The sequence below is a fragment of the Palleronia sp. THAF1 genome (genome assembly GCF_009363795.1).
GTDB lineage: Bacteria > Pseudomonadota > Alphaproteobacteria > Rhodobacterales > Rhodobacteraceae > Palleronia.
Genome location: NZ_CP045420.1, coordinates 611,088 through 666,045 on the forward strand (window position 1 = coordinate 611,088; position 54,958 = coordinate 666,045).

57 protein-coding genes and 2 tRNA genes (2 of these 59 only partly in view) are annotated in these 54,958 nt (G+C 63.7%); 33 read left to right on the forward strand and 26 right to left on the reverse strand.

Features of this window, described 5'->3' with window-relative positions; genetic code table 11:
- The 13 genes from FIU81_RS03010 to FIU81_RS03070 all read left to right on the forward strand — a co-directional run.
- Window positions 1-128, forward strand: partial view of an adenylate kinase gene (locus tag FIU81_RS03010; protein WP_124111465.1) — the 3' end only. Its footprint begins 523 nt before the window's first position; the window shows 128 of its 651 coding nt (coding positions 524-651); its start codon lies off the left edge, out of view; it ends in the stop codon at window positions 126-128.
- A gap of 517 nt (window positions 129-645) precedes the next feature.
- A complete protein-coding gene (gene rpsM / locus FIU81_RS03015; RefSeq protein ID WP_124111466.1) occupies window positions 646-1,014 on the forward strand; it encodes a 30S ribosomal protein S13 in 369 nt (122 codons plus the stop codon).
- 15 nt (window positions 1,015-1,029) lie between these two features.
- Window positions 1,030-1,422, forward strand: a complete 393-nt coding sequence (rpsK, locus tag FIU81_RS03020; protein ID WP_124111467.1) for a 30S ribosomal protein S11 — start codon at window positions 1,030-1,032, stop codon at window positions 1,420-1,422.
- A 117-nt stretch (window positions 1,423-1,539) separates the two neighbouring features.
- The gene (locus FIU81_RS03025) at window positions 1,540-2,556 is read left to right on the forward strand and encodes a DNA-directed RNA polymerase subunit alpha (RefSeq protein WP_124111468.1); all 1,017 of its coding nucleotides are present in this window, start codon (window positions 1,540-1,542) and stop codon (window positions 2,554-2,556) included.
- Between the two features lie 117 nt (window positions 2,557-2,673).
- Window positions 2,674-3,087 carry a 50S ribosomal protein L17 gene (rplQ, locus tag FIU81_RS03030; protein WP_124111469.1) on the forward strand — a complete coding sequence of 138 codons (414 nt, stop codon included), beginning with the start codon at window positions 2,674-2,676 and terminating at the stop codon, window positions 3,085-3,087.
- A 97-nt stretch (window positions 3,088-3,184) separates the two neighbouring features.
- A complete protein-coding gene (locus FIU81_RS03035) occupies window positions 3,185-4,507 on the forward strand; it encodes a replication-associated recombination protein A (RefSeq protein ID WP_124111470.1) in 1,323 nt (440 codons plus the stop codon).
- A 31-nt stretch (window positions 4,508-4,538) separates the two neighbouring features.
- A complete protein-coding gene (gene crcB / locus FIU81_RS03040) occupies window positions 4,539-4,916 on the forward strand; it encodes a fluoride efflux transporter CrcB (RefSeq protein ID WP_124111471.1) in 378 nt (125 codons plus the stop codon).
- A complete protein-coding gene (locus FIU81_RS03045; protein ID WP_124111472.1) occupies window positions 4,913-5,956 on the forward strand; it encodes an RluA family pseudouridine synthase in 1,044 nt (347 codons plus the stop codon). The genes crcB and FIU81_RS03045 overlap by 4 nt, the downstream gene beginning before the upstream one ends.
- A gap of 63 nt (window positions 5,957-6,019) precedes the next feature.
- Complete coding sequence (locus tag FIU81_RS03050; protein WP_124111473.1) at window positions 6,020-6,727, forward strand: ATP12 family chaperone protein; 708 nt, start codon at window positions 6,020-6,022, stop codon at window positions 6,725-6,727.
- A gap of 209 nt (window positions 6,728-6,936) precedes the next feature.
- On the forward strand, window positions 6,937-7,956 hold the full coding sequence (locus tag FIU81_RS03055; protein ID WP_124111474.1) for an amino acid ABC transporter substrate-binding protein: 1,020 nt from the start codon (window positions 6,937-6,939) through the stop codon (window positions 7,954-7,956).
- A 117-nt stretch (window positions 7,957-8,073) separates the two neighbouring features.
- Window positions 8,074-9,300, forward strand: coding sequence for an amino acid ABC transporter permease (locus FIU81_RS03060; protein ID WP_124111475.1), 1,227 nt, complete (start codon window positions 8,074-8,076; stop codon window positions 9,298-9,300).
- Window position 9,301: 1 nt separating this feature from the next.
- On the forward strand, window positions 9,302-10,600 hold the full coding sequence (locus tag FIU81_RS03065) for an amino acid ABC transporter permease (protein WP_124111476.1): 1,299 nt from the start codon (window positions 9,302-9,304) through the stop codon (window positions 10,598-10,600).
- 9 nt (window positions 10,601-10,609) lie between these two features.
- The gene (locus FIU81_RS03070) at window positions 10,610-11,410 is read left to right on the forward strand and encodes an amino acid ABC transporter ATP-binding protein (protein WP_124111477.1); all 801 of its coding nucleotides are present in this window, start codon (window positions 10,610-10,612) and stop codon (window positions 11,408-11,410) included.
- Window positions 11,411-11,421: 11 nt separating this feature from the next.
- On the opposite strand, the gene FIU81_RS03075 is transcribed toward FIU81_RS03070, so the two are convergent.
- The 7 genes from FIU81_RS03075 to FIU81_RS03105 all read right to left on the reverse strand — a co-directional run bounded on the left by FIU81_RS03075 (window position 11,422) and on the right by FIU81_RS03105 (window position 19,465).
- Window positions 11,422-11,925, reverse strand: a complete 504-nt coding sequence (locus FIU81_RS03075) for a SixA phosphatase family protein (protein WP_124111478.1) — start codon at window positions 11,923-11,925, stop codon at window positions 11,422-11,424.
- Entirely contained in the window at window positions 11,922-12,791 is an 870-nt protein-coding gene (argB, locus tag FIU81_RS03080) for an acetylglutamate kinase (protein WP_124111479.1), read from the reverse strand. Before argB ends, FIU81_RS03075 begins: the two co-directional genes overlap by 4 nt.
- A 60-nt stretch (window positions 12,792-12,851) precedes the next feature.
- Window positions 12,852-14,687 carry a c-type cytochrome gene (locus tag FIU81_RS03085; protein ID WP_124111480.1) on the reverse strand — a complete coding sequence of 612 codons (1,836 nt, stop codon included), beginning with the start codon at window positions 14,685-14,687 and terminating at the stop codon, window positions 12,852-12,854.
- A gap of 81 nt (window positions 14,688-14,768) precedes the next feature.
- The gene (gene yihA, locus FIU81_RS03090; protein WP_124111481.1) at window positions 14,769-15,413 is read right to left on the reverse strand and encodes a ribosome biogenesis GTP-binding protein YihA/YsxC; all 645 of its coding nucleotides are present in this window, start codon (window positions 15,411-15,413) and stop codon (window positions 14,769-14,771) included.
- Window positions 15,410-16,156, reverse strand: a complete 747-nt coding sequence (locus FIU81_RS03095) for an MOSC domain-containing protein (protein WP_124111482.1) — start codon at window positions 16,154-16,156, stop codon at window positions 15,410-15,412. The genes yihA and FIU81_RS03095 overlap by 4 nt, the downstream gene beginning before the upstream one ends.
- A complete protein-coding gene (gene yidC / locus FIU81_RS03100; RefSeq protein WP_124111483.1) occupies window positions 16,153-17,985 on the reverse strand; it encodes a membrane protein insertase YidC in 1,833 nt (610 codons plus the stop codon). The genes FIU81_RS03095 and yidC overlap by 4 nt, the downstream gene beginning before the upstream one ends.
- A 160-nt stretch (window positions 17,986-18,145) precedes the next feature.
- Window positions 18,146-19,465, reverse strand: coding sequence for a hypothetical protein (locus FIU81_RS03105; protein WP_124111484.1), 1,320 nt, complete (start codon window positions 19,463-19,465; stop codon window positions 18,146-18,148).
- Between the two features lie 113 nt (window positions 19,466-19,578).
- Between FIU81_RS03105 and FIU81_RS03110 the strand changes: the two genes are divergently transcribed.
- Window positions 19,579-20,133 (forward strand): DUF1353 domain-containing protein, encoded by a 555-nt coding sequence (locus tag FIU81_RS03110; RefSeq protein ID WP_124111485.1) that lies wholly within the window; start codon window positions 19,579-19,581, stop codon window positions 20,131-20,133.
- On the opposite strand, the gene yidD is transcribed toward FIU81_RS03110, so the two are convergent.
- Genes yidD through rpmH form a run of 3 tightly spaced genes read right to left on the reverse strand, consistent with a single transcriptional unit; the run spans window position 20,109 to window position 20,853 of the window.
- Window positions 20,109-20,333, reverse strand: a complete 225-nt coding sequence (gene yidD, locus FIU81_RS03115) for a membrane protein insertion efficiency factor YidD (RefSeq protein WP_124111486.1) — start codon at window positions 20,331-20,333, stop codon at window positions 20,109-20,111. The genes FIU81_RS03110 and yidD overlap by 25 nt on opposite strands.
- Entirely contained in the window at window positions 20,330-20,707 is a 378-nt protein-coding gene (gene rnpA / locus FIU81_RS03120; RefSeq protein ID WP_124111487.1) for a ribonuclease P protein component, read from the reverse strand. The genes yidD and rnpA overlap by 4 nt, the downstream gene beginning before the upstream one ends.
- Window positions 20,708-20,718: 11 nt before the next feature.
- Window positions 20,719-20,853, reverse strand: coding sequence for a 50S ribosomal protein L34 (gene rpmH / locus FIU81_RS03125; protein WP_124111488.1), 135 nt, complete (start codon window positions 20,851-20,853; stop codon window positions 20,719-20,721).
- Window positions 20,854-21,119: 266 nt separating this feature from the next.
- Between rpmH and FIU81_RS03130 the strand changes: the two genes are divergently transcribed.
- The 7 genes from FIU81_RS03130 to FIU81_RS03160 are packed head-to-tail and all read left to right on the forward strand — an operon-like array spanning window position 21,120 to window position 26,736.
- Window positions 21,120-21,851, forward strand: coding sequence for a TVP38/TMEM64 family protein (locus FIU81_RS03130; protein ID WP_124111489.1), 732 nt, complete (start codon window positions 21,120-21,122; stop codon window positions 21,849-21,851).
- 3 nt (window positions 21,852-21,854) lie between these two features.
- On the forward strand, window positions 21,855-23,270 hold the full coding sequence (locus tag FIU81_RS03135) for a dihydrolipoyl dehydrogenase family protein (RefSeq protein WP_124111490.1): 1,416 nt from the start codon (window positions 21,855-21,857) through the stop codon (window positions 23,268-23,270).
- 18 nt (window positions 23,271-23,288) lie between these two features.
- The gene (locus tag FIU81_RS03140) at window positions 23,289-24,674 is read left to right on the forward strand and encodes a sensor histidine kinase (protein WP_124111491.1); all 1,386 of its coding nucleotides are present in this window, start codon (window positions 23,289-23,291) and stop codon (window positions 24,672-24,674) included.
- Between the two features lie 58 nt (window positions 24,675-24,732).
- On the forward strand, window positions 24,733-25,083 hold the full coding sequence (uraH, locus tag FIU81_RS03145) for a hydroxyisourate hydrolase (protein ID WP_124111492.1): 351 nt from the start codon (window positions 24,733-24,735) through the stop codon (window positions 25,081-25,083).
- Complete coding sequence (locus tag FIU81_RS03150; RefSeq protein ID WP_124111493.1) at window positions 25,083-25,913, forward strand: inositol monophosphatase family protein; 831 nt, start codon at window positions 25,083-25,085, stop codon at window positions 25,911-25,913. Before uraH ends, FIU81_RS03150 begins: the two co-directional genes overlap by 1 nt.
- The gene (locus FIU81_RS03155) at window positions 25,910-26,314 is read left to right on the forward strand and encodes a PaaI family thioesterase (RefSeq protein WP_124111494.1); all 405 of its coding nucleotides are present in this window, start codon (window positions 25,910-25,912) and stop codon (window positions 26,312-26,314) included. Before FIU81_RS03150 ends, FIU81_RS03155 begins: the two co-directional genes overlap by 4 nt.
- Window positions 26,311-26,736 carry an acyl-CoA thioesterase gene (locus tag FIU81_RS03160; protein WP_124111495.1) on the forward strand — a complete coding sequence of 142 codons (426 nt, stop codon included), beginning with the start codon at window positions 26,311-26,313 and terminating at the stop codon, window positions 26,734-26,736. Before FIU81_RS03155 ends, FIU81_RS03160 begins: the two co-directional genes overlap by 4 nt.
- On the opposite strand, the gene FIU81_RS03165 is transcribed toward FIU81_RS03160, so the two are convergent.
- Window positions 26,737-28,356, reverse strand: a complete 1,620-nt coding sequence (locus tag FIU81_RS03165; RefSeq protein ID WP_124111496.1) for a BCCT family transporter — start codon at window positions 28,354-28,356, stop codon at window positions 26,737-26,739.
- A gap of 67 nt (window positions 28,357-28,423) precedes the next feature.
- Entirely contained in the window at window positions 28,424-28,969 is a 546-nt protein-coding gene (locus FIU81_RS03170) for a CIA30 family protein (RefSeq protein WP_254695980.1), read from the reverse strand.
- Window positions 28,970-29,050: 81 nt separating this feature from the next.
- On the opposite strand from FIU81_RS03170, the gene FIU81_RS03175 reads away from it, so the two are divergent.
- From FIU81_RS03175 to modC, 5 genes are all read left to right on the forward strand, one after another.
- A complete protein-coding gene (locus FIU81_RS03175) occupies window positions 29,051-30,286 on the forward strand; it encodes an aromatic ring-hydroxylating oxygenase subunit alpha (RefSeq protein ID WP_124111497.1) in 1,236 nt (411 codons plus the stop codon).
- Window positions 30,287-30,337: 51 nt separating this feature from the next.
- A complete protein-coding gene (locus tag FIU81_RS03180) occupies window positions 30,338-31,384 on the forward strand; it encodes a hybrid-cluster NAD(P)-dependent oxidoreductase (RefSeq protein WP_124111498.1) in 1,047 nt (348 codons plus the stop codon).
- Between the two features lie 71 nt (window positions 31,385-31,455).
- Window positions 31,456-32,199: a molybdate ABC transporter substrate-binding protein gene (gene modA / locus FIU81_RS03185; protein WP_124111499.1), complete on the forward strand. Its 744-nt coding sequence runs from the start codon at window positions 31,456-31,458 to the stop codon at window positions 32,197-32,199.
- Window positions 32,199-32,891 carry a molybdate ABC transporter permease subunit gene (gene modB / locus FIU81_RS03190; RefSeq protein ID WP_124111537.1) on the forward strand — a complete coding sequence of 231 codons (693 nt, stop codon included), beginning with the start codon at window positions 32,199-32,201 and terminating at the stop codon, window positions 32,889-32,891. Before modA ends, modB begins: the two co-directional genes overlap by 1 nt.
- Window positions 32,888-33,970: a molybdenum ABC transporter ATP-binding protein gene (modC, locus tag FIU81_RS03195; protein ID WP_124111500.1), complete on the forward strand. Its 1,083-nt coding sequence runs from the start codon at window positions 32,888-32,890 to the stop codon at window positions 33,968-33,970. Before modB ends, modC begins: the two co-directional genes overlap by 4 nt.
- Before the next feature lie 39 nt (window positions 33,971-34,009).
- Here the strand turns inward: modC and xylB are convergent, their stop codons facing one another.
- From xylB to xylF, 4 genes are all read right to left on the reverse strand, one after another.
- Window positions 34,010-35,431 (reverse strand): xylulokinase, encoded by a 1,422-nt coding sequence (gene xylB, locus FIU81_RS03200; protein ID WP_124111501.1) that lies wholly within the window; start codon window positions 35,429-35,431, stop codon window positions 34,010-34,012.
- Window positions 35,431-36,204 (reverse strand): ATP-binding cassette domain-containing protein, encoded by a 774-nt coding sequence (locus FIU81_RS03205; protein ID WP_124111502.1) that lies wholly within the window; start codon window positions 36,202-36,204, stop codon window positions 35,431-35,433. Before FIU81_RS03205 ends, xylB begins: the two co-directional genes overlap by 1 nt.
- The gene (locus FIU81_RS03210; RefSeq protein ID WP_124111503.1) at window positions 36,204-37,502 is read right to left on the reverse strand and encodes a sugar ABC transporter permease; all 1,299 of its coding nucleotides are present in this window, start codon (window positions 37,500-37,502) and stop codon (window positions 36,204-36,206) included. Before FIU81_RS03210 ends, FIU81_RS03205 begins: the two co-directional genes overlap by 1 nt.
- Window positions 37,503-37,599: 97 nt before the next feature.
- The gene (xylF, locus tag FIU81_RS03215) at window positions 37,600-38,637 is read right to left on the reverse strand and encodes a D-xylose ABC transporter substrate-binding protein (protein ID WP_124111504.1); all 1,038 of its coding nucleotides are present in this window, start codon (window positions 38,635-38,637) and stop codon (window positions 37,600-37,602) included.
- A gap of 201 nt (window positions 38,638-38,838) precedes the next feature.
- Between xylF and FIU81_RS03220 the strand changes: the two genes are divergently transcribed.
- On the forward strand, window positions 38,839-40,101 hold the full coding sequence (locus tag FIU81_RS03220) for an ROK family transcriptional regulator (RefSeq protein ID WP_124111505.1): 1,263 nt from the start codon (window positions 38,839-38,841) through the stop codon (window positions 40,099-40,101).
- Window positions 40,098-41,582, forward strand: coding sequence for a CRTAC1 family protein (locus FIU81_RS03225; protein WP_124111506.1), 1,485 nt, complete (start codon window positions 40,098-40,100; stop codon window positions 41,580-41,582). Before FIU81_RS03220 ends, FIU81_RS03225 begins: the two co-directional genes overlap by 4 nt.
- On the opposite strand, the gene FIU81_RS03230 is transcribed toward FIU81_RS03225, so the two are convergent.
- From FIU81_RS03230 to hisD, 8 genes are all read right to left on the reverse strand, one after another.
- Entirely contained in the window at window positions 41,579-42,865 is a 1,287-nt protein-coding gene (locus FIU81_RS03230) for a cytochrome-c peroxidase (RefSeq protein ID WP_124111507.1), read from the reverse strand. The two genes, FIU81_RS03225 and FIU81_RS03230, sit on opposite strands and share 4 nt — an antisense overlap.
- A gap of 76 nt (window positions 42,866-42,941) precedes the next feature.
- Window positions 42,942-43,016: transfer RNA gene (locus tag FIU81_RS03235), tRNA-Phe, on the reverse strand.
- An 85-nt stretch (window positions 43,017-43,101) separates the two neighbouring features.
- The gene (locus tag FIU81_RS03240) at window positions 43,102-43,275 is read right to left on the reverse strand and encodes a DNA gyrase inhibitor YacG (protein ID WP_124111508.1); all 174 of its coding nucleotides are present in this window, start codon (window positions 43,273-43,275) and stop codon (window positions 43,102-43,104) included.
- 1 nt (window position 43,276) lies between these two features.
- Window positions 43,277-44,311 carry a ribonuclease E/G gene (locus FIU81_RS03245; RefSeq protein WP_124111509.1) on the reverse strand — a complete coding sequence of 345 codons (1,035 nt, stop codon included), beginning with the start codon at window positions 44,309-44,311 and terminating at the stop codon, window positions 43,277-43,279.
- The gene (locus tag FIU81_RS03250) at window positions 44,308-44,886 is read right to left on the reverse strand and encodes a Maf family protein (RefSeq protein ID WP_124111510.1); all 579 of its coding nucleotides are present in this window, start codon (window positions 44,884-44,886) and stop codon (window positions 44,308-44,310) included. The genes FIU81_RS03245 and FIU81_RS03250 overlap by 4 nt, the downstream gene beginning before the upstream one ends.
- A 93-nt stretch (window positions 44,887-44,979) precedes the next feature.
- Window positions 44,980-45,198, reverse strand: a complete 219-nt coding sequence (gene infA, locus FIU81_RS03255; protein WP_007205486.1) for a translation initiation factor IF-1 — start codon at window positions 45,196-45,198, stop codon at window positions 44,980-44,982.
- A 99-nt stretch (window positions 45,199-45,297) separates the two neighbouring features.
- On the reverse strand, window positions 45,298-45,759 hold the full coding sequence (locus FIU81_RS03260; RefSeq protein WP_124111511.1) for a UPF0262 family protein: 462 nt from the start codon (window positions 45,757-45,759) through the stop codon (window positions 45,298-45,300).
- Window positions 45,760-45,843: 84 nt separating this feature from the next.
- Window positions 45,844-47,142, reverse strand: a complete 1,299-nt coding sequence (gene hisD, locus FIU81_RS03265) for a histidinol dehydrogenase (protein WP_124111512.1) — start codon at window positions 47,140-47,142, stop codon at window positions 45,844-45,846.
- 76 nt (window positions 47,143-47,218) lie between these two features.
- On the opposite strand from hisD, the gene FIU81_RS03270 reads away from it, so the two are divergent.
- Window positions 47,219-47,710 carry a GNAT family N-acetyltransferase gene (locus tag FIU81_RS03270; protein ID WP_320414789.1) on the forward strand — a complete coding sequence of 164 codons (492 nt, stop codon included), beginning with the start codon at window positions 47,219-47,221 and terminating at the stop codon, window positions 47,708-47,710.
- On the opposite strand, the gene FIU81_RS03275 is transcribed toward FIU81_RS03270, so the two are convergent.
- Complete coding sequence (locus FIU81_RS03275) at window positions 47,711-48,184, reverse strand: DUF2948 family protein (protein WP_124111513.1); 474 nt, start codon at window positions 48,182-48,184, stop codon at window positions 47,711-47,713.
- Entirely contained in the window at window positions 48,181-49,449 is a 1,269-nt protein-coding gene (gene murA / locus FIU81_RS03280; protein ID WP_124111514.1) for a UDP-N-acetylglucosamine 1-carboxyvinyltransferase, read from the reverse strand. The genes FIU81_RS03275 and murA overlap by 4 nt, the downstream gene beginning before the upstream one ends.
- Window positions 49,450-49,749: 300 nt before the next feature.
- Between murA and FIU81_RS03285 the strand changes: the two genes are divergently transcribed.
- The 4 genes from FIU81_RS03285 to FIU81_RS17060 form a co-directional block, all read left to right on the forward strand.
- A tRNA-Thr gene (locus FIU81_RS03285) sits at window positions 49,750-49,824 on the forward strand.
- Window positions 49,825-49,922: 98 nt separating this feature from the next.
- Window positions 49,923-51,308, forward strand: a complete 1,386-nt coding sequence (locus tag FIU81_RS03290; RefSeq protein ID WP_124111515.1) for a phosphomannomutase — start codon at window positions 49,923-49,925, stop codon at window positions 51,306-51,308.
- Window positions 51,309-51,352: 44 nt separating this feature from the next.
- Window positions 51,353-52,831 carry a mannose-1-phosphate guanylyltransferase/mannose-6-phosphate isomerase gene (locus FIU81_RS03295; protein ID WP_124111516.1) on the forward strand — a complete coding sequence of 493 codons (1,479 nt, stop codon included), beginning with the start codon at window positions 51,353-51,355 and terminating at the stop codon, window positions 52,829-52,831.
- Between the two features lie 183 nt (window positions 52,832-53,014).
- On the forward strand, window positions 53,015-54,958 hold the 5' portion of the coding sequence (locus FIU81_RS17060; protein WP_216644275.1) for a calcium-binding protein. It continues 198 nt past the right edge of the window; only the first 1,944 of its 2,142 coding nucleotides appear in the window; it begins with the start codon at window positions 53,015-53,017; its stop codon lies beyond the right edge, outside the window.

The window sequence follows — 54,958 nt, forward strand, 5'->3', positions numbered from 1 at the left end:
TGGAATACTACAAAAAGACGTCGCCGCTGATCGGCTACTACTACGCCTTGGAAAAGTTGAGGCGCGTCGATGGCCTGGCAGAGATCGAAGAGGTCGCCACCGCGATCAAATCTGAACTGGACGCCTAGGCTATTGGCCCTGCTAGATCAAAAAGGCGACACCTTCCCGGTGTCGCCTTTTTCACGTCTTGTCAGCCGATCCACGCCGATCACGGATATGGCACTTTGAGAATCGCGGGACCTGCCGATAGCGTGGTCGCAATAACAAAAGCAGACCCGAGGCAGACCTATGACAATCGCAGTTACAGCGACGCTTGCCGTCGCCCTATTGGCCGCCGTTTTCACCGTTGGCGGCATCGTCCTTCTGGTCAATTCGTCGGATACGGACTGAGCCCCTACGGCCGACTTGTAGACCCAGACCACAAGACCCATATCCGCTGTCCCGAAAGGGGCGGCGGGCTTTCGCGCGTCGGCCTTGACCACGCGGCGAATCCCGACTAAGGCGCACTGTCCGCAAGGACACGTCCGGCGTTCGCGCCCCGACATACACCGAATGACATGGGTCTGCCGCACGGAAGTGCCGCGCACCTGCGTTGTGAAAAAAGGGCCTGGAACCACGGGCTCGCAACGAAGAGGAAGATATACCTTGGCACGTATCGCAGGGGTCAACATCCCCACCGCCAAGCGCGTTCCCATCGCGCTGACCTACGTGACCGGCATCGGCCGGTCTTCTGCCGTCGAAATCTGCGAAGCGGTCGGCATCGACGCCTCCCGCCGCGTGAACGAGCTTTCGGACGCTGAAGTCCTGAAGCTGCGCGAGCACATCGACGAGAACTATACCGTTGAAGGCGACCTGCGCCGTGAGACGCAGATGAACATCAAGCGTCTGATGGATCTGGGCTGCTACCGTGGCCTGCGTCACCGTCGGAACCTCCCTGTGCGCGGTCAGCGTACGCACACCAACGCTCGCACGCGCAAAGGCCCCGCGAAGGCCATTGCCGGCAAGAAGAAGTAAAGGGAGACCGTAGCTATGGCACGTGATCGTCGCGCATCCGCGAAGAAGAAGGTTTCCAAGAACATCGCCGCTGGCGTTGCTCATGTGAACTCGTCGTTCAACAACACTAAGATCCTGATCTCGGACGTCCAGGGCAACGCGATTGCCTGGTCCTCGGCAGGCACCATGGGTTTCAAGGGGTCGCGTAAGTCGACCCCCTACGCCGCCCAGATGGCCGCTGAAGACGCTGGCAAGAAGGCCCAGGAACATGGCGTCCGCACGCTGGAAGTCGAAGTGCAGGGCCCCGGTTCGGGCCGGGAATCGGCGCTTCGTGCGCTGGCCGCCGCTGGCTTCAACATCACGTCGATTCGCGACGTGACGCCGATGGCCCACAACGGATGCCGTCCGCCCAAGCGCCGCCGCGTCTAATCGGACTTCGAATTACCGGCAGGCCGCGCGGTTTTCGCTCGGCCTGTCGCTGTCGTTTTTAACCCTCGGGTGTCGGGGCTTGCCGCATGGGCCGCCGACGGGAATTGAGGAGACAACATGCTTCAGAAAAATTGGCAGGAATTGATCAAGCCGCAGCAGCTTGAGGTCAAGCCGGGCAACAACCCCGCGCGCCAGGCGACCGTGATCGCCGAACCGCTGGAGCGTGGCTTCGGCCTGACGCTCGGCAACGCCCTGCGTCGCGTTCTGATGTCGTCGCTGCAAGGTGCCGCCATCACGACCGTCCAGATCGACAACGTGCTGCACGAGTTCAGCTCGGTCGCAGGTGTGCGCGAAGACGTGACCGACATTGTCCTCAATCTCAAGGGCGTCGCGATCAAGATGGAAGTCGAGGGCCCCAAGCGCGTCTCGATTTCGGCCAAGGGTCCGATGGTCGTCACCGCCGGTGATATTTCCGTCAGCCAGGGCATCGAGGTTCTGAACAAGGATCACGTGCTGTGTCACCTTGACGATGGCGCCGACCTGTTCATGGAAATGACCGTGAACACGGGCAAGGGCTACGTCTCTGCCGACAAGAACCGCCCCGAGGATGCGCCCATTGGCTTGATGCCGATCGACGCGATCTACTCGCCCATTCGCAAGGTAAGCTATGATGTGCAGCCCACCCGTGAGGGCCAGGTGCTGGACTATGACAAGCTGACGTTGAAGCTTGAAACTGACGGTTCGCTGACGCCGGATGACGCCGTGGCCTATGCTGCCCGCATCCTGCAGGACCAACTGTCGATCTTCGTCAACTTTGATGAGCCCGATCAGGGTGGCGCGGCCTCCGACGACGATGGCCTGGAGTTCAACCCGCTTCTGCTGAAGAAAGTGGACGAGCTGGAGCTTTCGGTCCGTTCGGCCAACTGCCTGAAGAACGACAACATCGTCTACATCGGTGATCTGATCCAGAAAACCGAAGCCGAGATGTTGCGCACCCCCAACTTCGGCCGCAAATCCTTGAACGAAATCAAGGAAGTGCTGTCGGGCATGGGTCTGCACCTTGGTATGGACGTCGAGGAATGGCCGCCCGAGAACATCGAGGATCTGGCCAAGAAGTTCGAAGACAACTTCTAAGATACTTCGCGGGGGCGCTTGATCGCCCCCGCATCACGACCGGGCATTCGCCCCAAGGAGAGTTGGTGACACGCATCGCCGGCCAGACAAAGCAAAACACGCTAAAGGATTGAAACCATGCGTCACTCTCGCGGATACCGCCGCCTCAACCGTACCCACGAACACCGCAAGGCGCTGTTCGCCAACATGTCCGGCTCACTGATCGAGCACGAGCAAATCAAGACGACCCTGCCCAAGGCGAAAGAGCTTCGGCCCATCGTCGAAAAGCTGATCACGCTTGCCAAGCGCGGCGATCTGCACGCGCGCCGTCAGGCCGCGTCGCAGCTGAAGCAGGACCAGTATGTCGCCAAGTTGTTCGACGTGCTTGGCCCCCGCTACGCCGAGCGTCAGGGCGGCTACGTCCGCATCCTGAAAGCCGGTTTCCGCTATGGCGACATGGCCCCGATGGCGATCATCGAGTTCGTCGATCGTGACCGCGACGCCAAAGGCGCGGGCGACCGTGCGCGTCTCGAAGCCGAAGACGCCGAATGAATTAGCGATCCACCTGCGCCCCAACACTGGGCGCAGGTGACCCGCGTCGGGCATTCGATGGTAGCCCACGCTCCGCATCGCGCCTAAAAGTGCTGTGATGCCTGATCTCTTCGATACACCCTCTGCCCCGCAGTCCCCCACGAACGCCCCGCGTCCGTTGGCTGACCGTCTGCGTCCGCAAGTCTTGGCCGATGTGATCGGCCAACGTCAGGTGATCGGCCCCGATTCGCCTCTGGGCGTCATGCTGGCTTCTGGCGCACTGTCCAGCATCGTCTTCTGGGGGCCGCCCGGCGTTGGCAAAACGACCATCGCACGGCTTCTGGCGCACGAGACTGACCTGCACTTCGTGCAGATCAGCGCGATTTTCACCGGCGTGCCGGATCTGCGCAAGGTATTCGAAGCCGCTCGGATGCGTCGCCAGAACGGGCAGGGGACGCTGCTGTTTGTCGATGAGATCCACCGTTTCAACAAGGCGCAGCAGGACAGCTTTCTGCCCCACATGGAAGACGGCACGATCCTTCTGGTTGGCGCCACGACAGAGAATCCTTCGTTCGAATTGAACGCCGCGCTATTGTCCCGCGCGCAGGTGCTGGTGCTGGAAAGGTTGGATCTGACCGATCTGGAACTGCTGGCGCAGCGGGCCGAGAAGGAACTGGGCCGTGGGCTGCCGCTGACCGGCCCCGCACGAGAGCAACTGCTCGAGATGGCCGATGGCGACGGGCGTGCGCTGCTGAACCTGATCGAACAGGTCGCGGCGTGGAAAATCGACGGCAAGCTTGATCCCGATGCGCTTCAGAAGCGTCTGCAAAGGCGCGCGTCGCAATACGACAAGTCGGGCGATGCGCATTACAACCTGATCTCTGCACTACATAAATCGGTGCGCGGCTCAGATCCCGATGCTGCCTTGTATTGGCTTGCGCGGATGCTGACCGGCGGGGAAGACCCTCGCTATCTTGCCCGCCGCATCACGCGCATGGCGGTCGAGGATATTGGTCTGGCCGATCCGCAGGCCCACCGCGTCTGCCTGGACGCGTGGGAAACCTACGAACGTCTGGGCAGCCCCGAAGGCGAGTTGGCGCTGGCACAAGCGGTCACCTATCTGGCGCTCGCCCCCAAATCCAACGCGGGCTACGCGGCCTTCAAAGAAGCGATGCGCGCGGCCAAGACCACCGGGTCAGAGCCTCCGCCGAAGATCATCCGCAACGCGCCGACGCGGCTGATGAAGGACGAAGGCTATGGCGCAGGGTATGAGTACGACCACGACGCCGAAGAAGGCTTCTCGGGCCAGAACTACTTCCCAGATGGCATGAAACGCGGGGTCTACTACGTGCCCAAGGAGCGTGGGTTCGAGCGCGAATTGAAGAAGCGGTTGGACTGGTTCGTGCAGGCGCGCGCCAAGCGGCAGGCCAAGGGGGATTGACCTTGGACGCAACGCGGCACAGGGGACGACCATGATCGGAACACTCGCACAGGTCGCTATCGGCGGCGCAATCGGGGCCTCGGCCCGTTTCGGCCTTGGCCTATGGATCACGCGTATCGCGGGGCCGGGCTTTCCGCTGGCCGTGATGACCTGCAACGTGATCGGGTCGCTGTTGATGGGCCTGTTCATCGTGACGGCGGCGCAGCGCGGTCTGACCCATCTATCGCCCTTGGTAGCCACCGGGTTGCTGGGCGGTTTCACCACATTTTCTGCCTTCTCGCTGGAGGCTGTCACCATGATGGAACGGGGCGAAGCGGGGCAGGCGGCGGCTTACATTCTGCTGTCAGTGGGCGCGTCCATTGGCGGCCTTTACGCCGGTTTGATGATCGCACGGGGGCTTTTCACATGAGTGGGGTTCACACGCGCAAGATCGAGGCGGGCGAGGGCGATCAACGTCTGGATCGCTGGTTCCGCAAGCACTACCCGCAGGTGCCGCAGGGTCGTATCGAAAAGATGTGTCGCAAGGGCGAGATCCGCGTCGATGGCGGTCGCGTGAAAACCGCGACCCGCGTTGAAGAGGGGCAAGAGGTTCGTATCCCGCCGCTGCCCGACACACCCGCGCCCGCCGTGCATCGCAGCGACGCCCATGTCAGCGACGCCGACGCCAAGATGATCCGCGCCGCCGTGATCTACCGCGATGACCACATTATCGCCATCAACAAGCCGCCGGGGCTGCCGACGCAGGGCGGATCGAAGCAGTTGCGCCACGTGGATCAGATGTCCGAGGCGCTGCGCGACGGCTTCGACGACAAGCCCAAGCTGGTGCACCGGCTGGATAAGGATACCTCTGGCGTCCTGCTGCTTGCCCGCACGCGGGAAGCCGCGAAGGGTCTGACCGAAGCCCTGCGCCACAAGGCGACGCGCAAGATCTACTGGGCCGCTGTCGCGGGCGTGCCGCAGCCGAAAATGGGCACGATCAAGTATGGGCTGGTGAAGGCCGCCGGTCATGGGGCGTCCGGCGAGGGCGAGAAGATGATCTGCCTGCATCCACGCGACGTGGCCGACACGCCCGGCGCCAAGCGGGCCGAAACAGACTTCATCGTACTGTCGGCCCTTGGCGGCCGCCTGTCTTGGTGCGCGTTGGAGCCGATTACGGGCCGAACGCACCAGCTGCGTGCGCATATGTCAGAGCTGGGCCATCCGATCATCGGCGACGGCAAGTATGGCGGGTCCGGGCAAGAGAACCTTGGCGATGGCTGGGGCGCGCAGTTGGGCGGCGACCTGTCGAAGAAGCTGCACCTGCACGCGCGTTCGATGATGTTCCAGCATCCGGTAACCCACGCGCAGATCAATCTGACTGCGCCGCTGCCGGATCATATGAAGCGCACTTGGGCCTCGCTGGAATGGGACGTGGGCGATGTGCCTGACGATCCGTTCGACCCAAGCTGACGGGGGCGGTCGCCAGCGCGCGGTCGAAGACTAGCTTGCGCGGCAGGCGATACGGAGAAAAGCATGACGAATTGGGCGGCACGACGGTTCTGGAAAGAAGCGAAGGGCGAGCAGGTGGCCGATGGCTGGCAGGTGATGCTGGACACCCGCCCGATCCGCACCCCCGCCGGAGCGGCACTGGTGGTGCCGACCCAGCCGCTGGCCGGTGCCATCGCCTCCGAATGGGACGCGCAGGAAGACATCGTCGACCCGCGCACCATGCCGATGACGCGCACTGCCAATTCGGCAATAGACAAGGTCGCACCCCAGAAGAACGCCGTCGTCTCGATCCTGTCGGACTACGGCGCGACCGATTTGCTCAGCTACCGCGCCGACAGCCCTCGTGCGTTGATGATGCGACAGTCCCAGCTGTGGGATCCTATCCTTGAGTGGGCGGATCGCGAGTTGGGCGCGCGGTTGGCCGTGACCGAAGGCGTCATGCCTGTGCCGCAGGATGGTGCGGCGCTGGACAGGTTGACCGCTCCGATGCTGGCGATGTCGGCCTTCCAGCTGGCGGCGTTTCACGATCTCGTCGCCCTTTCCGGGTCTTTGGTTCTCGCGCACGCCACGACACAGGGGGTCCATTCACCGTCAGAGGCGTGGGAATTGTCGCGGCTGGACGAGGACTGGCAGGCCGAGCAATGGGGTGAAGACGAGGAAGCGCGGGATGCTGCCGACCGCAAGCGGGCATCTTTTCTCGAAGCGCATCGTTTTTGGGCACTCGCGTCCTGACCTTACGTCATAAGCTGAATCGCCTGTTTCGCTAGGTATTTCACCGCCCTGCGAACGGTTTCGTGGGGCGCCGCACCTTGACGACCCGTGATGAATAGCCTCACAATTTGGCATCCGTTCCCGGACTCCGGGTTCTGGAACGACCGCCGGTTCACTCCGGCATAATTCAGCCGACCCGAAAGTGGTCGGAACATCTCGGGAGAGTAAGCATGAAAACTACCGTATTTCTTGGTGCTACCGCCGCGGCCGCGCTGTGTGCTGGCGTCGCCGGCGCTGCTACGCTTGACGACGTTCAGTCGCGTGGCACGCTGAACTGTGGCGTGACGACCGGCCTTGTTGGCTTTGCTGCACCCAACGCCTCTGGCGAGTGGGAAGGCTTCGACGTCGCCCTGTGCCGTGCCGTCGCCGCCGCCGTTCTGGGCGATCCGACCGCTGTCGAGTTCGTTCCGACGACCGGCAAGACGCGCTTCACCGCATTGTCCTCGGGCGAGATCGACATGCTGGCGCGCAACACCACCTGGACGTTCAGCCGCGACACCGACTTGGCGTTCGAATTCACCGGCATCAACTACTACGATGGTCAGGGCTTCATGGTCCCGAAGGATCTGGGCGTGACCTCTGCCAAGGATCTGGATGGTGCAACGATTTGCGTCCAGACCGGTACCACGACCGAGCTGAACCTTGCCGACTTCTTCCGCAAGAACAACATCAGCTATGAGCCGGTCCCGATCGAAACCAACGCGGAAGCGCAGCAGCAATACCTCGCCGGTGCCTGTGACGGCTACACCACCGATGCCTCCGGTCTGGCCGCGACCCGTGCCACGTTCGAAGATCCGACCGCGCACGTGATCCTGCCGGAAATCATCTCGAAAGAGCCGCTGGGCCCGCTGGTCCGTCACGGTGACAGCGAGTGGGGCGATGTGGTCCGCTGGACACTCAACGCCCTGATCGCTGCCGAAGAGTACGGCGTGACCTCGGCCAACGTGACCGATCTGGCCGGTGCCGCGGGCGATAGCCCCGAGGTGAACCGCCTGCTGGGTTCCGAAGGCAACCTGGGTGAGATGATCGGCCTTGAAGCCGACTGGGCCGTCAACGCCATCTCGGCCGGCGGCAACTACGGCGAGGTCTTCGCGAAGAACATCGGCGAAGAGACCCCCATCGGTCTGGCGCGCGGCCTGAACGCGCAGTGGACCGAAGGCGGCCTGCTGTATTCGCCCCCCTTCCGCTAAGTCGATCCAGCCGGGGGCGGGCATCCGCCGCGCCCCCGGCTTTTTCTACCGCTCCCAATAAGAACACTCCGCGGCCCGGCCCATTCGCCGGTCGACGACTGCAATCAGGGGAACGCGATGGCTTCCATTTCCGATAGCGATGCAAACCAAAGCAGCAGCTTCAAGCTGTCGATGCTGGTCAACGACACCCGGTATCGCGGGCTGACGTTCCAATTCATCGCGCTGATGCTCATCATCTTCCTGATGGCGTGGCTTGGCATGAACCTCGTGCGCAACCTTGCCGCTGCCGGTCTGGATATCTCTTACGGCTTCCTGGACCAGTCCGCCGGTTACGATATCAACCAAGCGCTGATCCCCTACACCAGCCAGTCGAGCCATTTGCAGGCCGCCATCGTCGGCGTACTCAACACGCTACTGGTTGCGCTATTGGGCTGCGTTACCGCCACCATTATTGGTGTGACTGCCGGCGTGCTGCGTCTGTCGAAGAACTGGCTGATATCGCGCCTGATGTCGGCTTATGTCGAGGCGTTTCGCAACGTGCCCGTGCTGATCTGGATCCTGATGATCGGCACCATCGTCACCGTCTCTGGCGGCAACCCTCGCGAATTTCTGGGCGAAGACCCGAACAGCAACCTGTTCCTCGGCGCCTTCGCCTTCACCAACCGAGGCCTTTACGCCCCCGCCGTAGAGCTTGGGCCGGGCGCGATCTTCGTTGCCATCGCTGTGGTCGTTGGCATCGTCGGGTTCTTCCTGTGGCGCCGCCACGTGAAGAAGACGCTGTTCCAAAGCGGCAAGCTGCTGCCCGCATGGCCGTCGTGGTTGATCCTGATTGGCCTGCCTGTCATCGCTTATTTCGCTTTCGCGGGTGCCGTCTCGCTGTCGATGCCCGACACGATGGCCAACCGTTTCAACATTCAGGGCGGTACGCTGGTCGGCAAGCCACTGATCGCGCTGTGGCTGGCGCTGTCCGTCTACACGGGGGCCTTCATCGCCGAGAACGTGCGCGCTGGTATCCTTGCTGTCAGCAAGGGCCAGACCGAAGCCGCCGCCGCCCTTGGCCTGCGTCCGCGCCGCGTGATGAACCTTGTCGTGCTGCCGCAGGCGCTGCGCGTCATCATCCCGCCGCTGATCTCTCAATATCTGAATCTTACGAAAAACTCGTCGCTCGCCATTGCCGTGGGCTACGCCGACATCACCGCCACGCTGGGCGGCATCACGCTGAACCAGACGGGCAGGGCGATCGAATGCATCCTGATGCTGATGCTGTTCTACCTGATCATCAGTCTGTCGATCTCTGCGATCATGAACGTCTACAACTCCCGAGTTGCGTTGAAGGAGCGATAGGATGTCCGATACACACGCCCAATCCGTCGCCTACGTCCGCGAGTCGTTCATCGACCAACAGCCCGCCCCGATCACAGAGACGGGCGCAATCAAATGGTTGCGCACCAACCTGTTCTCGTCGATCCCCTACACGATCCTGACGTTTGTCGCGATCTACGTGATCTACGTGCTGCTGTCCGGCTTCCTGCCGTGGCTGCTGGGTGGGGTGTGGAACGCATCATCCATCCGCGAATGCCGTGAGATGATGGGCGGCAGCGGTGCCGGCTGCTTCGCCGTGTTGACGGAGCGCTGGAACCAGCTGCTGTTTGGCTTCTCTTACCCGTCCGAAGAATACTGGCGCCCCTCGCTCGCCTTCGTCTTGCTGTTCGTGGCCGTCGCGCCGGTTCTTTTCGCGGCCCTGCCGCGCAAGATGCTGGTAATAACGCTGCTATACCCCTTCATCGCCTACTGGCTGATCTGGGGCGGCACGATCCTTGTGTCCGCCTTCGCCCTTCTGGGCGTCGTCGGCGGCTACTTTGCCTACACGATGGCAGAACGGCGCGCGGGCTTCGCGCTGTCGTTGCTCGTCGCTGTCCTGGCCGCAGTAGCGATTTGGTGGCTGAGTGGGTTCGCCGTCGCGGAAGAGCCCGGCTTCCTGGAATTGCCCCCAGTCGAAAGCCGCAACATGGGTGGCTTCATGCTGAACATGATGCTGGGCGTGGTATGTGTGTCGCTGTCTTTGCCCTTTGGCATCGTGCTGGCGCTGGGTCGTCAGTCACGCCTGCCGATCATCAAGTTCATCTGCGTGGCCTTCATCGAATTCGTGCGCGGCGTGCCTCTTATCACGCTGCTCTTCGTCGCCAACGTCGTGTTGGCCTATTTCCTGCCGCCCGGCACCACGTTTGACCTGATCCTGCGCGTCATCATCATGATCACGATGTTCGCCTCTGCCTACATCGCGGAAGTCATCAGGGGCGGTCTCGCCGCCCTGCCGCGTGGGCAGTACGAGGGCGCGGAAAGCCTTGGTCTCGACTACTGGCAGTCCATGCGTCTGATCATCCTGCCGCAGGCACTGAAGATCTCGATCCCCGGCATCGTCAACGTGGCGGTGGGCCTGTTCAAGGATACCACGCTCGTCTCGATCATCTCGATGTTCGACGTGGTGGGCATGATCCGCGGCCCGATCCTGGCCTCGACAGACTGGAACGGCGTCTACTGGGAGCTTTACGGCTTCGCCGCGCTTCTGTTCTTCGTCACCTGCTACGGCATTTCTCAATACTCCCAGTGGCTTGAGCGTCAGCTTGCCACCGATCACCGATAGGAGCGCACCATGGACACCACAGGAACCGTCGCCGAAGAGCGCGCCGTCGATACCACGCAGATGAAGGTCTCGGACGAGGTCGCCATCGAGATCGACAACATGAACAAGTGGTACGGCTCGTTCCACGTGCTGCGCGACATCGACCTGACCGTCCATCGCGGCGAGCGGATCGTGATTTGCGGTCCTTCGGGGTCCGGCAAATCCACGCTGATCCGCTGCATCAATGCGCTGGAAGAACACCAGAAGGGTTCGATCACCGTCGATGGAACACGCCTGTCGTCGGACCTGAAGCAGGTCGACAAGATCCGCTCCGAGGTTGGAATGTGTTTCCAGCACTTCAACCTGTTTCCGCATCTGACCATCTTGGAGAACTGCACGCTGGCCCCGATCTGGGTGCGCAAGACGCCCAAGAAGGAAGCCGAAGAGACGGCGATGCACTTCCTGAAGAAGGTGAAGATCCCCGAGCAAGCCGACAAGTATCCGGGCCAGCTTTCGGGAGGTCAGCAGCAACGTGTCGCCATCGCGCGCAGCCTGTGCATGAAACCCCGCATCATGCTGTTCGACGAGCCGACATCGGCGCTGGACCCTGAGATGATCAAGGAGGTCTTGGATACCATGATTGAGCTGGCGGAAGAGGGCATGACGATGCTTTGCGTCACGCATGAGATGGGCTTCGCCCGTCAGGTCGCCAACCGCGTCATCTTCATGGATCAGGGGCAGATCGTCGAACAGAACGAGCCGGAAGAGTTCTTCAAGAACCCCAAGTCGGACCGCACCAAGCTGTTCCTCAGCCAGATTTTGGGTCACTAAGGGGCAGAGGCCTAGTCCGTCAGGTCGCGCGGCACCACGAAGTCTACGACCCGTCCGGTCAAAGGCTCGATTCGCCAATTGTCGGTAGCGAAGTCCAAAACTAGCGTTGCGCAGGTGGGGAAGCGGTCGAATGCGGCATTCTGCGGTGGGTCTTCGGCCATAAGCTGCGCCAGCGATCCCATTCCCGGATTATGTGCGATCACGATAACGGTTTGCGCAGTCTGCTCGGCCAGAAGGTTCAGCATCGTGTCGGGCGAGGACAGATACAGCGCTCGGTCCCACATGACCTCCGGCTCTTTGCCCAAGCGTGGCGCGATACCTGCCCATGTCTCAACCACGCGCTGCGCGGTGGACAGGCATGCCAAGTCCGGCACGTAGCCGCGTTCCGTCAGCCAAGAACCGATGGCCGCGGCAGAGCGGTGGCCCCGCGCGTTCAGCGGTCTTTCGTGATCTGTTAGAACGCCATCATCCCAATCCGACTTGGCGTGCCGTGTCAGGATCAGGCGGCGGCTCATCGGACGCCCCGGATCAGGGTGCCCGCACCGGCGCGTGTGTACAGTTCCAGCAGGCAGGCGTTCTCGACGCGTCCGTCCAAGATCACGACCGCGCGCACGCCAGCGTCCATCGCTGCAAGCGCCGTTTCGGTCTTGGGGATCATGCCGCCCGCGATGGTGCCGTCTTCGGTCAAGGCGCGGATCGCCTCTGGCGTGATCTCGGAAATCACCTCTCCATCCGCGCCTTTCACCCCCGCCACGTCGGTCAGCAGAAGCAGCCGGTCGGCCTTCAATGCGCCCGCGATGGCACCGGCTGCCGTGTCCCCGTTCACGTTGAACGTCTCGCCATCCCGTCCCATGCCAATGGGGGCGATGACCGGGATCGTCTTGCTGTTTTTCAGGCTTTCCAGAAGTCCCGCGTTCATCTCGACCGGCTTACCCACGAAGCCCAGCTTCGGATTTGCCTGCTCGCAGATCATTAACCGCGAATCCTTGCCGGAAATACCGACGGCCAGACCACCCTCGGCCTGAATCGCCTGCACGATCCGCTTGCCGACAGAGCCCGACAGAACCATCTCGACCACCTCGATGGTGGCCGCGTCCGTCACGCGCTTGCCGTCCACAAATTCTGACACGACGCCCTGCTTTTCCAGCATCGCGTTGATCATCGGCCCGCCGCCATGGACGATCACGGGATTCACGCCCACGTGGCTCATCAGCACGACATCACGCGCGAAAGAGCGCATCGCCGCATCCGACCCCATCGCGTGGCCACCAAGCTTGATGACGACGGTGGCACCGGCGTAACGCTGGAAGAAGGGAAGGGCTTGGGAGAGTGTGCGCGCCGTGGCGGGCCAGTCTTCGGGGGCAGTCTGCGCGTCGGTCATAAGGTCCCTTGCGGTCGGGTGGCGCGCCGAAATTTGCGCCACCCAAGCCTAACGAGGTCGTCAGTTCTTCACCAGAGGCTCCTGCGCAGCAAACCAAGCAGCGACATCGGCGCGCTGGTCTTCCGTCATCGCCGAGGCGATCCGATGCATCGGGGACAGACCGTAGACGTCGTTGCCGCTATCGCCCGCGAAGTAGTCCAAGCGCTGTTCGATATAGACTTGGTTCTGACCGTGCAGGCGCGGAAGGATGCCGATCTCCTCCGTCGGGTTCGGCCCGTGGCAGGTCAGGCAGGACGGCACGCCGACCTCCTCCAGCCCATAGGTCGCGATATCCGCCCCGGAATTCGCGTCGCCCACTTCGCTATCACGGGACACCGCAATCGGGTCCTGCGCACCGAAATAGGCGGCCACGTTGGCGATATCGTCGAGACTGATCTGACGGGCGGTCTGACGCATCTGCGACGAATTCTTGCGGATGTCCTCGCGGAACGCGATCAGCTGCTGGTGCAGGTAATCGGACCCCTGAAGGCTTAGGTTCGGCGTATCGCCCGACTGGCTGCCAATACCTTGTTCGGTGTGGCATTCCTTGCAAACCAGTTGGACCACTTCCGCACCCGCGTCGATCGAGGCATCAGCCAGACGGTCTGTGGGCTGAATGTCTGCGCCGACTTCTTGCGCCGAGAAGTAGGCGGCGAGATTGACCATGTCTTCGTCGGTCAGTTGCGAAGCGATGTATTGCATCGGCTTCCAAGCCGCTCCGCCTTCACGGATACCGGCGCGGAACAGGCGCAGCTGTTGTTCGATGTAGATGGGCGACTGGCCTGCTAGCTCTGGCACATCAAGGGATGCGACGCGCCCGTCACCGACATCGCCGTTGTTGTGGCAGGTCACGCAGGCAGGAACCGCCGACAGCAACTTGCCGGTCGTCGCGATCTCTTCGCCCGCGCCGATATCACCGCCGTAGGCAATCTCGGTCGCCTGGTCAGGCAGGCTATCGTAGTATTCGCCAAGGTTCACACGTTGTTGCGCCGACAGGTTGGAGGCGACGATCTGCATGATGCCGGATTTGCGGGACCCAGAGGCGTAATCGGTCAGCGCCTGCTGGATGTAATCGCCCGACAGCACAGTCAGGTTCGGCGCGCGACCGTTGGTGGCCTCGCCCGCACCCGCACCACCGTGGCAGGCAGCACAGCGCTGGACCACATCGCCTTGGACCGCAAAGTCGCGCCATTCGGTGGCGGGGGACTGGTAAGCGTATTCCTCCTCAGGCCAGCGGTCTTGATTGGGATCATCGTCGATACCGTTGTCGATCAGGGGGCCGCGCTCGCCGTAGGCCACGCTTTGCGGCTCTACCGCAAGTTCTTGGTCCTGCAGAAGTTCGATATATTCATCCGCCGACATCTCGGGCAGCTGGCGAATGAAGGCCACTACGTTCCAGATCTCATCTTCGCGGCCCGAAGTGGGCCAAGCGGGCATTGCCGACATGCGGACGCCCGCATCCAGAATATAGTGCAGCTCACCGTCCTCGAACTGATCGACGACGGCGGCAAGGTGCTGCGGACGGGGGCGCATGGCCAAGGCCTGCGGGTTCTGACCAAGACCCGGGCCGCCGTGGCATTTGGCGCATGCATTCGCGTAATGCTGCGCGCCCAACGCAATGCGCCCTTCGTCATCCAGATCTTCCGGCACATCCTCTGTCGCGCGCCACGCAACCGAATTCTTGAACGTCGTGTGCAGGGCATAGTACAGGATCTTCGGATCCCCGTAGGTCGCGGCGACACTTATCGCGCCCGAAAGCACGAATGCCCCGACGACGACACCACCAACGACCGCGACACCTATGGCCGCGACGAAACCGGGGATGAGTGATCTAAAGGAATATCCGAAAATTTTCATGGCGCGTCTCGCAGGATCGGTATCAACTTCCCTTGAACATACCTCGCTGTCACGAAAAGCAAGCGCCTGCGACGCACCAACTCAGTCGAGACCGGCGATCACCGCACGCAGAACGTCGATGCCGGTGCCCTTTTCAGAGGACGTCAAGACGATTTCCGGGAACGCCGCAGGGTGCCGGGACAGAGCCGCGCGCAAGGCGGCCTGCGTGCGGTCACGGTCTGCGGCCTTCACCTTGTCGGCTTTGGTCAACACCGCTTGGAACGGCACGGCGGCGCGGTCCAGCAGGGACATGATTTCTTCGTCCACCTCTTTCGGTCCATGCCTGTGGTCAATCAGCAGGAAGGCCCGGCGCAGCGTCGCACGTCCGCCAAGGTAGGCTTTCATCAGCGCTTGCCACTGGGCGACGACCTTCACGGGCGCGTTGGCGAACCCGTATCCAGGCAGGTCCACCAAATAGAGGTCTTCGAGCGTGAAATAATTGATCTCTTGCGTGCGACCGGGCGTGTTCGACGCCCGCGCGAGGCCCTTCGTGTCGGTCAGCGCATTGATCAGCGAAGACTTTCCGACGTTCGAGCGTCCGGCGAAACAAATCTCGGCGCGGTCATCGGGCGGTAAACCGTCCATCGCAACGACGCCTTTCAGGAACTCAGTCCGCCTGCGGAACAGCAGGCGCCCGGATTCCAGAGCGTCTTCGTCAGGCTCGGATTCGGGGAATGGCAGGCTCATTGGATCACCGCCGGGTCGCCGACAGCGACCTCTCCCGATTGCACAACACGGGCGTAGACGCCGAAGTCCTGATGTCCGAAGCCGTCGCGCAGGGCGCCCAGCGTATTGGCGTCGCGTTCACCCGTTTCGGGGTTCGCCTCCGTCGCGCGGCAGCGTTCGATGGGTTCGATCACGTCCAAGACGGCGTCTCCTATTTGAATGCGCTTTCCGATCCACTCGAACTCGGCCCACGGCTCTGTCCCATTCAGCAACACGTTGCCGCGAAATCGACGGGCGTCCAGCGTCTGCCCGACTTTTGCCGATAGCGCGTCCAGAGAAGACTGCGTCAAAATCGACAGGCTGGCGATCCCATTGTCCGGCATCCCGGTGGAAAACGGCGCGCGATGCAACTTTTGCGGCGACGGACGATCTTTTGGCCAAAGCGGCGTCACCCACTCCAGAAGGGCAGCCTCATCATCCGGCAGGTCGAACTGCGCGTCGGGGCGGTCGGGATGCGTCAACGTGATGCGGCCACCATCGCTTTTTGCCGTCACTGCCGCCAGGGATGGCCCACTGGCGACCACCAGGAAGTCACGCCTTGGGCGCCAGCCATCGCGACCGGGATGCTGATCGTGAGAGACGGCCCACACCCGGTCGCCGGGCATCGGTTTCTCCGCATTCAGCGTGATCCGATCCAACGCTTCCGATCCGATCCCCTTGATGGGGTGGCGGGTCAGGCCTGCCACCCGCATGGCACCGGTCATTTCTTCTTCTTCGGCGCGCCGGTCTTGTTCGCCGCTGCTGGCGCAGGCTGCTTGTTGCGGCCCAGTACGTTGCCCAGAATATCCGGCTTCACACCCTGACTGCGCATGATGACGTACTGCTGAATGAACGTGATCGTGTTGTTCGCGATCCAGTAGATCACCAGGCCGCTGGCGAATTGACCCAGCATGAACATGAACACCCAAGGCATCCACGCGAAGATCATCGCCTGCGTCGGATCGGCGGGCGCGGGGTTCAGCTTTTGCTGTAGCCACATTGAGACGCCCAGCAGGATGGGTAGAATGCCTAGCGAGATGATCGCGATGAACGATGCCGGATCAGGGGTGCCCCAAGGCAGCAAGCCAAAGAGGTTCAGAATCGACGACGGGTCAGGCGCGGAGAGGTCGCGAATCCATCCGAACCAAGGTGCGTGGCGCAGCTCCAGTGTGACGAAGATCACCTTGTAAAGAGAGAAGAAAATCGGGATCTGCAGCAGGATCGGCAGGCAGCCCGCGGCGGGGTTCACCTTGTTGGTCTTGTACAGCTCCATCATGCCCTTCTGAAGCTTCTCCCGATCGTCGCCGGCCTTTTCCTTCAGCGCTTCCATCTGGGGCTGAAGCTCTTTCATGCGCGCCATAGAGACGTAGGACTTGTAAGCCAGCGGCAGAAGGATGGCCTTGATGCCCAGCGTCAGCAGGATGATCGACCAGCCCATGTTGCCGATGACGCCATTCAGCCAGTGCAGGGCGACGAAGATCGGCTTCGTCAGGAAGAAGAACCAACCCCAGTCGATCGAGTCGGTGAACCGGTCGATGCCGTCGCGCTGGTAGCCCAGGATGATGTCCCAGTCCTTCGCTCCGGCAAACAGCTGCATGCTTGTCTGCGCAGTCTCTCCCGCAGCAATGTCCAATGCAGGCAAACGGGCTTCGGATTGGTAGATTTCGCCCCGATCAACGAACTTGGCGACGCTTGTGAAAGATGTGCCCGGTTCCGGGATCAGAGCTGTCATCCAGTATTTGTCGGTGAAGCCGATCCAGCCGTCCTGCTGCACCTCAATCACGTCTGCCGGACCGCCTTCGCGCGCGACCTGGTCCAGATCGGGCAGGTCGTCGTAGTCGATTTCCTGCAGCTCGCTGTCAGACATCCGCACGACGCCTTCGTGCAGAATGAAGAAGCCGGTCAAATCGAGATCACCGTGGCGGGCGACGGTGCCATAGGGGGCCATGCGAACCGCATCATTTGTGGTGTTTTCGACAGACTGATCGATCGTGAACATGTAGTTGTCATCGACGGACAGGGTGCGCGTGAACAAAAGGCCATTGCCGTTGTCCCACTCCAGCGTGACAGGGCTGTCGACGCTCAGCGTGTCGCCGTCGACGACCTCCCACGGTGTCTGAGCGCTGGGGACGTCTTCGTAGGCAAGGTCGCCGCCGGGGGCCCAGCCGAACAGGGCGTAATAAGGGCGGTTGCTGCCGACGGGGTTCAAGAGGTCAACAATAGGTGAGCTGGGATCGACTTCGACGTTGTAGCGCTTGAGCGCCAATTCGTCGATGCGGCCACCTACAAGCGAAACAGAGCCGCTGAGCGCGGGCGTGTCGATGTCCAGGCGAGGTGCGTCGGTGGCGACGGCATCCGGGCCGGTTCCCGTTGCAGCCAGTACGTCGCTGCCCGGTGGCGCGGGGGCGCTTGCGGGGTTCTGCGGCGTTTCCACAGCAGTCACCTCGTCCGAAACGGTCGTGGATTCCTCTGGCGGGAACAGCACCATCCAGCCAACGATCACCAGAAAACTGAGGACCGTTGCGAGGATCAGATTCTTGTTCTGGTCGTCCATCGCCCGTGTCTTTCGCTAGGGGGAAAAGTCGTCGGGTGTTCAACAGGCGGGGCCGCTGACAGTCAAGCCGTTTCGCTGCGTGTCCACGGTATCACGGGCGTTTGGGCGATCCACGAGAGTGCTATCGCGTGTCACGGGCGAGTGGGCCGGTTCTGTTCCTTCACGCTGGACCGGCACGACGATCGGGTCGGCCAATCGGACGAGTGTACCTGATTCTGGGCGTTGGAGTTGCGGTTGGATGGGCGTTATTCGGATTGCAAAGCTTTGGCAGTCTGGCAAGGGCGAACGCGCTGTCCATCGACCCGTCCGTAGCGGTGGCTGTATTCAGAAAGTGGGCGTCGCGGACCGCATCGCCTTCAAGCCACGTGACGCCAAGTTGAGACAGTAAGGCAGCGTCTTCGACATCGGACAGGCCAAGCGCCAGCACGGGGATGTCGCGTTCCCCGGCGGCGCGCAGGCATTCCGTCAGCAACTCATATCGGCCGGGATCGCTGGCGACCGTCCGCGTCATCGCCGCGGGCAACCACATAACGCCATCCGCATTCAGATCGGCGTCTTTCGGTTCAAGCAGTGGCGTCGCTAGCTGTACCCCCAAGTCGCGTAGATCAGAGCCTGCGAAAAGCGGCGTGTCTGGGCAGAGGACCAGTTGGCCCGGCGGCACGCCAGCAGCGTCCAAAGCGAGAGCGATGGCGTCTGCGGTCCCGTACTGTAGCATGATTTCCGAGCAGACAGGCACGACGATCATACCGCCCAGATTTGTTACAGCTTTTGGATAATTCGAAATTCGATCCGTCAGTTGGGCCAATGTCTCTCCGACCTGCGGGCCAAAGGTCGGCATGGGAAGCATCCCCGTGACCTGTCCGCTGGAAGCGCAAACGACAGGCGACAGGACGCTGGTGGTGTCGATGATGTCCGCTCGCGCGCTTGCAGCAGATATCTTTGGCTCTGCCTGTCTCGCCGCACATTCCAGTTCAAAGGGTCCACGGCATTTTGCGATCAGTAACGCGCTGGATGCGTACGATAGAATATCCGCGGAACTGTCCTGCGGATCGGGTATGACGGTGCCGACCGGCGCGCTGCGCGCGCCTGCCTGCTGCAATGCCAGCTGACATCGGCACAGGCGTGCGATCATGCGATCAATGGGGCCAGAGCGCGCCAGCACGACGGCCACGTCTCCATCCAACGGCACGACCAAATCCTGCCCCGTCAGGTGTTCGGCGATCAAAGCAGACCTGTGGTCCGGCCTGCGGCCGCCCTCGAATAACGCGAACGCAACGTCGCCCTGCGTCGAAAGGGCTGCCGAGATCGCCCGATGCGACACGACAGATCGCATCCGGTTCTGAGCCGCGGCCCACTGGAATACAGCGAACGCCACCGTCGAAAGCAGTAAGATCGACGCGCCCGCAATCGGATGCCACAATGCGGCAGCACCGCCCGCCATCACAGCCGATCCAATCCATCTTGCCGTAGCGGTGTGCATTCCACATCCTTTCAGCGTCAACAGGAGCGGACACTAACAAAGGGCTATGACCAGAACGTTAAGCGAACCCGCCTATCCGCGGTGCAACAGTCGAAAGGTGTTAAGATCATTTCATGCCGATCGCGAATCCCTATCCTGACGACTGGCGGGCGCTGACCGACTTCTGTTATCTCGGTCCGCTAAGTTTGATCCGTCCACCAGCGCTTCTGCTGGATCGGATCGGTGAGGACGGCGACTACGTCGTCAATCAAGACTACGATGTGGCGCTGAGAATCGATGGTGATAGCCGTGTCATCACGGTGCCGCGCGGGCTGATCACCGATCTGACCTCCGTGCCGCGGCCATTGCGCTGGTTCGTCGGTCGTGTGGGACCGTGGCTGGAGGCGGCCATCGTACACGATTGGCTGTACGTGGCATGGCAGGTCACCGGCCGCACGCCCACGGCGCGGGACAGGCTGTTCGCTGACGATGTGATGCTGCTGGCGATGACCTCTGCGGGGATCGGGCCAATCCAGCGCAGGGCGATCCATCTGGCGGTGCGTCTCTTCGGTGGGCGGGGCTTTTTCGCCAAGAACCACCCGATCTTCGCCGATCTGAGTGCGGCGATCTACGATACTCCGATCGTCATTCCGACCGAACCGGATCAGCGCGGCGGAACGGGGTCGTAGCCAGATCCGCCCCAAGGATGGCAGCGCGAGATCCGCCGCAGCGTTAACCATCCTCCGCGTAGGCCGCCATGAACGCGCAGGGCGTCCAATGCGTAGGCCGAGCAGGTCGGCTGAAAGCGGCAGCCGTGACCGACCCAGGGGGACAGAAACAAGCGGTAGGCGCGTACGGGGAGTGCCAGGATATGGGCCAGCGGGCTCATTTGTGCAGATGCGCGAGAGCAGCGATCAGGTCGGCGCGCATCGCTGCGAAGTCTCGGGTCGCGGTCAGGTCGCGTTTGCCGATCAGGACGTAATCCCAGCCCGGACGCCCGTGCAGCGGCAGTTCGAGACGCGCGATCTCTCGCAGGCGGCGCTTGGCACGGTTGCGGGCAACGGCATTTCCGACCTTCTTGGAACAGGTGAAGCCCACGCGCACAGCGCTGTCATCGTTCCCACGATCCCGCGCCTGCAGGACGAAGCCGGGCGTGCGGCGGTGCAGGGCGCGGGCGGCGCGCAGGAAGTCGGGGCGATTGCGCAGACGCTCCAACGGCAAAATCCCGCCGGGCGGGAGCGCGGCGGGCACTTCGACTGTCATCGCAGCTGATATCAGGCGGAGAGCTTCTTACGGCCCTGCGCGCGACGGCGGTTCAGGATCGTGCGGCCGGCTTTGGTGGCCATGCGCGCACGGAAACCGTGGCGGCGCTTGCGAACGAGGTTCGAGGGCTGGAACGTGCGCTTCATATCAAAGTCTCCCGGACGGGCGGTTCAGCCGTGCAGGGGCCAAGGCATGGCCGCCGGTCGCACGGTTATGTGGATCAGGCCGGTCGGATAAGGCTGGTGGAACGCGGTGTCAACCGATCCGGCAATGTTTCAGTCCCGGTATCATCGTGTTTCAGATCGCAGTCATCCGGGCCGTTCCCGTCACTGCCCCGTGAAAGGGGATGGTCCATCGCGGGGAACGGGGCAAGTGCTGGCGCTGTTACGCAATGACACCCCCGGAGAACGCCATGCCCGACGCCAGCGACACAGCAACGAATCCCTGGATCAAGCGCCTGCCGCTCATTCTAATCGGGATCGTGGCCATCGTGGGGGCCTTCACCCTGCGCGATTATCTCAATTTCGAGACCTTGGCCGCGAATCGCGAGCGTTTGCTGGAGTTCCGGGATGCCAACTACCTGTTGGCCGTCCTAATCTTCGTAGCGTTTTACGCGCTAGTAGTGGCCTTCAGCCTTCCGGGGGCGACGATCTTCACACTGACGGGCGGCTTTCTGTTCGCGACGTTTCCGGGGGCGCTGTACAACGTGACGGGTGCCACTCTGGGCGCCATCGCGATCTTTTTGGCCGCGCGCTGGGGACTGGGCGACAAGCTGGCTGCCAAGATGAACACCGGCGACGGTCTGGTGAAACGGATCAAGGCGGGGATCGACGAGAGCCAGTGGGAGATGCTGTTCCTGATCCGCCTGATTCCCGCCGTGCCATTCTTCGTGGCCAACCTCGTGCCCGCTTTCGTCGGCGTGCCGCTTTGGAAATTCGCGGTGACGACGTTCCTTGGCATCATTCCCGGCGCGGTCGTCTACACCTCTGTGGGCGCGGGGCTGGGCGAGGTCTTCGCCCGCGGCGAGACACCGAACCTGTCCATCATCTTCGAGCCGCAGATACTGCTGCCGATCCTGGGGCTGTGCGCACTGGCCGCGCTGCCCCTCGTACTGAAGGCCGTGCGCGGCAAGAAAGGGGTCTGACCCATGGAAAAGATCAAATGCGATGTCTGCATCATCGGTGCGGGTTCTGGCGGGTTGTCCGTCGCGGCGGGGGCCGCTCAGATGGGCGCGAAGGTGGTCCTGATCGAAGGCCACAAGATGGGCGGCGATTGCCTGAACTACGGCTGCGTGCCGTCGAAGTCGCTGATCGCCAGCGCCAAGGCCGCCTACGGCATGTCCCATCCGGGTGAGATCGGCGTCGCTTCGGCAGAACCGAAGGTGGATTACGCCGAAGCCAAGGATCACGTGGCCCGCGTTGTCGAGACGATCGCGCCGGTGGACAGCCAGGAACGGTTCGAGGGCTTCGGGATCACTGTTCTGCGAGAGTGGGCTTCGTTCAAAGACGAGAAGACCATCGTCACGGACACCCATGAGATCACCGCCCGTCGAATCGTCATCGCCACCGGTTCTTCGCCGTTCGTGCCCCCGATCGACGGGCTGGATGGCGTGGACTACCTGACCAACGAAACCCTCTTCGACCTGCGTGAGAAGCCCGAGCACCTGATCGTCATCGGTGGTGGCCCCATTGGCATGGAAATGGCGCAGGCGCATCGGCGTCTGGGCTGCGAAGTGACGGTGATCGAAGGCGGCAAGGCGCTGGGCAAGGACGACCCAGAGGCCACATCCGTCGTGCTGGAGCAAATCCAGAAAGAGGGCGTCGTGCTGGTCGAAGGCCAGCAGGCCAAGCGCGTCAGCCAGTCGGGCGGCAAGATCACGGTGGAAACGGACGGCGGCAGCTACACCGGCTCGCACCTTTTGGTCGCGGTCGGCCGCAAGGTGAATATCGACAAGCTCGATCTGGACAAGGGCAACGTCGCCCACGACCGCGCGGTGACCGTGGATGATCGTCTGCGCTCGACCACCAACAAGCGCGTCTTCGCGGTGGGCGATGCGGCGGGGCGGCTGCAGTTCACCCATGTCGCGGGCTATCACGCCGGTGTCGTGATTCCGCAGATCATGTTCGGCCTGCCCACCAAGGCCAAACAAAGCCACATCCCGTGGGCAACCTACACCTCTCCCGAATTGGCCCACGTCGGTCTGACCGAACAACAGGCGCGGGAAGAGCATGGCGGCAACGTGAAGGTCGTCCGCTTCAACTACGACGAAAACGACCGCGCCATCGCGACGGAAAAAACGACGGGCTTCGTTAAGGTTCTGGTGGTGCGCGGCAAGCCGGTTGGCGCCACGATCGTTGGCGAAAGTGCGGGAGAGTTGATTTCCATGTGGTCGATGGCCATCGCGAACGGCCTGAAGATGAAGGCGATCAGCGACACGGTCTTGCCCTACCCAACGCTGGCAGAGATCAACAAGCGGGCGGCGGGGGCGTATTTCTCGCCAATGTTGTTCGAAAACGATACGGTAAAGACGGTGGTGCGGCTGGTGCAGAAGTATCTGCCGTAGCAGGATGGTGAGCGCGCAATGCTGAATACCCTTTCAGGACGCTTCCTGATCCTGACGGCGGCATTCGTCATGCTGGCCGAGGTGCTGATCTTCGTGCCCTCGGTCGCCCGCTTTCGCGTCGACTACCTTTTGTCACGGCTGGAGCGCGCGCAGATTGCGAGCCTTGCCCTGCTGGCCGACGACATGATCTCGCCGGAGCTGGAGGCGGAACTGCTGCAAAACGCAGAGGTCTACAACGTCGTGCTGGTTCGCGATCAGACCCGCATCCTTGCGCTGTCCTCCGCCGTGCCAGATGCCATATCTGCAACTTACGACTTGCGCGACGCGACCCCGACGACTCTGATCGCGGATGCCATGGGCACGCTGCTGGATTCGGAAAACCAAGTGATCCGCGTGCGCGGCGCACCCGTCCGCGAAGGCGGAGAATTGATCGAGGTGACGATGCCGCAGGCCCCCCTGCGGATGGCGATGATCGACTACGGCGTGCGGATTCTAGTGCTCTCCGCCGTGATCTCTATTTTCACCGCGGTGTTGCTGTTCCTCGCCGCGCGCATGTTCATCGTCCGCCCGATCCGGGGTGTGGTCGACGCGATGCAGTCCTACGCCAGCGCGCCAGAGGATGGCCGCCGGATCATCATGCCGACCGCCGGGGTGAAGGAGTTGCGCGCCGCCGAAGACGCGTTGCAGTCCTTGCAAACCCAGCTGACCGGCGCGCTACGGCAAAAGGAACGGCTGGCCCAGCTTGGCAGCGCCGTCGCCAAGATCAGCCACGACCTGCGCAACGTGCTGACCACCGCGCAGCTTTTTGCGGACCGGATCGAAAGCTCCACCGATCCGGCGGTCGCGCGCATGGCGCCGAAGCTGCTGAACTCGATCAGCCGGGCGATTTCCATCTGCGAAGGCGCGTTGACCTTCGGCAAGGCAGAAGAGCCTCCACCCCAGTTGAGCCATGTCATGCTGGCCGATCTGGTGTCCGACGTGCTGGAAGGCGAACGGTTGGCAGCGGGAGAGGCCGACATCTCGTTCTCGGAAGACGTGCCAGCGGGGATGACCCTGCGCGCTGACTCCGAACAGCTGTATCGCGTCCTTGGCAACCTTGTGCGCAACGCACGGCAGGCGATGGAAAGCAAAGGTCTTTCGGGCGAGATCGGTGTTGCCGCCGACGAGACCGACGACGAATGGACCATCCGCGTGACCGACACCGGCCCAGGCCTTCCTCCGCGCGTGCAAGAGCATCTGTTTCAGCCGTTCCAGTCGGCATCGAAGAAGGGCACCGGGCTTGGACTGACCATCGCGCGCGACCTTGTGCGCGGCCATGGTGGCGACCTGTGGTTGGCGAATACCGGCGCGGATGGCACCACCTTCCAGCTGTGCTTCCCGAAAACCGTCATGTCGCTGGACTAAGGCCGCTTGTTCCCGGCCCGGTCCTGATCCAGTTTGCGGGCAAATGATCGGAGGCCCCATGCCCGGATACCTGACCACCCACGTCCTCGATACCGCACAGGGCTGCCCCGCCGCCGGGATCGACATCACGCTGTTCCGCTTGGACGGTGACGCGCGCACGAAGATCGCCACAGCGCGCACGAACGCGGACGGACGCACCGACACGCCGATCCTGCCGCAAGACGATTTTGCTACTGGGCGCTACGAGTTGGTGTTCCACTGCGGCGACTACCTGCGCGCGCAGGGCCAGTCCGACGATCCGTTGTTCCTGGATGACGTGCCGATCCGGTTCGGCATGGCAGAAGGCGCGCATTGCCACGTGCCGTTGCTGCTCTCGCCCTTCGGATATTCGACATACCGAGGCTCGTGATGGACCAAACCACCGCCGATGCGCTCGTTCAAGCCGTGCGCGACGTGGCGCGGGCAGAGATCCTGCCGCGCTTCCGCGCGCTGGGGGCAGACGACATCGATGTGAAGTCCCATGCCGAAGACCTTGTGACGGTGGCCGACCGCGCGGCAGAGGTGGCGCTGACGGATCGGGTGCTGAACCTGATCCCCGACGCTGCGGTGGTGGGCGAAGAGGCCGTCGCGGACGATCCCGCGATCCTTCAGCGATTGCATAGCGACGGCACGGTCGTGGTAATCGACCCCATCGACGGCACATGGAACTACGCCGCCGGTCTGGCGATGTTCGGCGTGATCCTTGCGGTCCGGCAAGGCGGGCGAACAGTGATGGGGTTGCTGTACGATGCCATTCTGGACGACTGGCAGATCGCCATCGAGGGGCAGGGCGCGTGGCTCATTCGGGCCCATGGTTCGCGGACGCCACTGAATACCCGCGCCACGCGCAGCCGCGAGACTGAAACGGGGTACCTGCCGGTGCATATGTTCGAAGGCGCCGCGCGTCGGGCACTGTCATCGGCCTCGCTGGACTACGGACGCACCAATTCGCTGCGCTGCTCGCTTCACGAATACCGGATGCTGGCGTCGGGCAAGGTCGACTGGGTGCTGTCGGCGCAATCCAAACCGTGGGATCATCTGGCGGGGCAGCTGATCGTCACCGAGGCGGGCGGCGCCTGCGGCACGCTATCCGGCGGGCCCTACGATCCGACCGATGGCAACACGCCCCTGCTCGCCGCATCCTCCCTGGTACGGCTGGACACGCTGCGGGCCGAGTTGAACGGGGCCATTGGCACATGACCGGCCCGGTGTTGAAGGACGAGACCGGCGCGCAACGGCTGCTGGGCTATATGCTGGACTTGTCCGACCCGGCGCAGGGCACTGTGACGCTGACGGTGTTGCCAGAGCACACGAACCGCACCGGGCGGTTGCATGGGGGCATTGTGGCGGCGCTGCTGGACTCAGCCATGGGCGGTGCGGCGTCCCTGGCTTGGGATGACGGAGGTCACTACCCGGTCGTGACCATCTCGATGACCGTCAACTACATCGCGTCCGGGGCCGAGGGGGAGCATTTGACCGCGACCGGCCACGTCACGGGCGGCGGACGCAAGATTAAGTTCTGCGATGGGCGGCTTGAAGCCAAAGGTGGCCGCCTGATCGCCACCGCGACAGGCACGTTTAAATCGGTGGCTCCGCGATGACCGGCACACGCACCGATTACCGGGTGTTCCGAACCTTGCCGACACGCTGGTTCGACAACGACATTTATGGCCATCTGAACAATACCGTTCATTATCAACTGTTCGACACTGCGGTGAACGCCCATCTGATGGACGCGGCCGTGCTGGACCCGGCAGGCGGCGAGACGGTCTTCCTCGTGATCGAGTCTGGCTGCCGCTATCACGCCCCGCTTGCCTTCCCGCAAACTGTCACCGCCGGACTGCGCGTCGCCCACCTTGGCACCAGCGCCGTGCGCTATGAGATCGGGCTGTTCGGCGGAGATGAAGACACGGCTGCGGCAGAAGGGTTCTTCGTTCACGTCAACGTGGACCGTATCAAGCGCACAAAGGCCCCGATCCCCGACGCAACCCGCGATGTGCTGAACGCGTTGCGCCCCGCCTGATCACTCGGCGGGTTTGCTGTCCGGCCTGTCGGGCGCGTGAATTTCCACCCGGTCGATCCGCTCGCGCGCGAAGCCCATGCCCAATGACACGACCATCAGCGACACCATGACGAAGATCGGCAAGCCGACGACCGTGATGACCTGCCGCAAAGCCTCCAACGCCTGATCGCCCGCCAGCAGCATCAGAACACCCGCGACCGCGCCTTCCGACACCCCCCAAAACACGCGTTGCCGGGTGGGACCGGCTTCCGCCTCTCCCGAACACAGCATGTCAACGACCAGCGACGCCGAATCCGAGGAGGTCGCGAAGAAGATCGCAACGATCACGACACCAAGGCCTTGCAGGAACGTCGTTGCCGGGAAGCTTTCGAAGAAGGCGAACATTGCAAGCGGCACGCTTTCGGCCACGGCATCCGAGATGCGGCCCGCCTGATCGCCCATCGCCGCGCGCGCCTCTTCCCCGATGCCGTCGATTCCCATCGCGCCCCAGCCGAAGATCGCGAACCAAACAAGGGTGAAGATCGACGGTGCGAACAGAACGCCGAGAACGAATTCCCGGATCGTGCGGCCCTTGGAAATCCGTGCGACGAACAGGCCGATGAAGGGCGACCAAGTAACTGTCCACGCCCAGTAGAAGACCGTCCACGACCCCTGCCAGCCCCAATCCTCTCGCTCTGGCATGTAGGTGGACAGCATGTCGTTCCAGAACGCCAAGCGGGGCAGATTGCCGATGTACAGGCCCACCGTCTCGACGATTCCGCGCAGCAGGAACAGGGTCGATCCGGTGATCAGGATGAAGATCATCAACCCGACGGCCATGCCGATGTTGATGTTCGACAAGAGCTTCACGCCCTTGTCCAAGCCGGCAACGATGGAGGTGACGGCGACGACCGTCAGCACTGCAAGGATACCGATGCGCAGCGGCACGCCGTTTTCCCAGCCGAACAACTCTTCCAGCCCCGCCGCGATCTGGCTGGTGCCAAGGCCCAAAGACACAGCAACCCCGAACACGGTGCCAAGGATCGCCAGCACGTCGATGCCTTTGCCGACGGGGCCGTGTATGCGATCCCCAAGCATCGGCCAGAAGACCGAACTGACGCGCAGGGGCAGCTCATATCGGTAGATGAAGTAGGCGAAGGCCAGACCGGGCAGCGCGAAGATCGCCCATGTGTGCAGGCCCAGGTGGTAGATCGCGATGGATATGCCATCGCGCGCGGCCTCTGGGCTGAACGGCTCGACGCCCGGCAGCGGAGGGGTCGAGAAGTGCGAGATCGGCTCTGCCACGCCCCAGAACATCAGAACCGTGCCGATGCCGCCCGCAAACAGCATCGTGAACCACGACAGGTTCGAGTATTCGGGTCGATCATCGGGACGGCCCAGCCGAATATGCCCGTAGGACGAGAACGCGGCGAACAGCAGAAACGCCAGCCAGACGTTCACGCCAAGGATGAAGAACCAGCCAAGATTGCGCACGATCCAGTCGCGCGCGGTGGCGAAGGCATCCCCAATTGGGCCGGGGAAGGCAGCAAGGACCACGACGAAGACGACCATGAACGTCGCAGAGACGAAGAAGATGATCGGATCGGTCCGAAGACCCAGACGGTCGGCAAGCTTGTGCATTCTCTGCCCTCCTTCAAAGGCGCATTGGGCACAGTATCACCTAGTCCATGACCGACCTTGTCCAGTCTCAGTCGCGAAACAGCACGAGTTTCGATAGCGCCAGATCGGCCCGGAAGTCGCGCCCGATGGCCACAAGTCCCATGCGTGACAGGGCGGCGGCATCGAAGGTTTCATCGGTCCGATGCGCGGTCAGCTTGTCGAAGGCGATGCGATGGGTTTGCCAATCCTCGGTCGCGTCGAACGTGGCACGGAAGGACTGCCATGGACGCTGCAATGCGGTGGTGCGCAGATGCAGATTGTAGGGCTCGGCGTTGCCGCGCACGGTCAGGGCAATGCCGTTCCAGCCTGCGGCACTGTCCACGTCGCGCGCCAGTTGCAGGAAGCCGCCGTCGTTGTCGGTGCTGACGGTGCCTGTCAGCCGGATCGCCGCGCGCCCCGCCACCTGCTGCACCGACAGCGCGCCGTCACTGACGCCGCCCATCACTTGGTCCGAGACCAGTTCCCATTCACCCGCACCGTCGCGGTCCGCATCGTAGATCAAATGTTCCATTTTGCGCGACCTAGCGCTGGGCCGCGCGAAATCCGGCCCCGTGTCGTAAAGCGATCCGGCCATGTCGCGGTGATCCAAGGAACGACAGCCGTCTCATGCTTGAGACCCAACACGAGGAGACCACCCGGCTTTGGAGGCCAACCGATGAGCACACGCTCTGAAATGCTGTCGCAACTGATGCAACGCGCCCCCGGACACTCGCTGAATCGCGCGCTCTACACGGATGCCGACTTCTACGCCGTGGACATGGAAGAGCTGTGGTATCGCGAGTGGCTGCTGGTTGGCGCCGTGTCAGAGATCCCCAAGGCGGGCAACACGATGACGCTGCAGGTGGGCGACCATTCGGTGATCGTCGCGCGCGGCGCCGATGGGGAGGTCCGCGCCTTCCACAACGCCTGCCGCCACCGCGGATCGCGCCTGTGCAAGCCGGGCAAGGCATCGGCACCGAAGCTGGTCTGCCCTTACCATCAGTGGACCTACGATCTGGACGGTCGCCTGATGTGGGCGCGCGACATGGGCGCGGATTTCGACGCGAGCGCGCATGGGCTGAAGTCGGTGCACTGCCGCGTGGCGGCCGGTATCGTCTTCATCTGCCTTGGCGAAACCGCCCCCGCCTTCGATGCACTGGCCGAGGCCGCACAAACCTACGCCGGGCCGCATGGGCTGGAGAACTGCAAGCTCGCGCATGAGACGACCATCATTGAGGACGGCAACTGGAAGCTCGTGATGGAGAATAACCGCGAGTGCTACCATTGCTCCGGCGCACATCCGGCGCTCACGGTGACCTTCGACGACAACCCCAACATCGCGGGCGACGGGTCGGGCAAGGACGATCCCGTGATGGCCGCGCACCTGAAGAAGTGCGAAGCGGCGGGCCTTCCGTCACGCTTCCACATTGCGACCGACGAGCAGTGGCGCTTCGTCCGCGTGCCCCTTGTGCCGGGTGCCGTCAGCTACACGATGGACGGTGGACAGGCCTGCGAAAAGCTGGTCGGCGACGTGTCGATCCGCGACGCGGGCAGCCTGCTGTTCTTCCACTACCCCAACAGCTGGAACCACTTTTTGGGCGACGTAATAATGCTGTTCTCGATGATCCCCGTTGGCCCGCGCCAGACGGCGGTCACGACCAAGTGGTTCGTTCACAAGGACGCGGTCGAGGGCAAGGACTACGATCTGCACCGCCTGACGACCGTTTGGGAGCAGACCAACGCAGAGGACCGCGCCGTGGTCGAGGAAAATCAGATGGGCATCAATTCCCCCGCCTATGAGCCGGGACCCTATTCGCCCGTGCAAGAGTCGGGCGTACGGCAGTTCGTGGACTGGTACACCCGCACGATGACCTCTCGGCTGACCGGACGGCGGGTCATGGCCGCAGAGTAAGGATGCCTCCGGCAAAGGTATTTTTGGAACGATGAAGGACAGGCGGGCGCGATGATCGAAGTGTGGACCGACGAAGAGGCGCTGGAATGTACGATGGTGGTTCCCGAGGCGCCGAATGTGCGCACCTTCGCATTCCGAGCGCCATCGGGGCGCCTGTTCGACTACCGACCGGGCCAGTTCGTCACGCTTGAGCTGCCGGTGCCGGGCGGTCCGATCCACCGGACCTACTCGATCTCTTCCTCACCCTCGCGCCCCTTGGCGCTGAGCGTCACGGTCAAGGCACAGGAAGGCAGCGTCGGCACGCGCTGGATGTTCGACCACGTGAACGTCGGCACGCGCATCAAGGCCTCCGGGCCGGCGGGGTCTTTCACTTTGGGACCGACCGATCGCAAGTATCTGCTGATTTCTGCCGGGTCGGGCATCACGCCGATGATGTCGATGCTGTCCTATCTCTATGACTACGGCACCGACCCCGACGTGCGCCTGATCGCCTGCGCGCGCCGCCCCACCGACCTGGTCTTCCCGCAGACCCTGACGCATATGGCGGGCCGTGTGCCCGGCCTGAAGCTGTCTTTCGCGGTCACGGAAGAGGAACCCTATCAGGTCTGGACCGGCTACATGGGCCGCCTGAACCAGTTGATGCTGGGGACGATGGCGCCCGACTACCTGGAGCGGGACGTCTACTGCTGTGGCCCCGAGCCGTTCATGCAGATGGTGCGCGAGGCGCTATCCTACATGGGCTACGACATGGCGCGTTTCCGTCAGGAAAGCTTCGCCGCGCCCGCCCCGGTGGCCGAAGTCGTGCCCGATGATGACGTTGTCCCGGATGCCGCCGCATCGGCGCAGGTGACCTTCGCGCGCGCCGGTGTCACGCTGGACTGCCGTGAGACCGACACGATCCTTGCGCTCAGCCGCGCCAACGCCCTGCGCATTCCCTACGGCTGCACCTTCGGCATCTGCGGTACCTGCAAGGTGCGTAAGACGAAGGGAGAGGTGCGCATGGTTCATAATGGCGGAATCTCGGATGACGACGTGGCGGATGGCTGGATCCTGACCTGCTGTTCACACCCCGTGGGCGAGGTTGAGATCGACGCCTGATCGGGTGCTTGCCCCAAGGCGGGGCGCAGGCGATACGGGACGGGCCTTTTAAGCGAGAAGACCCGCCCACCATGCTTTTCCGCCTGATCCTTGCCCTACTGATCGCCGTCGTGCCGCGTGTGGCGTCGGCGGATGTGGTGACGGTCTTCGCGGCCGCCAGCCTGAAGGGCGCGCTCGACGTGGTGGCCGAAGGGTTCGCGGCGTCTGGCGACGACACGGTGCGCCCGATCTACGCAGGCTCTGCGGCCTTGGCCCGGCAGATCGCCGCAGGCGCGCCGGGGGATGTAGCGATCCTGGCGAGCAGCGATTGGATGGACACGCTGGAGGCATCGGGCGACTTGGCACCTGACACGCGGCGGGACTTGCTATCCAATCGATTGGTGGTGGTGGCTCCGGTCCCGGCGGAACCAATGCGGCTGGAAGACTTGCCCAAAGCGCTGGGCACCGGGCGCCTCGCGATGGCGTTGGTCGATGCGGTGCCCGCTGGCGTCTACGGGCGGCAGGCGTTGCGGACATCGGGCCTGTGGGACGCCGTCGCCCCCCAAGTCGCGCAGGCTGATAACGTGCGCGCGGCGCTGGCGTTGGTGGCCGTCGGCGCGACCCCATACGGCATCGTCTACGCCACGGATGCTGCGGCAGAACCACGCGTCGGCATCGTCGCTACCATCCCGCCCGACGCACACGATCCGATCCGATATCCCGTGGCCGCACTGGCGCAGGGTGATTCGGCAGCGGCGCAGCGGTTCCTGGACTACCTAGCAACGCCCGCCGCCAAAGACGCCTTCGCTGCGGCTGGCTTCGAGGTGCTGCCGTGATCGAATGGCTGGGAGCAGAGGCTTATGCCGCGCTGGCGCTGTCGTTGAAGGTGTCGTTCTGGGCGACGGTCGCCAGCCTGCCGCCGGGCATCTGGGTGGCCTACGTCCTTGCGCGCAAGTCGTTCCCGGGCCGACAGCTGCTGAACGGGTTGGTGCTGCTGCCGCTGATCCTGCCTCCGGTCGTTACGGGATATGTTCTTCTGTTGGCTCTTGGTCCACGCGCGCCCCTTGGCGCGTTCCTCGCGCAGTTCGGCATCGTCTTCGCGTTCCGCTGGACCGGAGCCGCGCTTGCCGCCGCGATCATGGCGTTCCCCTTGCTGGTCCGCGCGATCCGCCTGTCGATCGAGGCGGTCGATCCGGGGTTGGAGCAAGCCGCCCGGACGCTGGGCGCCAACCGCTTGTGGACCTTCGGGACCGTCACGCTGCCGCTGATCCTGCCCGGCATCCTGACCGGCGCGGTGCTGGCCTTCGCCAAGGCGATGGGAGAGTTCGGGGCGACGATCACCTTCGTCGCCAACATCCCCGGCGAGACGCGCACGCTGCCCACGGCGATCTACACCTTCCTTCAGGTGCCGGGCGGGGAAGGGGCGGCGCTGAAGCTGGTGGCTGTGTCCGTCGCCGTGTCGATGGGGGCGGTACTTGTGTCGGAATGGATATCCGCGCGGGTGGCAAAGCGGGTGGCCGGTCGATGAGCCTCGATATCGCGATAAAGCATCGGCAGGGGAACTTCACGCTCGACGCCAGCTTTACGGCCCCTGCCGGGGTGACGGTTCTGTTCGGGCGGTCCGGCTCTGGCAAGACGACATTGGTGAACGCGGTGGCGGGGCTGTTGCGGCCCGATCAGGGGCGCGTCGTCGTGGGTGGTGAAATCCTGTTCAACGCCGCGCGGGACATCGACCGCGCCCCGGAAAAGCGCGGGTTGGGCTATATTTTTCAGGACGGACGGCTGTTTCCGCATCTGACGGTGAACCAGAACCTGCACTATGCCGAGTGGTATCGCGGAGAGGTGCGGGACGCCGACAAGGTCATCGCGATGCTGGGGCTGGAGCCGCTTCTGGATCGCCGACCCGCCGCATTGTCGGGCGGGGAAAAGCAGCGCGTCGCCATTGGGCGCGCTTTGCTGGCCGGACCGCGTCTGATCTTGGCCGATGAGCCGCTGGCCGCGCTGGATGACGCGCGGAAATCAGAGATCCTGCCCTACTTCGAGCGCCTGCGAGACGCCTTTGACGTGCCGATCCTGTACGTCAGTCACTCGGCGGCAGAGGTCGCGCGGTTGGCGACCACGGTCGTTGCGTTGGAAAACGGACGCGTGGTGCGCGCAGGCCCGGCTGCGGAAGTGCTGGCCGATCCGCGCGTGATGCCCACGGGCGTGCGTGCGGCCGGAGCCGTGCTGGAGGCGCGGGTGGCCACTCACCACGAGGACGGGTTGAGTGAGTTGGATGCTGGCGGCGTGGCGCTGTTCCTGCCCCGCGTACCACTGGCGGTGGGTGCGCCGATCCGGGTGCGCATCGCGGCGCAAGAGGTACTGCTGTCGCGCGATAGGCCCGTGGGACTGTCTGCGCTGAATGTGATCGAAGGACGCATCGTCGAGATTCGTGCTGGAACCGGACCGGGCGTGCTGGTCGTTCTGGAAACTGCCGCAGGACGGGTTCTGGCCCGTGTGACAGCTCGGTCGGCCAGCGCGCTGGGGCTGGCCGAAGGCGGCACGTGCCATGCGGTTCTGAAATCGCTCGCCATCGCACCCGACGATGTGGGGCAGGGCGGGCTGTAGGGGTCAGACGAAGCGACCGACGATGCCCTTTGGCGGTACCTAGAACTCCGTCAGGAAGGCGGCGGCTTTGCGGTATCGGGTGTGTGCTGCCTCGAAGGCGTCGGTCAGCGTGCGTTCCGGCTGGACGGTCTTCGCGATGGGCGGCGCGGCACAGGTGGTGTCGCCCGTAGCGGCCATCCGACCCAAGCGCGCGGCCCCAAGAGCGGCACCGAAGTCGCCCGCCTCCGGCACGTCGACCGGCAGGTCCAGCGCGGTGGCGATGGCGGACAGCCAGTAGTCCGACCGGCTGCCGCCGCCTACAGCAACAAGGCTGTCGATGCGCGTACCCGTGGCGGCAAGTGCATCCCGGCTGTCGCGCAGGGCGAAGGTGACGCCCTCGATCACGGCGCGGGTGCCTGCGGCGGTGTCGGTGGTATGGTCGAGGCCAAGGAAGCCCGCGCGCGCCGAGGCAGAGTTCAGCGGCGTGCGTTCGCCACCCAGATACGGCAGGAACACGGTCTTTCCGGGGGCTTGCAGCGGGCCGAGGGTGGCGGTCAGGTCCTGCGCGCTTTGACCGACGAGACCCGCATACCAGTTCAGCGAGTCGGTCGCCGACAGGATCACGCCCATCTGGTGCCAGGTGTCGGGGATCGCGTGGCAGAAGGTGTGGACGGCGGTCTCCGGCTTCGGCGTGAAGCCTTCGGTGGCGACGAACAGCACGCCAGAGGTGCCGAGGGACACAAACGCGCGGCCCGGTTCCGTCACGCCCATTCCGATGGCGGATGCGGCGTTGTCGCCCGCGCCGCCAGCGACCGGGGTGTTCTTGGGCAGACCGAAACGCGCGGCCAGATCGTCACGCAGTTGGCCGGAGACGGCAGAGCCTTCGACCAGCCGTCCGGCCGCACCGGCGGACAGTCCGCAACGTGCCAGCAGATCGTCGGACCACTTCCGCGCGCCGACGTCCAGCCACGCGGTGCCTGCGGCGTCGGACATCTCGGCCACGCGCTCTCCGGTCAGCCACAGGCGCAGGTAGTCCTTTGGCAGCAGCACGGCGTCGGTCTTGGCGAAAACCTCCGGCTCGTTCCGGCGCACCCATTCCACCTTGGGGGCAGAAAAGCCGGGGAACACGATATTGCCCGTGATCCGCCGCCAGATCGGGTTCGCGTCCATCTCGGCGGCTTCCGCATGGGCGCGGGTGTCGTTCCACAGCAGGCAGGGGCGCAGGGGGGTGTCATCCGCCCCAAGCATCGTGACGCCGTGCATGTGGCCCGACAGGCCGATGCCTTGCACGCCGGACAGATCGCCTAACTTGGATAGCACGGCCTCTGCCGCCACGATCCACGAGGCCGGGTTCTGCTCTGACCAGCCGTCGTGCGGGCGTTCCACACTCAGCGGGGCCGCCGCTTCGGCCACCACCCGCTCATCGGCGTCGATCAAAAGCCCCTTCAGGGACGACGTTCCAAGGTCCAGTCCCAAAAACATCAGGCGGCCAGATGCGCGGGGGTCTTACCAGCGATGATCATCGCCAACAGATCGTCGGTGCTGACGTCGTCCACATCCACCACGCCGACCAACTCGCCGTTTTTCATCACGGCGGCGCGGTCGCACAGACGCTTCACCTGATGCACATCGTGGTCGATCAGGAAAATGCCAAGCCCCTGCTTCTTCAGCTCTTGGATCAAATCGGCGACCATCTGAGTCTCTTGCGGGCCAAGCGCCGCCGTCGGTTCGTCCATGATCAGGATCTTGGCCTGGAAGTAGACGGCGCGCGCGATGGCAACGGATTGACGCTGACCACCCGACAAGGCCGAGACGGGCGCGTTGAACTTGCGGAAGTTCGGGTTCAGGCGCTGGAAGATCTTGCGGGTCTCAGCCTCCATCGCGCTGTCGTTGACGAAGCCGAAGGGGGTCGTCAGCTCGCGCCCCAGAAACAGATTGGACGCAGCATCGAGGTTATCGGCCAGCGCAAGCGTCTGGTAGATGGTCTCGATGTTGTAGTCGCGGGCGTCGCGGGGATTGTTGATCTCGGCCTTTTCACCGTTGACGAAGACCTCTCCGCTGTCCTGCCGATACGCCCCCGACAGGCACTTGATCAGCGTCGACTTGCCCGCGCCGTTGTGGCCCAGCAGGCCGACGACTTCGCCCGGATAAAGGTCCACGCTGACGTGATCGACAGCCTTGATGCCGCCGAATGCGATGGAGATGTCCTTCAGCTCGACAAGCGGCGTTCCAGAACGGTTCACTTTATCCGACATCAGGCGTCTCCCGTCTTTTTGCGATAGATAATGTCCACAAGGACGGCGAGGACCAGCACTGCGCCCACGACGATGTTCTGGAACGGTGCATCCACGCCGACCATCGCCATGCCCGATTGCAGCGACTGCATGATCAGCGCGCCAAGAATCGCGCCGTAGATCGTGCCGAGGCCACCGGCCAACGCGGTGCCACCGATGACGGCCGCGGCGATGACGCGCAGTTCGTCCAGCGTGCCGATGTCGTTGGAGTGGAACGATAGGCGGGCCGAGGCGACGGTGGCGGCCAGCGCGCACAGCACACCCATCAGCGCGAAGACCTTTACCGTCAGCAGCTTGGTGTTGATGCCCGACAATTCTGCAGCGTCGGGGTTGCCGCCTGTGGCGAAGATATAGCGGCCCAGCCGGGTTTTGCGGGCGATCATGGTCATCGCGATGGCAATGGCGATCAGCAAGAGGACCGAATAGGGGACGCCGTAGCCTTGCGTGTATCCTTCTGGCAGCGTTTGCCCGGCGTCTTCGAACTGACGTTCGAGCACACGCGACGGCACGTCGTATGCGTTCAATGTGCCGACGAAGCCCAAGATGACGATGGCGGCCACGACGGCGATGGCGATCTCTGCCCAGACGGGCTTTACGGGGAAGTCATGTGCGATACGTCCACGTCGGGCGTTCCAGATGGCGAAGCAGGCGAAGGCAACGGCGATCAGGCCGACGATCCAGCTGCCGGTGACCCCCAGCGTTCCGGCGATGCCGCCCAGAAGCTGAAACGCCTCGTCCAGCGGCCCGATGGTCTGTCCGCTCGTCAGGTACCACGCGACGTTGCGCCAGACGAGCAAGCCGCCAAGGGTTACGATAAAGGACGGGATCGCAAGGTAGCCGACCAGGTAGCCCTGAAATCCGCCGATGACCGCGCCTGTGATTAGCCCGACGATGATGGCGAGCGGCGCGATCAGGGGACTTCCAAGGTCGATACTAAGGGCCTGCGGCAGCCAGACTGTCTGGCTCATCGCCATCATCGCCGAGCAGGTCGCGAGGAGGGAGCCGACGCTCAGGTCGATGTGGCGGGTGACGATCACGAAGACCATTCCGGTGGCCATGATGGCGACGGAAACGGTCTGGATCGTCAGGTTGAAGATGTTACGCGGGGTCAGGAAACGCCCATCGGTCAGGATGTTGAACATCACGCAGACCACGATGAAGGCACCGACCATGCCCAGCAGGCGGGTGTCGAGCTCAAGCGTCTGGAAGAAGGTCTTCTTCGGGGCGGTACGGCCCCCGTCGGCGCTGGCATCGGCCATGGCGCGTCTCCCCTATGTCACGGATACAGGCCCCTTCGGCACTAAGGGGCGAAAGTGGCCCGGCGCGCGAGTGATCCGCGCGCCGGGGTTTGGTGTCTTACTCGGCGCAGACGGCGGCGCCGGACGTGTCGCCCTGGCACAGCGCGTCTTTTTCGATCCAGCCTGCATCGACGACCACATCCAGGTTGTCCTGCGTGATCGGCACCGGCTCGAGGAACTGCGCGATCAGCGTCGTTCCGGCGGGAGAGGTCCATTCCTCTGCGCCTTCGATGTCTGACATCGACTCGCCACCGGCGAGCGCCACGGCGATCTCGCCTGCGCGCGCGCCCAGATCACGGCTGTCCTTCCAAACGGAAACGGTCTGGGTGCCCTGCGCCACGCGGTTCAGCGCGGCACCGTCGGCATCCTGACCCGAGACCGGGATGCCGTCCATGCCCTGAGCGGCCAGAGCGGCCACGGCACCACCGGCGGTGCCGTCGTTCGAGGCGACCACGGCGTCGACGTTGTTGTCGTTCTGCGTCAGGATCTGCTCCATGTTGCGCTGGGCGTTCGCGGGCAGCCACTGGTCGGTGTAGGCTTCGCCGACGATGGTGATGTCACCGGCGTCGATCGCCTCTTGCAGCACTTCCTGCTGACCACCGCGCAGGAAGTCGGCGTTGGGATCGGTGGGCGAGCCCTTGATCATCACGTAGTTGCCGGTCGGCTGCGCTTCCAGAACGGCGCGGGCCTGCATGCGGCCGACTTCGACGTTGTCGAAGGTCAGGTAGAAGGCGCGGTCGTCTTCGATCAGGCGGTCATAGGCGATGACCGGAATGCCTTCGTTGGCGGCAGCCTGAACGGCGGGAATGACGGCCTGCGTATCCTGCGCGAGAACGATCAGAACGTCGGCACCTTGGCTGATCAGCGATTCGATGTCCGACAGCTGCTTCGAGGACGACGACTGTGCGTCGGCCGAGATATAGGTCGCGCCGGCTTCTTCCAAAGCGCCCTGGATGGCGGCTTCGTCCGTCTTCCAGCGCTCTTCCTGGAAGTTCGACCAGCTGACGCCGACGGTCGGGCCGTCCTGTGCGAGCAGCGCGGTGGGAACGAGACACGTGGCCGAAAGGGCCGCGGCGAGCAGAGTACGTCTTTGCATGAGTTTCCTCCCTGAAACGATCCGGGTGCATTGGCCGCCCCGGATTGGCGGCAATCTCGCGAGTTTTAGTTTGCCTGTCAAACTTAATATCGGCATGGTCTGTCTGCTGGGTGTATATTCTGGCGAATGCTGCGCCCGCAAAGATTTTATGTTGCGGTGCAGCGCGGCGCTGGGTGAAACTTAGTTTGCGGGGTGAAGGAAATGGACGGGCTCGACACCTCTGCGGCACCGGTGGTTTGCGGACCGCTGTTGGGGGAAAGCCCCGTCGCCGCGCGTCCCCTGAAACTTCAGATATTCGATCAGGTCCGGGCCGCCGGGCCCGTGTCGCGGGCTTTGGTCGCGAAGACGCTTGGTATTTCTCCCGGCACGGTATCGACGCTGACGGCAGAGCTGATCGCCGACGGTCTACTGCGAGAAGAGTTGGTCTCGCGGCTTCCGGGCGATGCGGTCAGGGGGCGCCCGCCCGTTGGTCTGGTCGTCTGCCCGCAGGCCTTCATCGTGGCCGGAATCAAGCTGTCCAGCCGCGAACGCACGGGCATTCTTGTGGATTTCGCCGGCAATCAATTGGCCGAGCGGCGCACACCCGTGGGTGCCCGCAACGGCGACCCGCTGCACCAGATCGACGCGATCGGCGACATGATCGACGCCATGCTGGCCGAGATCGGACGCACCCGCCGCGACCTTGGCGCCGTCGGGTTGGGTCTGCCGGGCTTCGTGCATCACCACACCGGACAGGTGCATTGGTCGCCCCTGCTGGACGGCCCGCAGATCGACCTTGCCAGTCTGGCGACAGACCGGCTGGGCGTTGCCGTCACCATCGACAACGACGCGAACCTCGTGGCGCTGGCGGAGTCTTGGTTCGGCAAGGGGCGGCGCACGGCGGATTTCGCCGTGGTCACGCTGGAAGAGGGCGTGGGCGTCGGCACCGTTCTGGGGCATCGCCTGTTCCGCGGAGCGAATGGGCTGGGGCCGGAGTTGGGGCACATCAAGGTGCAGCTGGATGGTGCGCTGTGCCGCTGCGGGCAACGTGGCTGTCTGGAAGCGTACCTTGCCGACTATGCCTTGGCACGAGAGGCGTCGGCGGCGTTGCGTCTGGACGGTGAGGGCACAGCGTTCCCCGAACTGATCGAAGAGATGCAGAAGGCCGCAGGGCAGGGCAACTCGGCAGCACGGTCCGTCTTCGCGCGCGCCTCTCGCTATCTGGCGGCGGGGCTGGCTACCGTGGTCAACCTGTTCGACCCATCCTTGCTGATCCTGTCGGGCGGGCGCGTGCGCTACGATTGGCTGGACGCGGACGCGCTGTCGGACCAGATGCGCGGCTTCGTCATCGACACGGGCCGCGATCTGCCCCCGATCATCGTGCACGAATGGGGCGACTTGCTATGGGCGCGCGGCGCCGCAGCACTCGCCTTGGCCTATGTGACCGACGCGCGGCTCGGCGTACCGTCAGAGGCAGTGGCATGAGAGTTGCGTTTTTGTATCTGCTGCCCGGGATCGCGCTGGCCGATCCGGCGTTCGAATTTCAACCGGACGCATTTCCGGTCGAGCATGTCTATTCCGGCGATTGGGAGCACTTCGTCGGCGGTGGCGTTGCGGTGTTCGACTGCAACGGCGACACCCGCCCCGACATCGCGGTCGCGGGCGGAACCGAGCCTGCGCGATTGTTCGTGAACGCGACCGAGGGTGCGGCGATCCGTTTCGACGAAGGCGATCTGCCAGAGCTAACGCGCACGACCGGCGTTTACCCTCTGGACATCGACGGCGACGGCGCGCTCGATCTGGCGGTGCTGCGGGTTGGTGCCAACCGCCTTCTGCGCGGGGATGGGGCCTGTGGTTTCACCGACGCCAGCGCCGACTGGGGCTTTGACGGTGGCGATGGCTGGACGACCGCCTTCACCGCGACGTGGGAAGCGGGGCAAAGCCGCCCGACGCTGATCTTCGGAAACTACGTGGATCGCGAAAATCCGGAAGGGCCGTTTGGAGCCTGCGATGATCACGCGCTCTATCGCGGCGACGGCTACGGCACGCCTGTTGTTCTGTCGCCGGGCTACTGCGCGCTGTCGATGTTGGTGTCGGACTGGCAGCGCAGCGGAACACCGGAGCTGCGCATCTCGAACGACCGGCACTACTACATGCGCGGCGGCTACGAAGAGATGTGGCGGTTGAACCCGCTTGCCCCCCGAACAGAGGCGGACGGTTGGGAGAAGGTGTCGTTGTGGGGCATGGGTATCGCCAGCGCCGACATCACTGGCGATGGGCTGCCCGAGGTGATGCTGACCTCGATGGGCGACCAGCTTTTGCAATTCAACGATGGGGCTGCATGGCGCAACGCGCCCTTTGGCGTGGGTGTCGCGGCGCAACGGCCCTACGCGGGTGACGATGGCCGCCCGTCCACTGGCTGGCACGCCGAGTTCGCGGATGTGGATAACGACGGGGCGCTGGATCTGTTCATCGCCAAGGGCAACGTCGACCAGATGCCCAGCAATGCCATGCGCGATCCGAACAACCTGTTGATGCAGAAGGCGGACGGGACCTTCGTTGAAGCGGGTGGCGCGGCGGGCGTCGGTGACGATGCGCGCTCTCGCGGCGCGGCGCTGGCGGATTTCGACGGCGACGGGCGGCTCGATCTGGTGGTGGCGGCTCGCCGTGCGCCATTGAAGCTATGGCGAAATATCGGCGACGCAGAGGGCTGGCTGATGGTGGAGCCTGCGCAGAACGGCCCGAACACCCGCGCCGTGGGTGCTTGGATCGAAGTGCGGATCGGTGACGCCGTGCAAGCGCGCGAGATCACCGTGGGCGGCGGGCACGCTGGAGGTCAGGCGGGGCCAGTGCATTTCGGGCTGGGCGATGCAGAGGCGGCGCAGGTTCGTGTGATCTGGCCAGACGGTGCTGTCGGCGAATGGCAGCGGGTTGCGGCGGGGGAGATCCACCGTCCGACGCGCTAGCGATCGACCGGCAAACCCGAGGGAACGCTATTCGGCACACCCAGCTTTCCTGCGATGGCAGAGGTGTCTTCGAGTGATCCAAGAAATGCCATGAGCGCATCGAAATCGGAGTCCGACAAGGGCATCGGTGTCACCGTCACAGCAGCGAGGATCGCCTCGCGCTCAGCCGGCTCGTCCCACACCGCAAAGTCGGGGGCGGCCCTAGGCAGATCGGGAAGCGTGACAGACACCAGTTCAGACCCCGGTTCGGCATGATCTCGCAGGAACGCGCGCAGATCATCATGCGCGCCCGCGTGCCCCCACGGCCCCGTTCGCGTAACGTTGCGCAGCATGGGCGTACGGAAGGCGTACGCATCCTCGGACCGGCCCGTGACCCTCATTCGACCGTCGTCGCGCTGATGGCTCTCGAACCGCGCAGCCTTACCCGGCCCGATCTGCGGCGTGCCCATAGCGTGGAACTGCTGGTCCGACAGCAGGGGGCCGGAGTGGCAGTCGCCACAGCCCGCCACGCCGAAGAACAGCTCCATCCCGTCCTTCGCCGCGCCGGACAGTGACTCGTCCCCGCGAAGGTGGCGGTCATAGGCCGTATCGGTCGCGCGCCATTCGGTATCGACGAAGGCAGCGATGGCGTTCGAGATATCGGTAAAGGCGATGCTGTCGCGCATGGGATAGGCATCTGCGAAGCGCGCGCGATATTCGGGGATCGCGGCCACGCGTTGCGAGATGATATCCCATGCGCCACCGTCGCCGGTCAGCCGCCCTTGCCGAACGGCCAAGGATACGTCGTTTTCCTGATAATGCCCCGCCATCTCGTCCGGCGACAGGACCGGGAACATCGTCTGCGCCGATAGCAGGCTGTCGAACCCCGCCAGCATGTCCGAGTCCAGCGGCGTGCGCAGACCGTTTGGCTGGCTGTCGTCCACCTCGATCCGGCCATCGTGGAACATGACGGTCACATCGCGGTGGCCGATGTTGAACAGCGCGGGCGCGTTTCGGGGAATGCGCTGTTCGGGCAGGTTGTCGGGATCGGCTTTGCGGTCGGGCCCCAGACCGATGCCACCATCGCCCAGCCCCAGCGCAAGCCCGTCCCCCGTGGCGAAGCGCGGGTGGTGACAGGTGGCGCAACTGACAGTGCGATTGCCCGACAGGATCGGATCGTAGAACAACAACTGTCCCAGCTCGACCGCGGCGGGATCATGCGTGGCGAAGCCAGCGGGGTCCAGCGGCATGGGTTCGGCCAGCGCGGGTCCGGAAATTGCAAGGAGAAGGATCAGCGGTTTCATGGTGGCGAAAGGTGCAACCCCACCGCAAATTGGGCAAGCGTCTTATCGCGGCGAGGGCACGGCTTACCTGAGAAAGTGGTGCCCGGGGGCAGAATCGAACTGCCGACACGAGGATTTTCAATCCACTGCTCTACCCCTGAGCTACCCAGGCACGGGGACGGGGCGATTGGCCTCGTCAGGGTGCGCGTGTCTTAGACCCCGCTTGCGCGACAGTCCAGAGGATGCGGGCCAAAAAATCAGGAGGATTCGTCGCGCGGGGGCAAGGTATCCTCTTCCCACTCTTCTGTCTCTTCCACGGGGACCGCGTAGGCGCCGTTCAGCCACTTGGCGAGGTCCACGTCAGCGCAGCGTTTCGAGCAGAAAGGGCGGTATTTCGGATCGGGCGGGCGTTTGCAGATCGGGCAGGGCATGTCAGGTCTTCAGGATCTTTGTCAGGGGAAGGCGCTCGCGTTTTCTTTGCAACTCGAAGTGACCCAAAGGGGTCCAGCCTGCCAGCACTGTATCGATCGCATCGGCGCGGAAGGCGGCCTTCAGCACCTGCTCGATCACGCGACGTTCCTTGCGGGGGGCGGGGGCCATGTCGACGGTGATCTGCCCACCTAGACCCCGGCACCGCAGCGCGGCGGGCAGGGCACGGGCGGCGGCGATATCGGCTTTGAGGCCAGCGGCCAAAGAGGTGTCGGTCCCGGTGTTCACATCGACGGCGACCAGCGCGCGCGTCGGCTCGACGCTCATCCAGTGGCCCCCGCCCAGATCGACGCGGGGGTCGGACAGGGCGTCGATCATGTCGTCCACGCCGTGCTCGGCGAAGTTGCCCGGCTCTGTAAACAGAGCGTCGGGCACGTCCCAGTCGCGCCAGGCCAGCGTGTGGGGGTCAGGACCGTCTACCAGCAGTTCGGGATCGCGGCCTGTGTCGCGAAGCACGGTTTCGGCAAGTTCGAGCATGGCGGCGATATCTTCCGCCACCTCGTCGGAGGGCGCGTCGCCTGCGCCGGAGCGTAGGATCAAGCCGGTCTCGCCCGGCTCGCCTGCAATGTCATGCGCCAGCGCCAGAAGCGCCTCGCGTGCGTCGTCATCCTTGATGCGGCGCGAAACGTTGTAGCCGGGCTTGCCGGGGGTGACGATGACATGGCGGGATTTGAACAGCGGTTCGGCGCTGACGGGGATGGCCTTGCCGGGCTCGGCATAGCCGGTGACCTGCACATTCAGCGCGTAGCCCTGTTGCAGCCCCTTTGCGCCGCGCAGGAAGCCGGTGCCGCCGGGTAGCTTCACCATCGCGCCGCCCTGGCCTTTCATCGTGCGATCCACGACGGCGCGGTAGATGGCGCCGGGGGCGGGGCTGTCGTCATCGGGGGCGATCAGCAGGTCGTCCAACCGACCGTCCACAATGCGCGCAGCGGCAAGCCGGCCCGCGTATTCGTCCAGATGGATCGTCGTGCCCTTCATGCCCAGACCTTTATGCCAGCGGCTTGCAGTAATCCGGCTGTTTCGGCCACCGGCAGGCCCATGATCGCGGAATACGATCCTTCGATCCACGGAATGAACGCCCCGGCAGGCCCCTGGATTGCGTAGCCGCCCGCCTTGCCTTGCCAATCGCCGGTGGCGATGTAGCCCGCGATTTCATCGTCAGAGAGCGTCTTCATCTTTACGGTGCTGACGACGTTTCGCTCCCAAAGGCGATCCGAGTTGCGGACCGAGACGGCTGTGATGACCTTGTGACGCCGACCGGCCAGCTTGCGCAGGAATGCGGCGGCTTCTTCGGCATCGTCCGGTTTGCCGAGGATGCGACGGCCAAGTGCGACGGTTGTATCGGCGCAAAGGATCACCTCGCCTTCACCGACGGTGCTGGCCTGCGCCTTCTCGCGCGCCATGCGGATGCAATAGGGGCGGGGGAGTTCGGCTTTTGCGGGCGTCTCGTCGATGTCGGGCGCGCGGATGGCGTGGGGCGTCAGGCCCAGTTGCGCCAAGAGTTCAAGACGGCGCGGGGAGCCGGAAGCGAGGATGAGGTGGGGTTGGGTCATTTGGGCACCTTGGCACCCAGATGGTCGTATGGGTGCCGCACGGGTTTCGCTGCGCGAATCCCTCTCGCGCACTGCGCACGGCGTCGCCGTGCGCTACTTAAATCTATAATTGATCCGACCTTTGGTCAGGTCGTAGGGGGTCATCTCGACCTGCACCTTGTCGCCTGCAAGAACACGGATGCGGTTCTTGCGCATCTTCCCTGCCGTATGCGCGATGATCTCATGGCCGTTTTCCAGCTCGACCCTGAACGTCGCATTCGGCAAGAGTTCTTTCACGACGCCTGGGAATTCGAGCAGTTCTTCCTTGGCCATGGTCACTCCTGGTTGCGTGCCACCCCCTATGGGCTGGCTTGGATGGCGCGTAGATGGGGCGAAACGGCCCGGATATCAAGGCAGATCGGGCAGAGTGCGTTATTGAGCGTCGGTCATCGCGACGATCAGCGTGAACAGACGCCGCGCTGTCTCGTCGTCCAGCGTGACCCTATCGGCCAGACGCGCCCGCAACTGGCGGGCCCCTTCGCCGTGGATATCGCGACGGGCGGTGTCAATCTCTTCGATGCGGGCGGGGGGCAGGCTGCGCACCGCGTCCACGTAGCTTTCGCACAGGCTGCGGTAATCGCGCGCGGTCTGCGCCAGATCACCAAGGGCCAGCGTGAAATCACCCTGCGCACCGCTTTCGGCGTGCCAGCGGAAGTGAATACGCGTGCCTTCCGCCGCCAGACGCAGCCGGTAGGGGCCGGGCGCGGTGCCCAGCAGGTCGAACTGGTTGCGTTCCGCAAGGTCAAAGACCGCCACGCGGCGCTCTTGTTCCATGATTCCATTGGGATCGAAGGACCCCGATTCGTCGATTTCTATGTCGCTAAGGTAACTCATGTGCGTGTCATCCGTTTTCTCGGACAACCTCCCTTACCGCGAAAGATATGTGGATCGCGACGAATGTCGATAGGTCCATATGTCCTAATTCAACGCATCCAGACGGGCGCGCACGCTTAGGCCATGCGCTTCAAGGCTTTCCGAACGCGCCAGCGTTTCGGCATCCTCGCCCACGGCTTTCAGCGATTGCGGAGTCATGCGCGCCATCGTGGTTCGTTTCATGAAGTCCATGACCGACAGACCGGACGAGAATCGGGCAGAGCGCGCCGTGGGCAGCACGTGATTCGGGCCGCCGATGTAGTCGCCGATGGCTTCCGGCGTCCATTTGCCCAAGAACATCGCGCCGGCGTGGCGGATGTTTGCGGCCAGCGGTTCCGGGTCGTCGACGCAAAGCTCCAGGTGCTCGGGCGCGATTTGATCGGCAAGGGCGGCGGCTTCGCCAAGGTCGCGCACGGTGATGATGGCGCCGTTGTCCGCCCAACTTGGCGCGGCGATCTCGCGGCGTTCCAGCGTTTGAAGGCGCGCATCGACGGCGTCTGCGACGGCTTGACCGAAGGCGCCATCAGTGGTGATCAGGATCGACTGCGCGCTGGCGTCGTGCTCGGCTTGGCTAAGAAGGTCCAGCGCGATCCAGTCGGGGTCGTTGTCGGCGTCGGCGATCACAAGGATCTCGGACGGTCCGGCGATCATGTCGATGCCCACGCGCCCGAAGACGCGGCGCTTGGCGGCGGCGACATAGGCGTTGCCGGGGCCGGTGATCTTGTCCACCGGGTGGATCGTGTTGGTGCCATAGGCCAAGGCAGCCACGGCCTGCGCGCCGCCGATGCGGTAGACGGTTTCAACGCCAGAGATTCGCGCGGCCAGCAGCACCAGCGGGTTCGCGATACCGTCCGGCGTGGGCGCGGTCACGACCAGCCGCTTGACGCCAGCCACCTGCGCCGGGATCGCGTTCATCAACAGCGACGAAGGGTAGGACGCCTGCCCGCCCGGCACGTAAAGCCCGGCGGCATCCACGGCCGTCCAGCGCCAGCCCAGCGTCGCGCCTGTCTCATCTTCCCACGACTCGTCCTTGGGCAACTGCCGCTCGTGGTAGGCGCGGATGCGCGCGGCGGCATGCTCCAGCGCGGCTCGTTCCGCATCGGGAACGCGGGCGATGTGCTCGTCGATGTCGTCTTCGGTGAACGCCAGCGTATCGGGCGTCAGCTGCAGACGGTCATGCGTTGCGGTCAGCTCGCAGACGGCGGCATCGCCGCGTGCGCGCACATCGGCGATGATGGCCGCAACGGTATCGTCCACATCCACGCTGTCCTCACGCTTAAGCGTCAGCAGCTTGGCGAAGCGGGTCTCGAAGTCGGCATCTGTCGTAGCGATGAACTGAGGCATTGGACGTCCTTTCAGCCGTTCGCTTAGTCGGGCGGGCCTGGCGGCTCAAGCCATTGATCCATGATCCCGATTTGTTATGCGCCGCACCGGAAAGGAACTGGAGATGCCGATGACCGAACTGACCTACCGCCGCGCCGATCCGCGCGACCTGCTGCCTCTGGCCGAGATGCTGACCGACCCAGACGCGATGACGCTGGTGAACCCCAACGCAAAATACCCGTTCGACCCGTTGGAATGGCAGGAAAAGTGGCTGAACGAGCCGACGGATGCGGCCTACTACATAGATGACGAGACCGGCACGCCCGTCGGCTTTTTCGCACTGCGCGAAGGGATCGGGCCAGAGGTGCGGCACTTGGTCTACGTTTTCGTCACCCCGGAAGCACGCGGCGGTGCCGGTGCCGATTTGACGCGTTTCGTAGAGGAAGCGGCCAGCGATCTGCGCGCGCTGTCGGTGTCGCTGAAGGTCGAGCTGGACAACGACGTGGCGCTGTCGGCCTACCGCTCTGCGGGATACGAAGAACTGGGCCGCAGCAACGGCTACGCCACGATGCGCCGCGATTTGGGGTGATCAGTCGTCGTGCGCGGGGATCTTGCCAGAGGGCGCGCGGTAAGGCTGCGTGACGTCGCGCAGGGTCACTTCCAGCGCTTCCACATCCACGGCGACCGCACCATCGCCGGCCAGAGTGATCAGCACGCGGCCCGTTCCGTCCTCGCCGGGTTCCATTGTAACCGCCAAGACGGACAGAACCGTGTCATGGTCGGTTCGGTCGATGCCGTTGGTTTGCACCGCCGTCACGTCTTCGATCGCAAGCACGGTCCGCACGCGCTCGACTTCGGTACCTTGGGCGACCAACCGATCCTCTCGACGCAGGCGGTTCAGCAGCAGACCAAAGCGCCGGGCCTTCCGGTCCCATGCCATTTCGGTGATCGGGAAGATGGCGTCCTGACATAGCGAAGAGATCACCTGCAGATCGTCCGCATCCAGCGCCCGCAGGCGCAGCGGGCCGCCGCGCGCGTCTTCGAACCGTGCGTCTTCGGTCATCGTTCCGGCACCCGTTCGATCTTGGCCCCGACGGCACCCAGCTTGTCTTCCACGTGCTCGTAGCCGCGATCCAGGTGGTAGACGCGGTTCACGACCGTGTCGCCCTCTGCCGCCAGACCCGCAAGGATCAGCGACACGCTAGCGCGCAGATCCGTCGCCATGACCGGCGCACCCTTCAGCCGCTCGACCCCCGTGACGGTCGCCGATCCGCCCTGAACGTCGATCCGCGCGCCCATGCGGATAAGTTCGGGGGCGTGCATGAAGCGGTTCTCGAAAATCGTCTCGTGCAACGTCGATGTGCCATCCGCCGTGCACAGCAGCGCCATCATCTGCGCCTGCAGGTCGGTCGGGAAGCCGGGGAAGGGCTGTGTTTCGACATCGACAGCGGACACCCGTCCGTTGCGACGCGATACTTTCAAGCCGCGATCCGTCTCCTCGACGTTCACGCCCGCCGCGTCCAGCCGCTCGCAGAAGGCCGAGACCAGGTCCATGCGCCCGCCGATACACTCGACCTCACCACCGCAGATCGCTGGGGCCAGCATATAGGTGCCCAGCTCGATCCGGTCGGTCACCACAGGATGCGTGGCCCCGCCCAGCCGGTCCACGCCCTGCACTGTGATGGTCGACGTGCCATCGCCGTCAATCTGTGCGCCCATGCGGCGCAGGCAGTCAGCAAGGTCCACGATTTCGGGTTCGCGCGCGGCGTTTTCGATCACGGTCGTGCCCTTGGCGAGCGTCGCGGCCATCAGCACGTTCTCGGTCGCACCGACAGACACCAGCGGGAACGTCACTGTTCCACCCTTCAGCCCGCCCGGCGCCTTGGCGTGAACGTAGCCGTCGCGCAGGTCCAGTTCTGCTCCCAGCGCCTCCAGCGCACGCAGGTGCAAGTCCACGGGGCGCGCGCCGATGGCACAGCCGCCGGGCAGCGACACGATGGCGTGACCGTCCCGCGCCAGCATGGGGCCGAGCACCAGAATAGAGGCGCGCATCTTGCGCACGATGTCGTAGTCGGCGGTGTGGTTGTTGATGTCATGGGAGGACAGCGCCAGCACGCGCCCGTCCTGCATCGAGGTCACTTCGCAACCCAACGATTGCAGCAGGGCGGTCATCGTCTTGATGTCCGACAGCCGCGGCGCGTTTGTCAGCGTCAGCGGCTCATCCGACAGCAGCGTGGCGGGCATCAACGTCAGGCACGCGTTCTTCGCGCCCGCGATGGGAATTTCGCCCCGCAACTCGGCTCCGCCGGTGACAACGATGGAATCCATGGCTTCGTCCTACTGCTCTGGCGGGTCCGTCTTGCCGTCGGCCCGCTTTTTCGCCTGTGCCTTGCGCCTTTGAAGGTTTGCTTTTAGCGCAGCCTTCAACCTGTCTTCCCGCGTCTGCGGTGCAGGCTTTTGGGGCTTTGCGTCCGGCGTCTTCGTCATGGCACCGGGCATAGACCAGCGCCGCCAAAGGGTCCAGTTCGCCGCAGTTGGAAATCAGCTTCGGTCAGAAGGCCACGGGGCGAAAAGTGTCATTCCCCCACTTGCACCACATCCACCATCCGTCTATGGCCTCAGCCGCGTGCTGCCGTGGCTCAGGGGTAGAGCACCCCCTTGGTAAGGGGGAGGTCGAGAGTTCGAATCTCTCCGGCAGCACCATTTTCCGAACCGCTCGTCTTTTAACTGGCTTCAGTCTTCTGGACCTGATGCGCGGGTTCGGTCACCTTTCGGCCGACAGGATCGGTGCGAGGCGGTGAATGGCACCTTCATTCGGGACAAGCGGTGTGCGGGGGCTGGTGCGGGATCTGCACGCGGATGTCGTCAGCGCCTACGTTCACGCGTTCAACGCGACCTGTCCAACGGGCGGGCGGGTGTTCGTCGGGCGTGACTTGCGACCATCTTCTCCGAACATCGCTTCCGCCGTCATCCGGGCGGTTCAGGCGGCGGGGCTTGAGGCCGTTGATTGCGGCGGGCTGCCGACCCCAGCCTTGGCGCAGGCATGCATGGCGGCCGGAGCAGGCGCGGTAATGGTCACGGGCAGCCACATCCCTGCCGACCGCAACGGCTTGAAATTCTACACGCCGAATGGTGAGATCACGAAGCGGGACGAGGCTCGGATCGTCGCGGCATTCACCGCGAGACAGGCTCTGCGGGCCGAGCAACCCGGCCGGCTGATCAAGACGAACGTCACCGACGCCTATGCCGCGCGCGTCGTTTCGGGGTTCAGGCCGGGTGCGCTGACCGGCCTGAGGGTCGGCGTTTATCGCCATTCATCGGTCGCGCGCGATATCTTGCAGGATGTTCTGTCCGCTCTCGGAGCCATCGTCGTGCCGCTGGGGCATTCGCACGATTTTGTTCCGGTCGATACCGAAGCGGTGAAGTCGGCCACGCGCGCAATGCTGGCGGACTGGTGTGCGGCGCATGGTCTGGATGCGGTCGTCTCGACGGATGGAGATGGTGATCGCCCGATGCTCGTCGATGCGACCGGTCATCTCTTGTCGGGGGACGTGCTGGGCGTTCTGACGGCGCAGGGTTTGGGGGCGACCGAAGTCGTCACGCCGATTTCCAGCAATGACATGGTGGAAGATCTGGGCTTTGCGCATGTGACGCGGACGCGGATCGGATCGCCGCATGTTATCGCGGGGATGGCGGCCCGTTTGGCTGAAAATTCGATCGCGCGCGTTGTTGGATTCGAGGGGAACGGCGGTTTCTTGCTGGGGTTCGAGGCGTCCGGAATGCAGCCCCTGATGACGCGGGACGCGATTTTGCCTCTCGTCGCCGTCTTGGCGCGATCGGTCTTCAAGGGTGGCACGGTGGCGCGATTGGTCACCGACTTGCCCGCGTGCCACACTGCGACGGACAGCATACAGGACATCGCGCCTGAGCAATCGGCAGCGTTCCTGGCCCGGATCGACCATGACAAGCACGCGCGCGCGGCTCTTTTCGCTGATCTGGGAGAGATCGCGCGGATCGACAGGACCGATGGCTTGCGCATGTATTTCAATGGTGGGCAGGTCGTCCATCTTCGTCCATCGGGAAACGCGCCGGAGTTCCGCGTCTATGTTCAGTCGAATAGCCGGAGGGGAGCAGATGCGCTTCTGGCGACCTGTCTCAGCCGGGTCGCTCTTCGACTGCGGCTGTAAGGCCGTTAACAATGCCTTAACCAGTCCCATGGGATAAGGTGGGTATGAAAATCGCACCACTCTCCGCTGACGAAGCGCAGGTCGTCGGAACACGCACCGTCACGCCGGTCATCCTGTGCGGCGGCTCTGGCACGCGTCTGTGGCCGGTGTCTCGGCGCAGCTATCCGAAGCAGTTCGCCCCGCTGATGGGGGAGCAATCGCTGTTTCAAGCCAGTGCGCAACGCTTGCGGGGCGCGTCCTCTGGGATAGCGTTCGCGGCCCCCATGGTAATGACGACCGGCGACTTTCGCTTCATCGTGACCGAGCAATTGGCCGCGGCCGGTGTCGATCCCGGCGCGATTTTGATCGAACCCGACATGCGCAACACGGCGTCCTCGGTTCTTGCGGCGACGCTTCAGGTTTTGCGCACCGATCCAGACGCAGTCCTGCTGGTCGCGCCATCGGACCACGTCATTCTCGACGACCACGCGTTCCGCGCCGCTGTCGCGCGGGGTCTTCAGGCGGTCGACGCCGGTCAGATGGTAACGTTCGGTGTCGTCGCGACCCGTCCGGAGACCGGGTTCGGTTATCTGGAACTCGCCGCTCCCGTAACGGGGGGCGCTCCCGTCGCGTTGAAGCGCTTCGTCGAAAAACCCGATGCCCTGAGTGCGGCAGAGATGGTGGCACAGGGCAACTTCCTTTGGAACGCCGGTATCTTCCTGTTCCGCGCTGCAGATATGCTTGCGGCATTCAAGGCGTTCGCCCCCGATATGGCGGAAACCATGTATCACGCTCTGGATGCAGCAACGCCCGATCTTGGCTTCTTGCGGCTTGCGGTCGAGCCGTGGTCACGTCTGCCGGATATCTCCATCGACTACGCGGTGATGGAAAAGGCCAGCAATCTGACAGTCGTGCCCTTCGAAGCCCACTGGTCGGATCTTGGCGGATGGGAGGCGATCTGGCGCGAGAGCGGACCCGATGCCGACGGGGTCGTCGCCGGAGCCGGGGCCACCGCCATCGACTGCCGCGGCTCGCTTTTGCGGGCCGAGGATGAAGGAATGCAAATCGTCGGGATCGGACTGAAGGACATCGTTGCCGTGGCGATGAACGATGCGGTGTTGATCGCGGATAGATCGCGTACCCAAGACGTGCGACAGGCAGTCGTCGCCCTTAGGGCGAAGGGCGCGATGCAGGCGGATGCATTCACCAAGGACCATCGGCCCTGGGGCTGGTTCGAACGGCTTGCCGTTGGCACGCGATTTCAGGTGAAGCGGATCGTCGTGGATCCGGGGGCGGCTTTGTCGTTGCAATCGCACGTCCACCGGTCGGAGCACTGGATCGTGGTCGAAGGCACTGCCCGCGTGACCGTCGATGATGACGTGCGGCTGATCTCTGAGAACGAGAGCATCTATGTTCCGCTGGGCAGCAAACACCGTCTCGAGAACCCCGGCCGGGTGCCCATGGTGCTGATCGAAGTGCAAACGGGGGCTTACGTGGGCGAAGACGACATCGTGCGCTACGAAGATATGTTCGCGCGAAGCTGATCCGTTGTGTCGTCCGCCCGCCGGCGCTGTGATCGCCTGCACTTGCAAAGGTGGTGCTTTTCGGCGGCACAAAGGTCTCATAAAGGCGCCACAGTCTGGGCTTAGTCATTCAGTGTGTTTTATCCAGAGTACGGCGCATCGGATATGCTGTGCGCTCCTGGAAACCGCATCGAGAGGCGCCTTGTGACCAGCACGTCTGACATCAATATGATCAACCTTCAGGTCATTGCCGAAGATCAGATCGCCATCGATAAAGCCGATGGAACCTATGCTGCAAACATCGCCTCTGACCCCAAGTATTATTTCTGGCATTCGGAATTTCAGACGATCCCCATCGGGATGGACGGCAATCCAGAGCAGTTCGCTCAGAAGTTGCGCGAATCGCTTCCGCAGGTGAACACGCTGCGGATGCCGTTCAACGAGCATTCCTTCAACGCCGACGGAACCCTGCACGAACAATATGAGCGTTTCCTGAGCGCTGCGGCGGCGGAGGGCTTCGAGATCCTGTTCGTCTACGCCGGCGGCGAGGTGCAGCGCGGCGGGAACGATGCCGCCTCTGCCGATGAACTTTACGACGCGCTCGACGGCGAGATCTTTGACGGGATGGCGGAAGGCTGGTCGTCTCTTCTGTCTTGGCTGGACGACAACGCGGACGTCAAAGATGCAGTCTACGGGTTAGAGATCGCGAACGAGCCCGAAAGCTATTCGGTCGGCGGCGATCTGGACGGGGATACGTCCGACCGGTTCCTGGAACTTTACGGCGCGCATATGATCGAGCTGGCGGCGACGATAGACGCCAGTATCGACGCGAACATCCTGGTGGGCGGCTGGCGCTATTCGGCCAGTTTCGCCGAGCTGGACGCAGGGAACATCGACGGCCTGACCGTGATCGAGGCTATCCGCGCCGCAATAGGTGACGATCTGGTCTGGTCGTCGCACTTCTATCCCGGCTGGGCGGGCACGAACGGCGCTGAAACCACGGAAGAACTGGAAGCCTTGCTGACCGCGCATTTCGCGGCGCTCGGCGATGACCTGATTCTGATCACCGAAACCAACGCGCCCGGATCGGTGGTCGACAATATCGACCAGATCGATAGCGCGGCCTTCCTGTTCGCGCGCTCCTACGAGTGGTTTGCCGAAAATGGAATCGGCCTTGGATGGTTTCCCGGCGTGGAGACGGGGAGCTCAAACTTCGTGGTCATCGACGCGAACGGAACCCTGCGCTTCCTGCACCAAAGCTCTCTTGCCCATGGCATGAATGCCTACTCTCTGGACGAAGCCCCCGCAGAGCACGGCATGGCAGAGACGCTGAACACCGTGCTGATCGCGGGGCGTGTCCGGAACGAGGCGTATCAGCCAGAGGGCGTTACCTTCGATGAGACGGACGGGATCGCCTACGGTTTCGGTTACGGCGGCGACGACACCATCACCGGTCAAGACATGGCGAATGACCTGATCTACGGCGGCACCGGCAAAGACGTTCTGCACGGCGGCGGCAATGACGATCACCTTTTCGGTCAATACGACGACGACATCCTGTTCGGCGGTGACGGCGATGATCACCTGTTCGGCGGCGATGGCAACGACTGGCTTAACGCCGGGACGGGCTTCGATCAGCTTACCGGCGGTGCGGGCGCGGACACCTTCGACGGCGGCGCCGGGCATACCGACATCGTGGACTTCGATTGGGCCGATGGCGACCGCTTCGTTGTGGGAGGCACCGTCTGGAGCCTTGCGGGCATCGTCGCGGCAGGGACTCTGGAGGATGGCGCGCTGACGCTGGACCTTTATGGCGGCTCGGTCACCTTCCACGATTTCGAGACACTGAATTTCGTCGCCGTGATCGAAGCGCTATTCGGCGCGGGGGCTGCACCTACAGTGGTCGACGGGACGGCGGGGAACGACGTGATCGATGCGGATTACACCGATGCGGATGGGAACAGTATCGGCGAGACTGTCGATATGGTGATTGCCGGTGCCGGGAACGACAGTGTTTTCGGCGGTGCGGCAGACGACGTTCTGATGGGCGGCGGCGGCAACGATACCCTGGCGGGCGGCGGCGGCAACGATACCCTGGCGGGCGGCGAGGGGAATGACACCCTGATCGGTGGCGAGGGTGACGATGTT

What these genes read in the sequence shown, in the direction of transcription:
- FIU81_RS03105 (WP_124111484.1), bottom strand. Translation starts at nt 19,465, where the DNA reads ATGCACACCGCTACGGCAAGATGGATTGGATCGGCTGTGATGGCGGGC.
- FIU81_RS03205 (WP_124111502.1), bottom strand. Translation starts at nt 36,204, where the DNA reads ATGTCGGATAAAGTGAACCGTTCTGGAACGCCGCTTGTCGAGCTGAAG.
- FIU81_RS03260 (WP_124111511.1), bottom strand. Translation starts at nt 45,759, where the DNA reads ATGAGTTACCTTAGCGACATAGAAATCGACGAATCGGGGTCCTTCGAT.
- FIU81_RS03045 (WP_124111472.1), top strand. Translation starts at nt 4,913, where the DNA reads ATGAGTGGGGTTCACACGCGCAAGATCGAGGCGGGCGAGGGCGATCAA.
- FIU81_RS03210 (WP_124111503.1), bottom strand. Translation starts at nt 37,502, where the DNA reads ATGGCCGATGCCAGCGCCGACGGGGGCCGTACCGCCCCGAAGAAGACC.
- uraH (WP_124111492.1), top strand. Translation starts at nt 24,733, where the DNA reads ATGCCCGGATACCTGACCACCCACGTCCTCGATACCGCACAGGGCTGC.
- hisD (WP_124111512.1), bottom strand. Translation starts at nt 47,142, where the DNA reads ATGCCTCAGTTCATCGCTACGACAGATGCCGACTTCGAGACCCGCTTC.
- yidC (WP_124111483.1), bottom strand. Translation starts at nt 17,985, where the DNA reads ATGGACGACCAGAACAAGAATCTGATCCTCGCAACGGTCCTCAGTTTT.
- FIU81_RS03275 (WP_124111513.1), bottom strand. Translation starts at nt 48,184, where the DNA reads ATGACCGAAGACGCACGGTTCGAAGACGCGCGCGGCGGCCCGCTGCGC.
- FIU81_RS03095 (WP_124111482.1), bottom strand. Translation starts at nt 16,156, where the DNA reads ATGACCGGTGCCATGCGGGTGGCAGGCCTGACCCGCCACCCCATCAAG.
- FIU81_RS03165 (WP_124111496.1), bottom strand. Translation starts at nt 28,356, where the DNA reads ATGCACAAGCTTGCCGACCGTCTGGGTCTTCGGACCGATCCGATCATC.
- FIU81_RS03220 (WP_124111505.1), top strand. Translation starts at nt 38,839, where the DNA reads ATGGACGGGCTCGACACCTCTGCGGCACCGGTGGTTTGCGGACCGCTG.
- yihA (WP_124111481.1), bottom strand. Translation starts at nt 15,413, where the DNA reads ATGAGCCTGCCATTCCCCGAATCCGAGCCTGACGAAGACGCTCTGGAA.
- FIU81_RS03130 (WP_124111489.1), top strand. Translation starts at nt 21,120, where the DNA reads ATGCCCGACGCCAGCGACACAGCAACGAATCCCTGGATCAAGCGCCTG.
- FIU81_RS03070 (WP_124111477.1), top strand. Translation starts at nt 10,610, where the DNA reads ATGGACACCACAGGAACCGTCGCCGAAGAGCGCGCCGTCGATACCACG.
- FIU81_RS03180 (WP_124111498.1), top strand. Translation starts at nt 30,338, where the DNA reads ATGATCGAAGTGTGGACCGACGAAGAGGCGCTGGAATGTACGATGGTG.
- FIU81_RS03290 (WP_124111515.1), top strand. Translation starts at nt 49,923, where the DNA reads ATGGCACCTTCATTCGGGACAAGCGGTGTGCGGGGGCTGGTGCGGGAT.
- crcB (WP_124111471.1), top strand. Translation starts at nt 4,539, where the DNA reads ATGATCGGAACACTCGCACAGGTCGCTATCGGCGGCGCAATCGGGGCC.
- xylB (WP_124111501.1), bottom strand. Translation starts at nt 35,431, where the DNA reads ATGTTTTTGGGACTGGACCTTGGAACGTCGTCCCTGAAGGGGCTTTTG.
- FIU81_RS03270 (WP_320414789.1), top strand. Translation starts at nt 47,219, where the DNA reads ATGCGCCGCACCGGAAAGGAACTGGAGATGCCGATGACCGAACTGACC.
- FIU81_RS03060 (WP_124111475.1), top strand. Translation starts at nt 8,074, where the DNA reads ATGGCTTCCATTTCCGATAGCGATGCAAACCAAAGCAGCAGCTTCAAG.
- modC (WP_124111500.1), top strand. Translation starts at nt 32,888, where the DNA reads ATGAGCCTCGATATCGCGATAAAGCATCGGCAGGGGAACTTCACGCTC.
- FIU81_RS03075 (WP_124111478.1), bottom strand. Translation starts at nt 11,925, where the DNA reads ATGAGCCGCCGCCTGATCCTGACACGGCACGCCAAGTCGGATTGGGAT.
- FIU81_RS03295 (WP_124111516.1), top strand. Translation starts at nt 51,353, where the DNA reads ATGAAAATCGCACCACTCTCCGCTGACGAAGCGCAGGTCGTCGGAACA.
- FIU81_RS03240 (WP_124111508.1), bottom strand. Translation starts at nt 43,275, where the DNA reads ATGCCCTGCCCGATCTGCAAACGCCCGCCCGATCCGAAATACCGCCCT.
- rpmH (WP_124111488.1), bottom strand. Translation starts at nt 20,853, where the DNA reads ATGAAGCGCACGTTCCAGCCCTCGAACCTCGTTCGCAAGCGCCGCCAC.
- FIU81_RS03025 (WP_124111468.1), top strand. Translation starts at nt 1,540, where the DNA reads ATGCTTCAGAAAAATTGGCAGGAATTGATCAAGCCGCAGCAGCTTGAG.
- FIU81_RS03170 (WP_254695980.1), bottom strand. Translation starts at nt 28,969, where the DNA reads ATGGCCGGATCGCTTTACGACACGGGGCCGGATTTCGCGCGGCCCAGC.
- rpsK (WP_124111467.1), top strand. Translation starts at nt 1,030, where the DNA reads ATGGCACGTGATCGTCGCGCATCCGCGAAGAAGAAGGTTTCCAAGAAC.
- FIU81_RS03225 (WP_124111506.1), top strand. Translation starts at nt 40,098, where the DNA reads ATGAGAGTTGCGTTTTTGTATCTGCTGCCCGGGATCGCGCTGGCCGAT.
- FIU81_RS03175 (WP_124111497.1), top strand. Translation starts at nt 29,051, where the DNA reads ATGAGCACACGCTCTGAAATGCTGTCGCAACTGATGCAACGCGCCCCC.
- FIU81_RS03110 (WP_124111485.1), top strand. Translation starts at nt 19,579, where the DNA reads ATGCCGATCGCGAATCCCTATCCTGACGACTGGCGGGCGCTGACCGAC.
- FIU81_RS03160 (WP_124111495.1), top strand. Translation starts at nt 26,311, where the DNA reads ATGACCGGCACACGCACCGATTACCGGGTGTTCCGAACCTTGCCGACA.
- modA (WP_124111499.1), top strand. Translation starts at nt 31,456, where the DNA reads ATGCTTTTCCGCCTGATCCTTGCCCTACTGATCGCCGTCGTGCCGCGT.
- FIU81_RS03085 (WP_124111480.1), bottom strand. Translation starts at nt 14,687, where the DNA reads ATGAAAATTTTCGGATATTCCTTTAGATCACTCATCCCCGGTTTCGTC.
- FIU81_RS03140 (WP_124111491.1), top strand. Translation starts at nt 23,289, where the DNA reads ATGCTGAATACCCTTTCAGGACGCTTCCTGATCCTGACGGCGGCATTC.
- murA (WP_124111514.1), bottom strand. Translation starts at nt 49,449, where the DNA reads ATGGATTCCATCGTTGTCACCGGCGGAGCCGAGTTGCGGGGCGAAATT.
- FIU81_RS03035 (WP_124111470.1), top strand. Translation starts at nt 3,185, where the DNA reads ATGCCTGATCTCTTCGATACACCCTCTGCCCCGCAGTCCCCCACGAAC.
- xylF (WP_124111504.1), bottom strand. Translation starts at nt 38,637, where the DNA reads ATGCAAAGACGTACTCTGCTCGCCGCGGCCCTTTCGGCCACGTGTCTC.
- FIU81_RS03065 (WP_124111476.1), top strand. Translation starts at nt 9,302, where the DNA reads ATGTCCGATACACACGCCCAATCCGTCGCCTACGTCCGCGAGTCGTTC.
- FIU81_RS03055 (WP_124111474.1), top strand. Translation starts at nt 6,937, where the DNA reads ATGAAAACTACCGTATTTCTTGGTGCTACCGCCGCGGCCGCGCTGTGT.
- FIU81_RS03050 (WP_124111473.1), top strand. Translation starts at nt 6,020, where the DNA reads ATGACGAATTGGGCGGCACGACGGTTCTGGAAAGAAGCGAAGGGCGAG.
- infA (WP_007205486.1), bottom strand. Translation starts at nt 45,198, where the DNA reads ATGGCCAAGGAAGAACTGCTCGAATTCCCAGGCGTCGTGAAAGAACTC.
- FIU81_RS03245 (WP_124111509.1), bottom strand. Translation starts at nt 44,311, where the DNA reads ATGAAGGGCACGACGATCCATCTGGACGAATACGCGGGCCGGCTTGCC.
- yidD (WP_124111486.1), bottom strand. Translation starts at nt 20,333, where the DNA reads ATGAGCCCGCTGGCCCATATCCTGGCACTCCCCGTACGCGCCTACCGC.
- FIU81_RS03155 (WP_124111494.1), top strand. Translation starts at nt 25,910, where the DNA reads ATGACCGGCCCGGTGTTGAAGGACGAGACCGGCGCGCAACGGCTGCTG.
- FIU81_RS03135 (WP_124111490.1), top strand. Translation starts at nt 21,855, where the DNA reads ATGGAAAAGATCAAATGCGATGTCTGCATCATCGGTGCGGGTTCTGGC.
- argB (WP_124111479.1), bottom strand. Translation starts at nt 12,791, where the DNA reads ATGACCGACGCGCAGACTGCCCCCGAAGACTGGCCCGCCACGGCGCGC.
- FIU81_RS03230 (WP_124111507.1), bottom strand. Translation starts at nt 42,865, where the DNA reads ATGAAACCGCTGATCCTTCTCCTTGCAATTTCCGGACCCGCGCTGGCC.
- FIU81_RS03150 (WP_124111493.1), top strand. Translation starts at nt 25,083, where the DNA reads ATGGACCAAACCACCGCCGATGCGCTCGTTCAAGCCGTGCGCGACGTG.
- rnpA (WP_124111487.1), bottom strand. Translation starts at nt 20,707, where the DNA reads ATGACAGTCGAAGTGCCCGCCGCGCTCCCGCCCGGCGGGATTTTGCCG.
- rplQ (WP_124111469.1), top strand. Translation starts at nt 2,674, where the DNA reads ATGCGTCACTCTCGCGGATACCGCCGCCTCAACCGTACCCACGAACAC.
- FIU81_RS03250 (WP_124111510.1), bottom strand. Translation starts at nt 44,886, where the DNA reads ATGACCCAACCCCACCTCATCCTCGCTTCCGGCTCCCCGCGCCGTCTT.